Annotated in this window: 53 protein-coding genes and 1 tRNA gene; 21 read left to right on the plus strand and 33 right to left on the minus strand. The window is 68.2% G+C overall.

Going from position 1 to position 52,479, the window contains the following annotated elements; genetic code table 11:
- The first annotated feature begins 439 nt into the window (after positions 1–439).
- Entirely contained in the window at positions 440–1,234 is a 795-nt protein-coding gene (locus tag ACFW2Y_RS10775) for a fumarylacetoacetate hydrolase family protein (RefSeq protein WP_384876360.1), read from the plus strand.
- Between the two features lie 6 nt (positions 1,235–1,240).
- Here ACFW2Y_RS10775 and ACFW2Y_RS10780 read toward each other — a convergent pair whose 3' ends face one another.
- Positions 1,241–2,596: a hypothetical protein gene (locus ACFW2Y_RS10780; RefSeq protein ID WP_384876362.1), complete on the minus strand. Its 1,356-nt coding sequence runs from the start codon at positions 2,594–2,596 to the stop codon at positions 1,241–1,243.
- A gap of 352 nt (positions 2,597–2,948) precedes the next feature.
- Between ACFW2Y_RS10780 and ACFW2Y_RS10785 the strand changes: the two genes are divergently transcribed.
- The 10 genes from ACFW2Y_RS10785 to ACFW2Y_RS10830 all read left to right on the plus strand — a co-directional run bounded on the left by ACFW2Y_RS10785 (position 2,949) and on the right by ACFW2Y_RS10830 (position 12,585).
- On the plus strand, positions 2,949–3,344 hold the full coding sequence (locus ACFW2Y_RS10785; RefSeq protein ID WP_384876364.1) for an ATP-binding protein: 396 nt from the start codon (positions 2,949–2,951) through the stop codon (positions 3,342–3,344).
- A 50-nt stretch (positions 3,345–3,394) separates the two neighbouring features.
- Positions 3,395–3,607: a hypothetical protein gene (locus ACFW2Y_RS10790; protein ID WP_384876366.1), complete on the plus strand. Its 213-nt coding sequence runs from the start codon at positions 3,395–3,397 to the stop codon at positions 3,605–3,607.
- A gap of 31 nt (positions 3,608–3,638) precedes the next feature.
- Entirely contained in the window at positions 3,639–4,556 is a 918-nt protein-coding gene (locus ACFW2Y_RS10795; RefSeq protein ID WP_384876368.1) for a hypothetical protein, read from the plus strand.
- Positions 4,557–4,629: 73 nt separating this feature from the next.
- A complete protein-coding gene (locus ACFW2Y_RS10800; protein ID WP_384876370.1) occupies positions 4,630–5,694 on the plus strand; it encodes a radical SAM protein in 1,065 nt (354 codons plus the stop codon).
- Positions 5,694–6,857 carry an enolase C-terminal domain-like protein gene (locus tag ACFW2Y_RS10805; protein ID WP_384876372.1) on the plus strand — a complete coding sequence of 388 codons (1,164 nt, stop codon included), beginning with the start codon at positions 5,694–5,696 and terminating at the stop codon, positions 6,855–6,857. Before ACFW2Y_RS10800 ends, ACFW2Y_RS10805 begins: the two co-directional genes overlap by 1 nt.
- Positions 6,854–7,564 carry an HAD family hydrolase gene (locus tag ACFW2Y_RS10810; protein WP_384876374.1) on the plus strand — a complete coding sequence of 237 codons (711 nt, stop codon included), beginning with the start codon at positions 6,854–6,856 and terminating at the stop codon, positions 7,562–7,564. The genes ACFW2Y_RS10805 and ACFW2Y_RS10810 overlap by 4 nt, the downstream gene beginning before the upstream one ends.
- The gene (locus tag ACFW2Y_RS10815) at positions 7,564–8,727 is read left to right on the plus strand and encodes a hypothetical protein (RefSeq protein ID WP_384876376.1); all 1,164 of its coding nucleotides are present in this window, start codon (positions 7,564–7,566) and stop codon (positions 8,725–8,727) included. Before ACFW2Y_RS10810 ends, ACFW2Y_RS10815 begins: the two co-directional genes overlap by 1 nt.
- Positions 8,724–10,883 (plus strand): phosphoketolase, encoded by a 2,160-nt coding sequence (locus ACFW2Y_RS10820; protein ID WP_384876378.1) that lies wholly within the window; start codon positions 8,724–8,726, stop codon positions 10,881–10,883. Before ACFW2Y_RS10815 ends, ACFW2Y_RS10820 begins: the two co-directional genes overlap by 4 nt.
- Entirely contained in the window at positions 10,880–11,728 is an 849-nt protein-coding gene (locus tag ACFW2Y_RS10825; RefSeq protein WP_384876380.1) for a phytanoyl-CoA dioxygenase family protein, read from the plus strand. Before ACFW2Y_RS10820 ends, ACFW2Y_RS10825 begins: the two co-directional genes overlap by 4 nt.
- A 44-nt stretch (positions 11,729–11,772) precedes the next feature.
- Positions 11,773–12,585 (plus strand): class I SAM-dependent methyltransferase, encoded by an 813-nt coding sequence (locus tag ACFW2Y_RS10830; RefSeq protein ID WP_384876382.1) that lies wholly within the window; start codon positions 11,773–11,775, stop codon positions 12,583–12,585.
- A 29-nt stretch (positions 12,586–12,614) separates the two neighbouring features.
- On the opposite strand, the gene ACFW2Y_RS10835 is transcribed toward ACFW2Y_RS10830, so the two are convergent.
- The 5 genes from ACFW2Y_RS10835 to haaT all read right to left on the minus strand — a co-directional run bounded on the left by ACFW2Y_RS10835 (position 12,615) and on the right by haaT (position 18,114).
- Positions 12,615–12,854, minus strand: a complete 240-nt coding sequence (locus ACFW2Y_RS10835; RefSeq protein ID WP_384876384.1) for a hypothetical protein — start codon at positions 12,852–12,854, stop codon at positions 12,615–12,617.
- Positions 12,855–13,317: 463 nt separating this feature from the next.
- On the minus strand, positions 13,318–13,794 hold the full coding sequence (gene haaN / locus ACFW2Y_RS10840; protein WP_384876386.1) for a cyclophane-containing RiPP N-acetyltransferase HaaN: 477 nt from the start codon (positions 13,792–13,794) through the stop codon (positions 13,318–13,320).
- An 84-nt stretch (positions 13,795–13,878) separates the two neighbouring features.
- Entirely contained in the window at positions 13,879–15,039 is a 1,161-nt protein-coding gene (locus ACFW2Y_RS10845) for an FxsB family cyclophane-forming radical SAM/SPASM peptide maturase (protein WP_384876388.1), read from the minus strand.
- A gap of 13 nt (positions 15,040–15,052) precedes the next feature.
- Positions 15,053–15,232 carry a HaaA family cyclophane-containing RiPP peptide gene (gene haaA, locus ACFW2Y_RS10850; protein ID WP_383165473.1) on the minus strand — a complete coding sequence of 60 codons (180 nt, stop codon included), beginning with the start codon at positions 15,230–15,232 and terminating at the stop codon, positions 15,053–15,055.
- A gap of 110 nt (positions 15,233–15,342) precedes the next feature.
- Positions 15,343–18,114 (minus strand): cyclophane-containing RiPP biosynthesis TPR protein HaaT, encoded by a 2,772-nt coding sequence (gene haaT / locus ACFW2Y_RS10855; protein ID WP_384876463.1) that lies wholly within the window; start codon positions 18,112–18,114, stop codon positions 15,343–15,345.
- A 316-nt stretch (positions 18,115–18,430) separates the two neighbouring features.
- On the opposite strand from haaT, the gene ACFW2Y_RS10860 reads away from it, so the two are divergent.
- Both ACFW2Y_RS10860 and ACFW2Y_RS10865 read left to right on the plus strand, forming a co-directional pair.
- Positions 18,431–18,823, plus strand: coding sequence for a very short patch repair endonuclease (locus ACFW2Y_RS10860; RefSeq protein WP_384876391.1), 393 nt, complete (start codon positions 18,431–18,433; stop codon positions 18,821–18,823).
- A 13-nt stretch (positions 18,824–18,836) separates the two neighbouring features.
- On the plus strand, positions 18,837–19,025 hold the full coding sequence (locus tag ACFW2Y_RS10865; protein WP_384876393.1) for a hypothetical protein: 189 nt from the start codon (positions 18,837–18,839) through the stop codon (positions 19,023–19,025).
- A 178-nt stretch (positions 19,026–19,203) separates the two neighbouring features.
- Here the strand turns inward: ACFW2Y_RS10865 and ACFW2Y_RS10870 are convergent, their stop codons facing one another.
- Positions 19,204–19,836: a hypothetical protein gene (locus tag ACFW2Y_RS10870; RefSeq protein WP_384876395.1), complete on the minus strand. Its 633-nt coding sequence runs from the start codon at positions 19,834–19,836 to the stop codon at positions 19,204–19,206.
- Between the two features lie 370 nt (positions 19,837–20,206).
- Between ACFW2Y_RS10870 and ACFW2Y_RS10875 the strand changes: the two genes are divergently transcribed.
- From ACFW2Y_RS10875 to ACFW2Y_RS10900, 6 genes are all read left to right on the plus strand, one after another.
- Positions 20,207–21,682 (plus strand): ATP-binding protein, encoded by a 1,476-nt coding sequence (locus ACFW2Y_RS10875; RefSeq protein WP_384876397.1) that lies wholly within the window; start codon positions 20,207–20,209, stop codon positions 21,680–21,682.
- 3 nt (positions 21,683–21,685) lie between these two features.
- Entirely contained in the window at positions 21,686–24,499 is a 2,814-nt protein-coding gene (locus tag ACFW2Y_RS10880) for a Z1 domain-containing protein (RefSeq protein WP_384876399.1), read from the plus strand.
- Positions 24,499–25,488 carry a PD-(D/E)XK motif protein gene (locus tag ACFW2Y_RS10885; RefSeq protein ID WP_384876401.1) on the plus strand — a complete coding sequence of 330 codons (990 nt, stop codon included), beginning with the start codon at positions 24,499–24,501 and terminating at the stop codon, positions 25,486–25,488. The genes ACFW2Y_RS10880 and ACFW2Y_RS10885 overlap by 1 nt, the downstream gene beginning before the upstream one ends.
- Positions 25,489–25,491: 3 nt before the next feature.
- A complete protein-coding gene (locus ACFW2Y_RS10890) occupies positions 25,492–27,270 on the plus strand; it encodes an AIPR family protein (protein ID WP_384876403.1) in 1,779 nt (592 codons plus the stop codon).
- 242 nt (positions 27,271–27,512) lie between these two features.
- Complete coding sequence (locus ACFW2Y_RS10895) at positions 27,513–29,387, plus strand: DNA cytosine methyltransferase (protein WP_384876405.1); 1,875 nt, start codon at positions 27,513–27,515, stop codon at positions 29,385–29,387.
- A 49-nt stretch (positions 29,388–29,436) separates the two neighbouring features.
- Entirely contained in the window at positions 29,437–29,595 is a 159-nt protein-coding gene (locus ACFW2Y_RS10900; protein WP_384876407.1) for a hypothetical protein, read from the plus strand.
- Positions 29,596–29,598: 3 nt separating this feature from the next.
- On the opposite strand, the gene ACFW2Y_RS10905 is transcribed toward ACFW2Y_RS10900, so the two are convergent.
- From ACFW2Y_RS10905 to ACFW2Y_RS10950, 10 genes are all read right to left on the minus strand, one after another.
- Positions 29,599–29,904 (minus strand): hypothetical protein, encoded by a 306-nt coding sequence (locus ACFW2Y_RS10905; RefSeq protein WP_384876409.1) that lies wholly within the window; start codon positions 29,902–29,904, stop codon positions 29,599–29,601.
- Positions 29,901–30,086, minus strand: a complete 186-nt coding sequence (locus ACFW2Y_RS10910; protein WP_384876411.1) for a hypothetical protein — start codon at positions 30,084–30,086, stop codon at positions 29,901–29,903. Before ACFW2Y_RS10910 ends, ACFW2Y_RS10905 begins: the two co-directional genes overlap by 4 nt.
- Complete coding sequence (locus tag ACFW2Y_RS10915; protein ID WP_384876413.1) at positions 30,086–31,132, minus strand: major capsid protein; 1,047 nt, start codon at positions 31,130–31,132, stop codon at positions 30,086–30,088. The genes ACFW2Y_RS10910 and ACFW2Y_RS10915 overlap by 1 nt, the downstream gene beginning before the upstream one ends.
- 29 nt (positions 31,133–31,161) lie before the next feature.
- The gene (locus tag ACFW2Y_RS10920) at positions 31,162–31,572 is read right to left on the minus strand and encodes a head decoration protein (RefSeq protein ID WP_384876415.1); all 411 of its coding nucleotides are present in this window, start codon (positions 31,570–31,572) and stop codon (positions 31,162–31,164) included.
- A gap of 110 nt (positions 31,573–31,682) precedes the next feature.
- Entirely contained in the window at positions 31,683–32,381 is a 699-nt protein-coding gene (locus tag ACFW2Y_RS10925; RefSeq protein WP_384876417.1) for a hypothetical protein, read from the minus strand.
- An 84-nt stretch (positions 32,382–32,465) separates the two neighbouring features.
- Positions 32,466–33,560 (minus strand): helix-turn-helix domain-containing protein, encoded by a 1,095-nt coding sequence (locus tag ACFW2Y_RS10930; RefSeq protein WP_384876419.1) that lies wholly within the window; start codon positions 33,558–33,560, stop codon positions 32,466–32,468.
- A gap of 69 nt (positions 33,561–33,629) precedes the next feature.
- Positions 33,630–34,289, minus strand: a complete 660-nt coding sequence (locus tag ACFW2Y_RS10935; protein ID WP_384876421.1) for a hypothetical protein — start codon at positions 34,287–34,289, stop codon at positions 33,630–33,632.
- An 87-nt stretch (positions 34,290–34,376) separates the two neighbouring features.
- Complete coding sequence (locus ACFW2Y_RS10940; RefSeq protein WP_384876423.1) at positions 34,377–35,969, minus strand: hypothetical protein; 1,593 nt, start codon at positions 35,967–35,969, stop codon at positions 34,377–34,379.
- Positions 35,970–36,058: 89 nt separating this feature from the next.
- Complete coding sequence (locus ACFW2Y_RS10945) at positions 36,059–36,511, minus strand: hypothetical protein (RefSeq protein WP_384876425.1); 453 nt, start codon at positions 36,509–36,511, stop codon at positions 36,059–36,061.
- A gap of 14 nt (positions 36,512–36,525) precedes the next feature.
- Positions 36,526–38,118, minus strand: coding sequence for a restriction endonuclease fold toxin-2 domain-containing protein (locus ACFW2Y_RS10950; RefSeq protein WP_384876427.1), 1,593 nt, complete (start codon positions 38,116–38,118; stop codon positions 36,526–36,528).
- A 278-nt stretch (positions 38,119–38,396) separates the two neighbouring features.
- Here ACFW2Y_RS10950 and ACFW2Y_RS10955 point away from each other — a divergent pair, with 278 nt between their 5' ends.
- Positions 38,397–39,617, plus strand: coding sequence for a DUF6236 family protein (locus ACFW2Y_RS10955; RefSeq protein ID WP_384876429.1), 1,221 nt, complete (start codon positions 38,397–38,399; stop codon positions 39,615–39,617).
- Between the two features lie 17 nt (positions 39,618–39,634).
- Here ACFW2Y_RS10955 and ACFW2Y_RS10960 read toward each other — a convergent pair whose 3' ends face one another.
- The 16 genes from ACFW2Y_RS10960 to ACFW2Y_RS11035 all read right to left on the minus strand — a co-directional run bounded on the left by ACFW2Y_RS10960 (position 39,635) and on the right by ACFW2Y_RS11035 (position 50,898).
- Positions 39,635–41,092: a terminase large subunit domain-containing protein gene (locus ACFW2Y_RS10960; protein ID WP_384876431.1), complete on the minus strand. Its 1,458-nt coding sequence runs from the start codon at positions 41,090–41,092 to the stop codon at positions 39,635–39,637.
- Positions 41,089–41,631, minus strand: a complete 543-nt coding sequence (locus ACFW2Y_RS10965) for a hypothetical protein (protein WP_384876433.1) — start codon at positions 41,629–41,631, stop codon at positions 41,089–41,091. The genes ACFW2Y_RS10960 and ACFW2Y_RS10965 overlap by 4 nt, the downstream gene beginning before the upstream one ends.
- Before the next feature lie 62 nt (positions 41,632–41,693).
- Positions 41,694–41,876 (minus strand): hypothetical protein, encoded by a 183-nt coding sequence (locus tag ACFW2Y_RS10970; protein ID WP_384876435.1) that lies wholly within the window; start codon positions 41,874–41,876, stop codon positions 41,694–41,696.
- Entirely contained in the window at positions 41,873–42,076 is a 204-nt protein-coding gene (locus ACFW2Y_RS10975) for a hypothetical protein (RefSeq protein ID WP_384876437.1), read from the minus strand. Before ACFW2Y_RS10975 ends, ACFW2Y_RS10970 begins: the two co-directional genes overlap by 4 nt.
- Entirely contained in the window at positions 42,073–42,519 is a 447-nt protein-coding gene (locus ACFW2Y_RS10980; protein ID WP_384876439.1) for a VRR-NUC domain-containing protein, read from the minus strand. Before ACFW2Y_RS10980 ends, ACFW2Y_RS10975 begins: the two co-directional genes overlap by 4 nt.
- The gene (locus ACFW2Y_RS10985) at positions 42,516–42,737 is read right to left on the minus strand and encodes a hypothetical protein (RefSeq protein WP_384876441.1); all 222 of its coding nucleotides are present in this window, start codon (positions 42,735–42,737) and stop codon (positions 42,516–42,518) included. The genes ACFW2Y_RS10980 and ACFW2Y_RS10985 overlap by 4 nt, the downstream gene beginning before the upstream one ends.
- On the minus strand, positions 42,734–43,642 hold the full coding sequence (locus ACFW2Y_RS10990) for a ParB/Srx family N-terminal domain-containing protein (RefSeq protein ID WP_384876443.1): 909 nt from the start codon (positions 43,640–43,642) through the stop codon (positions 42,734–42,736). Before ACFW2Y_RS10990 ends, ACFW2Y_RS10985 begins: the two co-directional genes overlap by 4 nt.
- Positions 43,639–44,982: a hypothetical protein gene (locus ACFW2Y_RS10995; RefSeq protein ID WP_384876445.1), complete on the minus strand. Its 1,344-nt coding sequence runs from the start codon at positions 44,980–44,982 to the stop codon at positions 43,639–43,641. Before ACFW2Y_RS10995 ends, ACFW2Y_RS10990 begins: the two co-directional genes overlap by 4 nt.
- 165 nt (positions 44,983–45,147) lie before the next feature.
- Positions 45,148–45,219: transfer RNA gene (locus tag ACFW2Y_RS11000), tRNA-Gly, on the minus strand.
- A gap of 333 nt (positions 45,220–45,552) precedes the next feature.
- Positions 45,553–45,963, minus strand: coding sequence for a hypothetical protein (locus tag ACFW2Y_RS11005; RefSeq protein WP_384876447.1), 411 nt, complete (start codon positions 45,961–45,963; stop codon positions 45,553–45,555).
- 9 nt (positions 45,964–45,972) lie between these two features.
- Positions 45,973–46,332, minus strand: a complete 360-nt coding sequence (locus tag ACFW2Y_RS11010; protein ID WP_384876449.1) for a hypothetical protein — start codon at positions 46,330–46,332, stop codon at positions 45,973–45,975.
- Positions 46,333–46,556: 224 nt separating this feature from the next.
- Positions 46,557–47,585 (minus strand): ParB/RepB/Spo0J family partition protein, encoded by a 1,029-nt coding sequence (locus ACFW2Y_RS11015; protein ID WP_384876451.1) that lies wholly within the window; start codon positions 47,583–47,585, stop codon positions 46,557–46,559.
- A 232-nt stretch (positions 47,586–47,817) separates the two neighbouring features.
- The gene (locus ACFW2Y_RS11020) at positions 47,818–47,982 is read right to left on the minus strand and encodes a hypothetical protein (protein WP_384876453.1); all 165 of its coding nucleotides are present in this window, start codon (positions 47,980–47,982) and stop codon (positions 47,818–47,820) included.
- Positions 47,983–48,202: 220 nt separating this feature from the next.
- Complete coding sequence (locus ACFW2Y_RS11025; RefSeq protein ID WP_384876455.1) at positions 48,203–49,123, minus strand: recombinase family protein; 921 nt, start codon at positions 49,121–49,123, stop codon at positions 48,203–48,205.
- A gap of 352 nt (positions 49,124–49,475) precedes the next feature.
- Complete coding sequence (locus ACFW2Y_RS11030; protein WP_384876457.1) at positions 49,476–50,315, minus strand: hypothetical protein; 840 nt, start codon at positions 50,313–50,315, stop codon at positions 49,476–49,478.
- Between the two features lie 385 nt (positions 50,316–50,700).
- Positions 50,701–50,898, minus strand: coding sequence for a DNA-binding protein (locus tag ACFW2Y_RS11035; protein WP_384876459.1), 198 nt, complete (start codon positions 50,896–50,898; stop codon positions 50,701–50,703).
- Positions 50,899–51,063: 165 nt separating this feature from the next.
- On the opposite strand from ACFW2Y_RS11035, the gene xerC reads away from it, so the two are divergent.
- A partial coding sequence (gene xerC / locus ACFW2Y_RS11040) for a tyrosine recombinase XerC (RefSeq protein WP_384876461.1) occupies positions 51,064–52,479 on the plus strand: 1,416 nt, incomplete at its 3' end.

Here is a 52,479-nt window from a genome sequence, read left to right on the forward strand (position 1 = left end):
GCGGATACGACCTAGACACTCGCATCCTTGCAGGCCAGCGGCACCTTTCTGCTACCGGACCGTCAGATCACCCAATTCCGCTGAATACCCCGGGTTGAGTCTGACTCCGTCCGCAACGACAAGAAGTTCCGGCAGCAGAGAATGCTCCCTGTGCCACCCGAAGTTGACACCTCACGCAAGGTGTTCATGGAAGCCCACATAAAGATCGACAATAAGGGGCGGATCGCGCCTCGCGTCCACTTCTACGACGACACATCCGGCGCCACCGGCAAGGTGATCGTCGGCTACATCGGGCCACACTTGTCAAACACTCGAACGAATTGACCCACTCGCGGCGTCCGGGGCGGGGCGAGCCCTGCTCAGGGCCGCAGCAAGCAACCTCGCAGCCTCCGGCGGGACGCACCCCCAGCGTTCTCTAGGGCGAAGGTACCGTACAGGCATGAGGCTGACGGGTGAATCGCAGCGGCTGGCCAGGTTCGAATCGAAGGGCGACGTCCTTCACGGGCGCCTCATCGCCGAGGACGGGGACGACGTCCTGGAGGTGCTGAGCGCCGATCCGGTGAGGGGACCGGCGGAGGTCACCGGCCGCCGCGTCCCGCTCCGCGACGTACGGCTGCTCGCCCCGGTCAGCCCCGGGAAGATCGTGGCGGTCGGCCGTAACTACGCCGACCACATCGCCGAGTTGAGTCTGGACACGCCAGCTGCGCCCCGGCTCTTCTTCAAGCCTCCGTCCGCCGTGATCGGCCCCGGGGAGCCGATCCGCTACCCGGCCCAGTCGCACGAAGTGCACTACGAGGCCGAGCTCGCCGTGGTCATCGGACGCACGGCTCGCGACGTGCCGGCCGAGCACGCGCTGGAGTACGTCTTCGGCTACACCTGCGCCAACGACGTGACCGCCCGGGACATCCAGCGGGAGGACGGGCAGCCGTCCTGGGCTAAGGCGTTCGACACGTTCTGCCCGCTCGGTCCGTGGATCACCACAGACCTCGACCCGACGAAGCTCGTCGTGCGCTGCGAGGTGAACGGCGAGGAGCGGCAGTCGGCCGGGACGGAAACCATGCTGCATCCGGTCGCGTCCCTGCTGGCGTACATCACGGCGGCGGTCACGCTGGATCCGGGTGATGTGCTTCTCACGGGCACACCGGCCGGGGTGGGCCCGGTCGTCCCGGGCGACGAGGTCGCGGTGCACATCTCCGGGATCGGCGCCCTCCTCAATCCCGTGGTCGGCCGATAGGTCGGCTCAGGCTCGCAGCAGCTCGGCGAACTCCCTGCCGGCGGGGAGCTGGGCGTGTCCGGCGGCGCGGCTGAAGTCGATGGCGTACTTCATGACCATGCCGGTGCGGTGTTCGTCCGGTAGGCACGTCAGGGCCTGCGTGGCGCTGCGGTACGCCTCCTCCGGCTCGCCGCTCTGGGCCAGGCACGTCGCGCGGTCCAATCGGATCAGGGTCGGGTCGAGGTACTCGGTGGGCGGGTACAGGTCGAGAGCCCGGCGCTGGACCTGCCAGGCGTCCTCGGTGCGGCCCAGGTGCGTCCACGCGTTGCCGAGGTGCCAGAGGAACTGGCGCTCAGTGTGTCCGAAGGAGGGGTCGTCGCGGTCCTCGGCGGTCAGCCGGCCGAAGGCGTCCTCCGCCTGGCGCAGCAGTGGCAGCGCCTCGTCCCCGCGTCCCATGCGGGCGAGCGCGCGGGCCTCGACGAGCAGGCCGCGGGTGGTGGCGGGGCCGACCGTGTCGCCCAGGATGTGGCGTGCCCGGGCGGCCTGCTCGTGGGCGGAGGCGGGGGTCCCGTAGTAGAGGGAGACGATGGCCGAGCGTACGGTGAGGGCGCCTTCGAGCTGGTTGTCGCCGGCCTCTGACGCGGCGAGGCGGCCGGTGTGGAACCACCCGCGGGCTTCGCGGTGGGCGCCGAGAGCTGAGGCGAAGATACCGGCCATCGCGGCGAGTTGGGCAGCTACCCGGCAGAGGCGTCGGCGATAGCGGATGGGCTGCCGCTGTTCCAACAGCCGCTCCACCTCGGTGAAGTCGGCGAGGACATCAGCGAGAAGCCGGTGCGGTGGCACGGTCTGGTAAGCGTGCGCGTACTCGTACGCGGTGGTTTCCCAGCGTTCCAGAGTCGCCGGCCCGATCGCCGACGACTCCAGCGCCAGGTCCATGCGTTGCCGTGCGGCGGCCATGACCTCCAGGGCCGATTCCGTGATGCCGAGGGTGGTTCCGACGACAAGCCCGCGGATGAGGGTTCGCCGTTTCATCTCGTCCTCCTCCAGGAGCACGTTCGCCCCTGTCTCGGACGTGTGCTCCGGTTCTTGCTCCGTACGTGCCAGTGGGGCGTCGGCGGTCGCGACCAGCGAGGGTTCCGCTAAGGCGAGCAGTTGCTCGGCTGTCCAACCCGGGAACATGCCCTCGAGTGCCTCACACGCCTCGGCACGCGGCACGCCCTTGATCTGCCCCGTGCGCCACCGGTCGAACTGCTTGCGCTGGGGAGTGACGTCATCCAGACGTAGCTCGACGCAGACCTTGCGGAACTCACGGCTGAACCGTGCATATCCCCAGCCGCGTTCCCGTACGAGCCTGCCGAACACCGTCAGCGGTCTGTCGCCCACCGTGCCCCCTTCGCATGGACGCCGTCAGGCCCCTTCGCCTGACGCGGCGATTGTCGATCACCTACCCGCCTCGTGGCCGGGCAGGACGCGCTCAAGTCCCAGAAGACCACGCCAGGACCCACCGGGGGCTGGAACGACGAGATCGGGGCCGTAGGAAAGTCCATGGGCCCGCCGTCATCGTTCGGGGACCGCGACGGCGCGGCCTCACGGCCACGCCTCGCCACCAGGGTCCGACATGCGGAAGGGCTGGGCGATGGCGTCCTCAGTTCCCACCTCGATCATCACCACGAGCCTCACGTGCTGCCGTGGCGTCCCCACCGCTGGCGGCGGCGCACGCATAGTGCCGTCGCCTGTGGACGTCTCCTTCGTCCGGGACGCCTCGCGGGTCTCGCAGGCGCGGCGGATCGGGACGGCCTGGCTGCGCAACGCGTGTCGGATGCCGGAGGCGCGGGTCGACTCCGCCGAGGTGGTGATCTCGGAGTTCGTCAGCAACGCGATCGTCCACGGAACGAGCGATGCCGTGGGCCTGCGCATGCGGCGCGTGGGCGACGAGGTCTGCCTGGAGGTCGACGACGGTTCGCCGTCCGAGGCACCGAGACCCCGGCGGGCCGGGGCCGAGGCGGAGCAGGGACGCGGCCTGTGGCTGGTGGACGCGCTCGTGGCGGAGCTCGGCGGCAGCTGGGGGTTCACCGACGACAGCACGATCGCCTGGTGCGTCTTTCCGATGAACGGAAGCCGTGCGGCGTGAGCGAGGCGGTTGAGGTCCCACCGTCGCGAGTCTCGCCAGGCACTCGGGTCGTGTCAGCGGATCGAAGCGCAGGCGCGGTGATCTCGGCGCCCAGAGCCACGATCCCCCGGCGGCGGTTCGCCCGTTCGCGCTGGGCCTTTCGCCACCCCGTCCAGCTGCTCCGCCGCTACGGCTTCGGCTGGTTCCAGTTCGCGGTCCTTGTCGTGCCGGTCCTGCTGATCACCTGGGTCGCCGTCGCCCGCACCGACCTCCCGTATCCGTAGCCCACCCGCTGATTCCCACGAGGAGTGCTCCATGACTTCCCGTTCCGTGCCCGAGTACCGGGTGACCCTGCCGAAGGAGCTTGTCGCCGACCTCGCCCAGCGGGCCACCGACCTTCCCCAGTGGCTGCTCGGCAACGACGACGAGCTCTCGCCCGAGACCGTCGCGCGGTACCACGGGGTGCTGGCCGGCCTGCCCCGCCTCGCCGAGTTCACCACGACCTGCCACCAGCTGCTCGGCGCCCCCGACGGCGACGGCTTCGCGGTCCTCGAGCTGGCCGAGCTGCTCGACGCGGCTGAGTCCGAGGAGGCCGGCCTGCGGGCAGTGACCGCGCTGCTCTCCTTGATCGCGACGCCGCTGCGGGCCTACGACCACTGGCCGCTGTGGCAGCCGCTCGGCACCAACCTCGCCATCGACCCGATGCACATCGACGTCGTGAACTCCACCCTCCCGCCGGACTACATCGCCCAGCTGTGCGTCCGCCCCGATCCCAGAGGCCAGGGCCACAGCGTGGTCTCGCAGGTCCGCCGCGCCGTAGACCGGCTCGGCTATGCAGACGCCGAGCTGCTGACCCACCCGCAGTACGTCGACGGGTCGTTCTTCGAGCTCACGGGCGTCGGGGATGAGCGGCAGCCGTTCCCGATCCTCGACGGCCTGCCGCCGTCGGAGGGCTTCGTCCGGTTCACGGCCAAGATGCTCGCGGACACCGATCCCGCCGACCCGTACATCAAGGCGGTCCGGGCCCTGGAACGCGAACTGATCACCGGGAAGCGCCGGTTCCTGCTCGGGCGAGGCGACCTGCTCATCGCCAACCAGCACCTGTGCTGTCACGGCCGCGAGGCCCTCGGCGGCGGCCAGGAGGACGTAGCCGAGGACGAGCGCCGCCTCCTCCTGCAGATCTTCCTCCGCGGTCAGGTGCGGCACGCGGCGACGCCGGAGGTCTTGCCATGACGACCGTCACGGCGGGTGGGCCCACAGCACCAGACACCAGACACCAGACACCAGACACCAGAGAGGGAAGCCGATGCTCGAATCCGTTAGCCACCTGGAAGAGGTGGCCCGTGAGTGGAAGATCAACCGCGAGGAGGTACTGCTCCTCGCGCTGAACAGCTGCGGGGCGCGCTCGTCGCTGGACAAGCCGCGGATGCGGTTTCGGCTGGAGCTGGACTCGCGGCCGGACGACCCGTCGTACCTGATCCTCTCCCTGGGCCGCGAGGACTCGCCCTTCGAGATCGACGAGCGCGAACTGCGGCTCCACGGCGAGCGGGTCGGCACGGTCGCTGGCATCGAGGACGACGACGCCGTGCTGGGCTACTGGCGCAACGGCACGAAGATGCTCACCCTCAACTCCAACGCGCGTTCGCAGTGCACCGGGTGCACGTTCTGCCCGAACACCTTGGAGGGCGCCTCGGACCCGGCGATCCGAGAACTCGACCTGCCCGGCTACTTCGCCACCCTCGCGGCGAACTCCGGCATGGCTGACCTGTCGGGCGTGGAGACCGTCACGGTGTGCACCGGCTGCTTCCTCTACGAGCACCTGGCCCTGGAGCACCTGGAGGGCGTGCGCGCCGCGATGCGCAGCACCGGCTGCGAAGGGACCCTGCACTTCCTGTCGTCAGTCCTCACCAGCGAGGCGGGCCTGGACCGGGCCGCCGAGCTCGGCCCGTTCCACCTGACGCTGACGGTGGAGTGCTTCACCAACAGGGCGAACATCCTCAAGCAGTCCAAGGCCGCGCTGACGATCGACCAGATGGTCGCCACGCTCGGGGCGGCGAAGGAGCAGGGCATCACCACGGACTTCACGTACATCGTGGGCCTGGACCCGATCGAGGAGGCCGTGGAGAACCTGAAGCGGCTGGTGCCGGTGACGACGACGTTCCCGAGGTTCCAGACGTACCAGGCCCACAACCCGTACATGGACGTCTACCGCACGCCGGGGTCGGACACGATCGAGTGGAGCCTGACGATGCGCCGCGCGATCGAGGAGCTGTTCGCGGAGACGGGGCTTCGGCCGCAGTGGTGGCAGAACTACCGCTCGCCGTGGGCGTACACGTTCGCTGGTGAGCAGCTGACCGGGGCGCGGATCTGATGGCCAGGCGGGACGGCGGGGCCGTGACGGTGGTGCGGGCGGTGCGGGTGTGGCCGGTGGCCGGGCAGCCGGCCGGTCTGCCGGAGGGATTGCCGGACGCGGTGGCCGCGGTGGCCCTGGACCCGGCGGGTCCGTCGTGGCCGGAGCACCGGACGCGGTTCGCGATCGAGGTGGTCGGCGACGGAGTCTCGGGCTGGCACGCGCCCGTCGGAGAGTGCGTGGCGCGGCTCGTCGTGGACACCCTCGCCGACGGGCTTATCGGGCACGATGCGGCGGCGCCGCGCAAGCTCGGCTACCGGCCGCGGGCGGGTCGGCACCAGCAGGGTGCGCATGCCCGTCAGGCCGTGTCGGCGGTTGAGCTGGCGTGCTGGGATCTGGCGTCGCGGGCCTCGGGCCGGTCGGTGCCGGAGCTGCTGGGCGGCACGGTACGGGAGCGGGTGCCGGTGTATGCGTCCGCGCTCGGCCTGGACCCGAGCCGTCCGGAGGCGGTGAAGGCGGCGGCGTGGATCGCCGAGCAGGGGTTCTGGGGGCAGAAGTGGCCGCTCACCAAGGAGTTGCTGCGCCATGGGCCGCGGGTCGTCGGCCGGGTGCTGGGGGCGCTGCGGGAAGCGGCGGGTGACGGCCAGTTCATGGTCGACGGGCTGCGCCGGTGCCGGCTGGACGAGGCGCTGGCCCTGATGCCCGTGCTGGCTGACCTGGATGTCGCGTTCGCCGAGGAGCTGGTGGAGCCGGGCGGGTTCGCCTGGGGCCGGGTGCGGGTGGCCGGGGCCGGGGTGCCGATGGCGGCCGGTGAGCACGCGGTCGACGAGCACGAGCAGATGCGGCTGCTGGCCGGTGGGGCGGTGGACGTGTGGCAGACCGACCCGGGCTGGTCGGGCGGGCTGGCCCGCTCTCTGCACACCACGGAGGTGGCCGCCGATCTGGGGATGGCGACGTTCCCGCACGGCGACCGGCTGTGGGCGGCGCTCGCGCTGGCCGGGGCGTGCTGCCGGGACAAGATCCCGGCGGTGGAGTGGCACCTGACGCTGGAGCCGCTGCGGCAGCAGGTGTTCACCGAGGCCGCCGTCGTCGAGGCGGGGCTGCTGCCGTCCGGGCCCCGCGCCGGGCTCGCCCCGCTGCCGGTCACTTCCTCGCCTCTCCCGGCGTGGGAGGTCGGGTCGTGAGCGGCCGGGTGATGTGGTCCGGGGTGCGGGCGGTCTGCTTTGACCTGGGCGGCACGCTGGTGCGCCCGGAGCCGGTGGCGACGACCGGCCAGGTCGCCGAGGTCCTCGGCATCTCCTTGGAGGAGGCCCGCGCCCTGATGGGGCGGAGCGCCAAGCGTCGTCTGGTCACCCCGCAGGACCTCGCCCACGAGATCGCGGCCGACTTCGGGCGGCCTGGGCTCACCGGGCCGCTCACCGAGGTGCTGGAGCGGGCCCGGCGCCGGGCCGAGAACCCGCAGCTGTACCCGGACGTGCCGGACACGCTCGCCGAGCTGCGGGCGAGGGGCTATGCCCTGTACGCCATGACCAATGCGCTCGGTTCCTCAGTGCCCGAGCAGGATCCTCCCGCGTTCCGCGAGTTGCTGGACGGCGTCTTCTACTCGGCGCGCACCGGCGCGATCAAGCCCGAGCCGGAGGCGTTCGCCGCCGTCGAGCACGCCAGCGGGCTGCGTCCGGGAGAGCTGCTGCACGTCGGCGACTCGATGACCGCCGACGTACGCGGGGCCGCGGCGGCCGGCTGGCACACGGCCTGGGCGGACCGTCACCACACGACCGGCCCACTGACGCCGGCCGCCCTCACGCTGCGCCTGCACTCCCTCAACACCCTCCCTCTGTTGCTGCCCGCCCGGGCGGCAGCGGAGACGATCACATCGGAGGTGGCCGGCTGATGGAGCCGTCCCGTACGTCCCACCCGGCAGCGCCCCCCGTCCACGACCCGCTGACCTCGTCCGTGCCACTGTTCGACCCCAGCCAGATGCCGCTGCGCACCTGGTGCGAGGGCAGCCGCGAGGACGCGGTCACCGGCCTGGTCGCCTTCCCCGACTTCCACAGCCACATCCCTCGCTGCCTGGCCGCCGCGCTGGACGATAGACGGCTGGTGGCGCTGGCGATCGGGGACGTAGACGGGCTGAAGGACCACGTGGAGCGGACGAACTCCACCAACCCGGCCTCCTACGGGCACTTGGCCGGCAACGAGGTCATGGCGACCGTGGGGGCCACGACCCGCGCGTGGTTCCGCGAGCAGCCCTTCGACGCCGGCTGCGCGGCGACCTTCGGCGGCGACGAGGTGATCCTCGCCGCGGTCGTCGACGGCGCCGCTCAGTTCCACCAAGCCCTCGGCATCCTGCGAGACCGGCTCGGCGCCGCGCTGCCGGTGACGGTCTCCTTCGCCCTGATGTTCGTCACCGTCGGCGACCTGCCCGCCAAGAGGGAGCGGAGCTGGAAGCACGCCTTCACCGACACCCTGCTCGCGGCGGTGGACCGGACGCTGTTCACGCACAAGGCGGCGCGGCGCGCCGGGGGCGGCCAGGGCGGCATCATCGCCGTCACCCGCCCGCCCTTCCTCTCCGAGCCCGACCCGGCGGGCCCGGATCCGATGGTCCTGCTCCCGCTGCCGGCCGCGTCCGACGTCGTTCATGTCGTGGCCCGGCCGGAGCGGATCGGCGGCCGGGACTTCCTGCTCCTGCCCTGCTGCGGGCCGGTCGGCCAGCGCGGCGCCCAGCTGCGCGTCACCTTCCCCACCGGCAGCTCCAGGACGGTGGTCGCCTACGCGCTGCGCGGGCAGGCGGCGGTGCCGTACGCGGCCGTCACCGACGGCGTGACCGGCGTGCCTCTGACGGTGCGGGGCGTGCGGGACCGCACCCCGCGCAGCGTGCCCGAGGACCTGGCCGCCGCCCTGGAGCGGGCCGGGCTGGACTGGAGCGCGGTGCCCGCTCACGAGCAGGCGCAGATTCTCCACCTGATCACCGAGGCCGGCACCGAGGAGATCCGGGCCGGGCGGGTCACCGCCGCCGTGGACGCGGTCGCCGCCCGGAAGGGGGTGGCACGGTGACGGAGACCGCTCTACTCCCTGGGCCGGACGTCGTCGCGGGCCTGGGCGACTTCCCCGACTGGCGCCAGGCCGCCTCGCACGCCGCGGCCCGCGTGCCGGACGCGGCCGTCACGGCCGCGTGGCGGGCGCTGAACTATCTGTGCGCCGCGCAGCTGTACCTGCGCGACAACGTGCTGCCCGGCCGGCCGCTGCGGGTGGAGGACGTGAAGGAGGTGCCGAGCGGACACTGGGGAGTGTGCCCGCCGGTGAACTTCATGCTCGCGCACCTGGGGCCGCTCACCGCCGGACGGCCCCCGGGCAGCGAGGTCCTGGTCGTCCACGGCGCCGGGCATGCCGGACCCTCCGCCCTGGCCCACGCCTACCTGACCAAGACCCTCACCCTGACCGGCAACGGCCCGGGCTGGTCCGCCGCAGACCTGCGCGCGCTCGCCGAGGGCTTCCCCCACACCCGCGCCTACGGCGGAGAGATCACCCCGCTCATCCCTGGCGTGCGCTACACCGGCGGCCAGCTCGGACCGGCGCTCGCCGTCGCGCAGGGCATGGTCCTGGACGCCCCGCACCGCCTGGTAGTCGCGCTGCTCGGCGACGGAGAGCTGGAGACCGGCGCCGCCGCGGCCGCCTGGACGGCCCGGCGGGCGCTGCTCGGGTCCGGGCTGCACGGGGCCGTACTGCCCGTCGTGCTGGCCAACGGCCTGCGGATGGGCGGCCCCTCCATCCTGTCCGGGCTCGACGAGAACGAACTGCGCGCGTATTTCACCGGCCTGGGGTACGAGCCGTTCCTCCACGACGGCTCCGACGTGGCCGGCTTCCGGACGGCCCTGGCCGAGGTGTTCGCCAGGCTGCGGCCGCTCGGTGTCGCCCGCCCGCAGCCGGTCATCGTCCTGACCGTGCCCAAGGGCGCGACCGGCCCCGAGCAGGTCGCGGGCCGCCAGATCGCCGGAACCCCGGCCGTCCACAAGACCCCGCTGAAGGATCCCGCCCGCAACCGGGAGGAGTTCGCTGCCCTCGCCGCCTGGCTTGCCTCGTACGAGCCGGCCGAACTGTTCACCGACCAGGGGCAGCCATCCGACCTCGTACGGCAGGCGCTGCCACACCCGCTGGCCCGGCCCCGCCCCGCCCCACCGGTAGCGCCGCTCGCCGTCCGGGGAGAACCGGCGTGGCCGCTGGTCAGCGCCGTGATCCGCGAGCGCGCCGCCGCCGGTTCGTTCCGCCTGTTCAGCCCGGACGAGGCCGCCTCCAACCGGCTGCGCCTGGCCGACGCCGGGGACGACCGGCTGCCGGAATGGGCGAGCGAGATCCTCAACGAGGAGATCTGCCACGCCTGGCTCCAGGGCTACACCGAGACCGGCCGCGACGCTCTTCTGGCCACGTACGAGGCGTTCGCGGCGGTCAACACCAGCCTGCTCGTACAGCACCTCAAGCACCGCAGCGCGCGGACCGCGGCCGGCATGGGCGGGCTACCGAACATCAACTACCTGATCACCTCGCTGGGCTGGCGCAACACCTACACCCACCAGAACCCCGGGCTCGTCTCCGCAATGCTGGAGACCGAGAACCCCACCGTGCACGTCTACACCCCGGCCGACGCCACACGCGCGGCCGCGACCCTCACGGCCATGCTCACCGGGCGGGACCGGGCGAACTTCCTGATCGCCGACAAGCACCACAGGCTCACGTTCCCGCCGGACACCTTCCACGAGGAGATGACGAACGGCGCCGCGATCTGGCCCCACCTGAGTAACCCCGATCAGGAGGACCCGGACATCGTCCTGGCTTCCGCCGGCGACGTCGCGGCGCGCGAACTGTCCGCCGCGGCCAACCAGATCTCCGCCGTCCTCCCGGACACGCGCATCCAGTACGTGCACATCAACGACCTCACCAGCCTCGGCCAACCGGACACCTGGCCCGCCGCGCTGCCCGACGGCACCTTCGCCCGCCTGTTCCCGGCCGACGTTCCCGTACTGCTGGCCACCGTCACTCAGGCGCCAGCCGTTCGGGCCCTGCTCGCCGCCCGCGGCAAAGCCGCCCGGGTCCGGGTAGTCGGTTACCGCGACCCCGGCCGCCCCCTGCCGTCCGCCGACCTGCTGGAGCTCTGCGGAATGTCCGCCGCCGCGCTCACCGCCCAGGCGCTCTCGATGCTGAAGGAGCCGCAATGACCACCCCGCTGGCACCCGACCCGAAGCAGCTGGCCGCCTTCGACCGCGACGGCCTCCTCATCCTGCGCGGCGCTCTCTCCCCCGAGGTCCGCGACCGCGCGGCCGAGGCCGCCGTACGGCTTCTCGCCACCGACCGCACCCTGGGCCGGGACCGCTCGGTCGACGGCAAGGACGGCTTCCGCGGCGTCGTCGCCCTGGACGACGCCTTCCTGCCACTCGTCGCCAACCCGGCCGTGCTGCCCACCCTCGTCGGCCTGCTCAGTCCGAACATCCACCTGGTGTCGAGCAACCTGATCGCCATGCCATCCCTGCCCGATGAGCAGCGCACCATCCGCGTGCCGTCCCGGCACGGATGGCACCGAGACATGTACTCCACCGTGGCCGACCTCGGCGTCGAGCACACGCCCCGCCTGGCGATCAAGGTGGCGTACTTCCTCACTAACCCAGGACCGGACGCGGGGTTCACCATGTTCGTGCCCGGCAGCCACACCCGCACCGGGCCCGTCACCGTCCCCCAGGGGGACATCGACCCGCCCGGCGCGCTCACTCCGGACATCGGCCCGTATGACGTGGTGCTCTTCGAGAACCGCACCTGGCACGCCGGCGGCCTCAACCGCTCCGGCCACGACCGGTTGGCCGTGATGATGCAGTACGGCTACCGGTGGCTCAACGCGGTCGACGACCCCGTCCCTGGCTTTCTCGACCGGCCGGACCTCGACGCCGTCGAGCGGCAGCTTCTCGGCGCCCGCGACCGCAACCCCGACGGCTCCGTCGCCCGCGAGGGCTCCGGCGCTCGTCCGATCACCGAGTGGTGGCAGCACCTGACTACGGCCCCGGCTCGTTGACCGATCACCCGCCCCTGACCGCACCCCCGCGAGAGACTGGACCCGTGACCTCCTCCACCCCCTCGTACAAGCCCAAAGAGCTGTTCGCGTCCACCGCGCCGTACTACGCCGCCTTCCGGCCCCGCTACGCGCCCGAGTTCTACACCCTGCTCGCCGACCGATTCGGCCTGGACGGCACCCAGCGTGTCCTCGACCTCGGTGCCGGCCCCGGCATCATCGCCCTCGAACTCGCCCCGCTCGTCGGCGAGGTCGTCGCCGTCGACCCCGAGAAGGGCATGCTCGAAGAGGGCCGCCGCCTGGCCGCCGAACGCGGCATCACCAACATCACCTGGCGGGAGGGCGACTCCATCACCCTCCCGGCGATGGACATCGGGCCCGTGCTCCTCACCGTCATGGGCGCGGCCTATCACTGGATGGACCGTGACCAGGTGGCCCGCGATCTCGACCGGATCATCGAGCCCGGCGGAGCGATCGTCCTCGCCTCCGGCGGCGCCCCCGGCGACCTGGAGCCCGCCCCCTGGCTGCAGGTCGTCGACGAGGTCCGTACCCGCTACCTCGGCCCCGACCGGCGCGCCGGCTCCGGCACCTACACCCACCCCAAGGAACGCCACCAGGACGTCCTCGCCCGCAGCCCGTTCTCCCAGGTCGAAACCGCGCGCTGGGACCACACCATGACCCGCACCGTGGACGAGGTCATCGGCTGGGTCTTCAGCCTCTCCTACTCCAGCCCCGCCCAGCTCGGCGAGAAGAAGGACGCGTTCGAGCAGGACCTGCGCAAGGCCCTGCTCGCCTTCGACCCGTCCGGACAGTTCGACGAGGTGATCCGCACCGAGGCGATCATCGCCACCAGGCCCTGAGTAACGCTGGAGAGCCGCGGAGCCCCGCTCTACTCGTAGCTGGTGGCTGCGTGGAGGGCTCGGGCCATGAAGGTCCAGTCTCCGTCAGAGGGGATCGGCTCTCCCCAATGACGGTACGCACCTGGGGAGTCGTTCACCCACGCGGCGAGTGCTTCAAGGAAGCCGTCCAGAGTGTTGTTCTCCCACTCGTGGCCACGAGCACGGAACTCTTTGTGCAGGTCACGCAGGAAGGCGACCAGCTCTTCACGGCTGTGCGGTTCGGGGAGCATGGCGACAACGTACCCAGCGTGATCGTTCGGGATCCAGGGTCATCACAAGATCGGCGGCAGGGTTGAACCAAGCGACCGTCCACACGGCGCAGCTGCTACGACACCGCCGTCTGGCAGGAGCTGCACCTCACTACAGCCTGCCGGGCGGTGTTGCCCTCTGTCGCGGTCGCCGGATGGGTGACGTTCAGCCGATCCCAGAGCCCAGGCGGCGGGTCTGGAATCCAGCCCCACCGGGGTGCCTTGATGTACTCATCCTCCAGGTGAGTACAAGCCCCCGGCAGGTGCGCGAACCGCGTGGGCGAGATCAGGATGGTGTCCGCGGGGAAGCCCCGCCATTCCCGTCGGATCGTAGACGTGGACCGCTCCGCCCTGGGCGCGGCGCCGTTCGCCGGGCAGCAGCAGCCCTGCCCGACGATGAGCTCGCATCGCTCGCAGCGTTCTTCCTTCACAGCCCCGCGTCCCCTCACGCCGTGCCGGTCGTCTCGATCCGGTAGACGATCTTCCCATCGAACTCGGCGAACCCGAGTGACTTGTAGAACGCGCGGGCGACGGGGTTGTCGCGGTCCGTCATCCACTCGACGCGGCCGCACCCCGGGCGCGCGGCGGCCAGGGCCCGGAGTTCCTCCATGAGCTGGGCGCCGATGCCCTGGCGGCGCAGGGTGTCGCGAACGTACAGCTCCTTGAGGAACAGTGAGTGAGTGGAGCCGGCCGCCGGCCACAGGAAGGAGTATGCGGCGAGCCCCACGATGTCCCCGGCCACGTCCTCGACCAGGAGAGCCGAAGCCAGCGGCGCGGCGCCGAACAACGCCTCCTCCACCTGCGCGCGCCGCTCCTCGAAGGGCTGGATCTCGGTCGATCCGTAGAACCGCTCGATCTCCTCGATCAGTTCGGCCACCGCGTGGACGTCCCGCTGCTCGGCAGATCGGATCGTCACCGTCATGGACAACTCCTCGTTCCTCGTTCGTCTTTCACTTCGCTCACTGGCTCCAACGCTCAGCACCTCGGCGGCGCTACGCCCGCCGTCTCATGGAGACTGCGCGGCCGGCGCGTACGCGTCCCACCCGCTCGCGCGCAAGGAGTCCTGAACGTGTCGGATCAGGTACTCCAGGTCCGCGCAGTAGACGGAGGGATTCCTGTATCCGCCGACCGCGCTGAAGCGGTGGGGGAGGTACCCGCCACCGCAGACCTCCACCAGAGGGCAGCTCTGGCACTTCTCGGCGAGTGCCGCCCGACCGTATGCCCTGTGCAGGAGCTTCGGGTGACGCGACGCCTCGTCGAGGGAGTGCTGGAAGACGTCCAGCCCGAGCCGGGACGCGCCTTCCTCGACGGAGCGCAGGGTGTCCACGCCTTCCATCGTCCCGTCGGACTCGATCACGATGCTCGTCGGCGGGGCCAGGCCGAGTGTCTCCACCGCACCGCGCACGCCTGAGCTGAGCGCCACCATGTCCTCCAGCATCCGGATGCTGTGCCGGTGCTCGGGCCGGGCGAGCCATGCGTCGTACACCCGGCTCATCCAGAACCCGTACTCGGGAACATCGAGGTTGTCGCGGTGCGGCGGGTCGTCGTGGGTGGCGTGCGGAAGACCGAAGTCGATGACCGGCGGCCCGAACGACGCGAGGTAGTCATGGACTTCGACGGGGTCGTTGGCCAGGTCCACGACGGCAAGGAGGCCAGCGAAGAGATGCGGCCGGTCCCGAAGCAACTCGATGCCGCGAACGGCGGCGGCCGAGCTGGGCCGCCCGGTATGGGTCAGCCGGTGCCGGTCGTTCGCGGTCGGGGGCCCGTCGAGGCTCACGCCCACGACCACCCCGTACCTCTCGAAAAGGTCGAGCCACGCCTTCGTGAGGAGCGTTCCGTTGGTCTGGAGCTCGAAGCGGACCCTCACGTCCGCCGGGATGCCTTCGCGTACGGCTTCGAGGAGCTCTGCCACGTGCCGGCGGCCAGCCAGCAGCGGCTCCCCGCCGTGCAGAACGACGTGGACGGCCGGCAGGCCGTGCGCCATGGCGTGCTCGCCGATGCGCCGGCCTGCCTCCCTCGCCACGTCCACGCCGAGCCGGACGGGCAGGTGCCGCCACGACTGGTCCTTGGAGTTGAAGACGTAGCAGTAGTCGCAGTCGATGTTGCAGCGGTTCGCGACCTTGAGGATGAAGGTCCGAAAAGGTGCGGTCTCTTCGCGCGAGGTCATCGAGCGTCGGCGCTCAGAACCACCAGGGCCAGATAAGAGACGCCGCGTGAGGCCCCTCGGCGAAGCCGTCCCCGGCGGACTTCTCTTCGTCGAGCCGCTGCTGCACACGGGCAGCAAGGCGCTCCAGGACGGCATTGCCCTCGATGGATTCGGGGCAGGCGGGCGGCGCGAGCATGGGCGTACGTGGCGACATTCAACGCTCCTCGTGGTGTGCGATGGCGGTTGAAGCGACAGACCGACTCGGCACCGTAGCAGTGCTGTTGTCGTCGGCGGCATACAGATTCCGGCCAGGTGACGACCGGCCTATCCGGCTCGTGGGGCGAGCAGCTCCTCGAGTTCCTGAGCCGCCGCATCGACTCCGAGCCGCCGATAGAGGGCGGCCGCGTTCCGCAGAGCGGCCTCGGCTCGCGCGGGCCCGGCCGAGATCCGGTCGCAGCGGCCGATCCCTTCCAGGGCCCGCGCCTCCTCCAGCGGGGAGCGGATCTCCCCGGCCAGCACGAGCGCCTGCTCAAAGTACTGCCGCGCCTCTTGGGTGTCGCCGGACGCGCGCAGCAAGGTCCCCCAGTGGTTCAGCACCTCAGCCTCGCCACTCCGATCCCCCAGCTCTCGGTGGAGCTCCAGGCTGCGCCGGAACGCCTCGACGGCCTCCTCCCGCTCACCGAGCGCCGCACGGGCCGCACCCAGCTCGCTCAGGGAAGCGGCCTCCCCACCGCGGCTGCCGAGATCACGGAAAGCCCTCAGAGCCTCCTCCAGTATCCGGACCGCTTCCGTGGCGCTCCCTGACACGCGCTCCAGCGCCCCCAGGTTGCGGATGCTGTTCGCGCGTCCGAACCGCTCCCCGAGTTCGGTGAAGCGCTCCAGCGCCTGGTCGTGCGCCTCTCGGGCGCCGACGACGTCGCCCGTCAGCCTCCTCACGACGCCCAGCTCGTTGAGCGCGTACGCCTGGTGGGTCCGGTCGTCGAGCTCCACGTAGATGTCGTACGCCTCGCGATGTCGCCGCGCCGCCTGCTCGTACTCGCCCGTGAGGCGGTGTACGACGCCGAGGTCCCTGAGGGAGTTCGCCTCCCCGTACCGATCGTGGAGCTCCCGGTAGATCGACAGCGCCTCGCTCTGAGCCTCCACGGCGGCGTCGAAGCGGCCGGTCTGCCGGCGCGCCATGCCGAGATCCGCGAGTGCGTTGGCCTGCCCGAGCCTGTCGCCCACCTCGCGGTAGAGCGCGAGGGCCTCGGTCTGGGCTCGGGCGGAAGCCTCGTTGTCGGCGGTCATGAGCCAGACGATGCCGGCCTGGTTCAACGCGTCGGCCTTGCCGCGGCGGTCACCCACGGCCTCGTACTCCTCCACCGCCTCGCCCAGCGCCTCGGTCGCCTCGGGGTAGGCGGCCATGAAGCGCCGTACGACTCCGAGCTCGGCGAGCGCGCCGGCGAGGGCCTTGCGGTCACCGGTGTGCCGGGCGGCGTCGGCAGCCGTCCGGTGGAGCCCGACGGCCTGGTCCCACGGCCCGGCCTGCCGCAGGAACGGCGCCATGGCGGCGGCCAGACGGATTACCAGCTCATGCAGGGCGAGACCGCTCGCGCGCCGGATGCAGGCGAGTACGTTGGCCCGTTCGTTCTCCAGCCAGGCGAGGGCGGCCGCACGGGACTCGATGCGCTGGGTCTCCACCGAGGCGGCCGCGTCGGGCAGTACGGGCGCAACCGCTCCGCTGCGGACGAGGTGCCGGTTCGCGGCGGCGAGAGCGGCCAGGTAGTAGAGGCACACTCGCTGAACGGCCTCGGTCTGCTCCATACTGCTGCCTCCCTCGTCGGCGAGACCGCGGGCGTAGTCACGTAACAGATCATGAAGCCGGTACCGGCTCCCCGGATGCTCGTCGATCATGTGGGCGTCATACAGCGCGTCGAGCTGCCGCCGAGCATCCGCCACGGTCACCCCACCGAGCGCGGCACCCACGTAGGCATCGAGGTCGGTCCCGGGGTAGAAGCCCAGGCCCCGGAAGAAGCGCCGCCGATCCTCCTCGAGATCCTGGTACGACAGCTCGAACGTCGCCGCCACCGCCCGCTCCCCGGCCCGCAGCTCCCCCAGCCGATCCCGCGCGGCCACCAGGCGCTCGCGAAGGTCCTCCGCGCTCCACGACGGGTGGTGCCGCAGCCGCGCGGCGAGCAGGGACACCCCCAGTGGCAGGTATCCGCACAGCCCGACAAGCTCCTCGACCACGTCCGGATCGAGCGACCCGGACGACCGCCCGCTGAGCCGTATGAATAGATCAACGGCGTGGTCCGCCGGCAGCGCCTGCACGGGCAGCACCACCTCCTCCTGCGCCGCGAGCCGCTTCCGGCTGGTCACCAGCACCAGGCAGTCGCCCGCGCCAGGAAGCAGGGGCTCCAGCTGCCGGTAACTGCCCGCGTTGTCGAGGATCAGCAGCGCCTTCTTGCCGGCGAGACCGCTGCGCCACATGGCTGCCCTCGCCTCGGTGACCGCGCCTATGTCGTCACCTGCCGGAATGCGCCCCGCCGGCACCCCGGTCGCCGCCAACAACGACGCCAGCGCCTCGCCCGCCTGCACGGGGCTCCGCCCGGTCGTGTGCCCGTTGAGGTTCACGAACAGCTGCCCGTCCGGGAACCGCTCCGCCAGTACATGCCCGGCGTGCACGGCGAACGCTGTCTTCCCCACACCCGCCATCCCGTCGATCACGTGCACCGGCAGCGCCTCACCACTCTCCTGCGCCGCCCGCACCGACCCCACGAGCGCCGCCAGCTCGGCGCCCCGGTCCGTGAACGCCGCGGTGTCGCGCGGCAGCGCCCGCAACACGAGTGCGGCCCCCGGCGGCTCGGCCTCGTTCTGGGGCGCAGACTCGGGCTGCCGCACGTGCGTCCGTGAATCCGACAGGGCGGCCAACACCGTCATCACCACGAGCAGCGCCCCGAGCAGCACGAACGAGAACCAGGCATGCCTCTGCAGCCACCCCAGCCACCCCGGCCACTCCGACTCGGACACCGCGTTCGTGACCAGCCCCACGAGCATGGTCGTCACTACCCCGCCGGCGGCCACGACAGCGATCGAGATCCCGCGCCGAAGCCTCATGCGCACGCCGCCCGGCCTTCAGGGGGATGAGCCGCCCCTGCTGGCAAGCCGCTCACACGACACAGAGCCCCAAGATCAGCCCCCGTCACGAAACCCCCCAAGGTCGACACCCAACTGCCCAAGAGCACCAGCGGACGCGGTCTCGGTCAAGGCCCCGACGCGCCATCGCACGTCCAGTTCGAGCCCTGCGAGAACACGTCGGGCGAAATGGTGCGGTGCGGTGGCATACTGCTATGCGAGGACCTACATGAACGGAAACTCCACCGGCAGAACATCAGCGGTGTCGTGGGCTTCCTCGCCCGGCATACGGCGCACGATGCAATCCAACAAGGGCCGCGACACCAAGCCCGAATTGGCCCTGCGGCGGGCTGTACACGCCTTGGGGCTGAGGTACAGGGTCTCGTTCCGACCGCTGCCCGCTGTCAGACGCACAGGCGACCTCGTGTTTACCCGGGCACATTTGGTTGTATTCCTAGATGGCTGCTTCTGGCACGGCTGTCCCGCACACCACACCGCCGCCAAGACGAACGCCGACTACTGGGCTTCCAAGGTCGAGAAGAACCGCGAGCGCGATCGCGAGACGGACCGGTTGCTGGAAGCGGCGGGCTGGGCAGTCCTGCGCGTCTGGGAACACGAAGACCCGATCGCGGCGGCTTCCCGCGTGCGGGACCTCTACAGGCGTCGCCTCCAAGAGGTGGAGGGCGAGTGAGAGACTTGGACCCATGATTCGCGAACCCGCCGAGATCACCATCGACGATTCTGGTCGTGTCGAGCTTCCTCTCGGTCTACTCGCCGAGGCAGGGATGTCACCCGGGAGTGATGTCCTCGCCTTCAGCGATGGTGACGGGAGGATCGTCCTCAGGCGGGCCGAGGACGCCATGCGAGAGCTGCTGGAGCGGGGCCACCTATAGCAGCGCCCGAAGTGGGATGGCGAGTCGCGGGCCGTACGCCGACCCGCTGGCAGGGAAGTTGGCGCACTCAGGGCCTCAACCTTGACCTGCCGCGCCTTGATCATTCCCCCCATGGCGCTTGCCGAAGCCACGCTCGCCGGGAGAGGAACCTAGAGCGCTTCCAAACCCTAGCGGCGCCCTACTCATCACCGAGCTCCTCAAGCAACTCGGCGAGCCCTTCGGTCCACGATGGTTGAGGCATCACCTCGAAGGCGTCACGCGCGTCCAAGATCGCCATGCCGAGCCCGTGCATCGTGGTGACGGACCGCCCGTAGATGTACCACCGCCCGCCGTGCTGACCGACGCCACAGCCGCTTTGCGTGATCAGCCGGGCAAGCACTCTGGCGCGCTCAAGGTCGGGCACCGCACCGACCATTGGGTACCTGGCGTGGTGGCGGTGGCCGAGCCCACTCGAACAGGAGTAGAACGTGGCAACCCGGGCGGCACTGAGCGCCAGGCTGAGCCCCGCTACCCCGATATCGTTCCAGTAGAACGTGTACGCCATCAGTTCGGCATAGCCGATGTCGTCAACTTCCTGCAGCTCGCGGATGATCGTCGCCACCCCATCGGGCGCATCCGACTTATCCGCCCGCTGCAAGAAGGCGGCCTCCTCCCGCAGGCACTCTTCAGCCTCCTCCCAGCTCGGGAGACCCAGGCATTCGTATTCGTGGTGCTCGGTGAAACCCCTGGCCACGTCCTCTGCACTCAAACCCGTGCGAAGCGCTTCCAGGTTGTAGTCGACAGAGATTTCCACATCGAACTCAGGAATCATGCCTCCATTCTGACGAGCCGACCTGACATCCGCCCGCTGAATCCAACAACCCACCGAGCCCTCCGGCCAGTTCGACCACTCCTGCGGAGTCGCATGCCGCTGCACGCGATCCGGGGCGCCCGACAACCAGATCCAGCCAATGCATCCAGTCGAACAGGCGATCGAAGATCGCGGCCTCGCCGCCGGCACAGGCGCGCAACGGCTCCACTACGCACCGTCTCGCAGGTCTGGGGCGGCAGTTGGGGGGCGATACAGGGGGGAGCCGAAGCCCACAAGGCTGAGTCCCAGACAGGCAGACGGGACCCCCATGTCAGTTCGTTCCTCTAACCTCTCAACCAAGTAGCTGGATGAGAGGAGGTCGGAGCACCACATGCAGGCAGGTGTGCTCGCCCAGGAGCGGCTCGACCCATACGCCGAAGACCTCATTGAGTCTCTACGCGCCTTTGGGTACGACCTGCCGACGGCGCTGGCCGATCTCGTGGACAACAGCATCGCCGCAGAGGCCAAGAACGTCCGCGTCGCATACTGCTCCGACCCGGGCCAGGCTTGGGTGGCCATCGTGGACGACGGTCGGGGCATGAGTGAGTCCGAGCTGCATGCAGCCATGCGCTTTGCGCGGAACCCAAACCACCGTCGGGCGAAGGGGGACTTGGGGCGGTTTGGCCTGGGCTTGAAGACTGCATCGCTGTCCCAGGCCCGAAGCCTGACGGTCCTCTCCAGAGATACGGCTGGCCAACTCGCAGCGAGAACCTGGGACATCGACCACATTGCCAGGCAAAAGGAATGGCTCGTACTGACCGAGCCAGACGCCGAGACCCTCCGCATCGCCGATCAGGTCGGATTCACCGGACGAGGCACGGTGATCATCTGGCGGAATACGGACAAGCTCGGCGAGGGACGGTCGCTGTCTCGGAGAATCAGCGAATCAGGACGCGAACTCTCCCTACTGTTCCATCGCTTCTTGGCAAAAGGACGTCTCAACCTGTCCATTGGCCGACATGCGATCGAGCCGATGGACCCCTATCTCAGGCGCCATCCTGCGACACAAGACCGCGGAGTAGAGGAGCTCGAGTATGAAGGGCACCGGATCAGAGTCAATCCCGTCATCCTCCCTCACCCTTCCAGGCTGACCAGGCAGGAAGCAGCATCAGCCTCTGGCCCCGGAGGCATGATCGCCCGCCAGGGCTTCTATGTGTACCGAGGTGAACGCCTCGTCGTGGCCGGCAGCTGGCTGGGGTTGGGCGGCATGCACAACTCTGCTCCCACCCGGCTCGCCCGGATCTCGCTGGAAATCCCGCCCGGCGTCGACCTCGCCTGGGCAGTCGACGTCAGGAAGTCCTCCCTGCGACCTCCCGCTTCCCTGGAACAGAGACTGGTCGAGCTCGCAGAAGATGCTCGAGCAAGATCAGAGAAGGTCTTCACCCACCGCGGCGCTCCCGCACGGAACCGCGGAAAGCTCGCCCAGGTCGAACCCGTGTGGCAGCAAGTCCGCCGCTTGGGGCAGGCCGAGTACTGCATCAACAGGGATCACCCACTCGTGGCCGATGCGCTGGCTGGCGCCGACGGCAAGGCGCTCGAAGGGGTCCTCCGCCTGGTTGAGACCACACTGCCACGTGAGCTGATCGCCCAGGAGATAGCAAGCCACCCCGAGGAGGGTCGCCCCCAACCGGAGACGACAGACCCGGAAGAGGTCCTGGCGACACTGCGCGCACTGCTTTCAGGGCTCCCCCGAGACCCCGCACAGAGAACAATCCTGGCCGAGGCGCTGGTGAAGGCAGAGCCCTTCTGCCGACACCCTGGCCTCGTCAGAGAGATCATCGAATCTGATTCCCCCGAGGAGACGTGACCCGTGACCGATCTCACGAACGCCGCGCTGATGCTCGCAAAGCAGAAGGTCTTGGGGCTGGAGAAGCACGAGCGCACCCATGGACGCTTCAACGAGTTGGCCCAAGAAGCAGCTGACATGCTCTCCGCGGCAGGGCCCGTCTCTGTAGAGGAAGTCGCTCGGCTTCTGGAAGCCGACTTCGATGTCTGGGTTCCACAGGCTGTCGTGGTGAGCGACCCCGGCGACCACCTCCCATGGCTGGACGACAGGCGCAAGGAGATTGACTTCGCCTACTGGAAGCGTTACGCAGAGTGGCTCGGCAAGGACTGGAAGCCGAGCACGGTGGAAGCGCTCGACGAAACAACAGACCAGATCCTCGCACTCCTTGAAAATCCAGGGCGCGTCGGGGATTGGAAGACATACGGAATGGTCTACGGACAGGTTCAGTCCGGTAAGACGGCTAGCTACACAGGCTTGATCTGCAAGGCCGTGGATGCCGGCTACCAGGTGGTCGTCGTCCTGACGAGTCAACATGAGAGCCTGCGACACCAGACCCAAGCTCGACTCGATAAGGAATTTCTGGGGTTCAACAGCAAGCTCAGCAGGAACCCGGATGCCGACAGCTCCGTCATCATCGGAGTAGGCACTCTGGGCATGAAGAAGCCGACCATCTGTCAGCCGGTCACCACCCAGGTCAGTGACTTCACCACCGCTCAGTTCCAAGGCACGCCGGTGAACATCAACGAAGTCGCTGTTCTCGTGGTCGCCAAGAAGAACGCCCGCATCCTGGAAAACCTGAAGGACTGGCTGGGCAACTTCGCCACAGGGGATAGCGGCGAACCTCGCGTCATCCGCAACCTTCCCCTCCTCCTGATTGACGATGAGGCCGACTACGCCTCTGTGGACACCAAGCGCCCGAGCAAGGGGAGCGATCAAAGCGACCCCGACCACGACCCCACGGCAATCAATAAGGCAATCCGCGGATTGCTGGAACTGTTCGAAAAGCGGGCATATGTGGCTTATACCGCCACGCCGTTCGCAAACATCTTCATCCCGGATGCGACAGACCATCCCGAACATGGAGAAGACCTCTTCCCCAAGAGCTTCCTCGTGGCTCTGGAGCCTCCCTCCAATTACTGCGGCCCCGAAGTAGTGTTCGGCCTAGAAGACCCCTCCGCTGCAGAAATTCGCGAGCCTCTGCCCATAATCCGAAATGTAGACGACCACGAGGACTGGCTTCCAGACGGGCATAAGAAGGGGCAACGCCCGGGCAGAGAACTTCCATCGTCGCTCGTGGAAGCACTCGATGCATTCTTGATTTCCACAGCAGTGCGGAAAGTTCGCGCGAGAGACTACGACGTCGCTGGCGGTCACAACACCATGCTCGTGCACGTCACGCGCTGGACGGACGTCCAAGGCGAGATCGCCCGCCAGATCGAGGACCACCTGCAAGGGATGTCGGATGACTGGGGGGACTATGGCAGACCCGGACGCGAACTGCATGCACGGCTTCGCACCCTTTGGGAAACGGACTTCTCCCCCACCCATGAGGAGATCATCGGGCGTGATGATGTAAGCGCCCTGGCCGGCCCACCGGTCTCCTGGGAGAACGTCGAACAGTTCATCCCTCACGTCATGGAGGAGGCGGCAGGCAATGTGAAGCGCATCAATGGAACCGCGGCCGACGTACTCGAATACCAGTCGTCCACTCCGGTGACCGTCGTGGCGGTCGGCGGTGACAAGCTGTCTCGCGGCCTCACTCTCGAAGGGCTGACAGTCTCCTACTACCTCCGAGCATCAAAGACCTACGACACGCTCCTGCAGATGGGGCGGTGGTTCGGATACCGCCCGGGTTACTTGGACATGACCCGCCTGTACACCACCAAGGAACTCGTCAACTACTACGTCCACATCACCCGAGCCAATCGCGAACTGATGGACCTCACCGCGGCTGTCTCGCGAGCTCAGCAAACCCCAAAGCACGTCGGCCTCCGGGTGCTGGACGGCAAGGGGAACCTGCAGGTTACAGCTGCGACCAAGATGCGCTCGTCTCAGGTGATGACTGTGAGTCTCTCGGCAACAAGGGCAGAGACCCTTGTTATGCGCACGGACAAGCGAGCGCAGGCCGAGAACTTCGGACGTCTCGAGCGGCTCGTAGAACAGATCCTTCCCCTACCCCCCGTACCTGAGGAAAATCTGAACGGTGCAGGAAGGGGCTTCTTCCGCCACCAGGTTCCGCCCCAGACCGTTCTAGACTTCCTTGACGGGTTCACTGTGTCGCCCCGCGTACTCACAGCCAATCCGGAGAATCTGATCCCATACATCAAGAACCAGGTGGCCAAGGGTGAGCTCCTTCGGTGGACTGTCGCCATCACTGGCGGCGCCTCGTCAAATCGGCTGAAAGTGGGAGAGCTTGACGTACCACTGGTCAAGCGAAAGACGATCACACATTCCAGGGTTCTCGATGGGGAATGCGAGTTGGGCGTTCTGGTGAGTCCGGCCCACGAGGCTCTGGGGCTCAGTCCGGGTACAGTTACTCGAGCATTCAACATGACCGTTGCAGACTTCCGCAATAGCGGAAAGGCACGAGAACCCAAGCGCGCAAGCGGTGATACGCTGCGACGCCTGCGTGATCCGGGTGAAGGTCTACTGCTCGTTTACCCCATTGATCCGGTTGCCTCCGACATCGAAGTCCCTGACCCTGCCATCCCCGTCGTAGGTTTCGCTGTCGTCTTCCCTCATTCTGACCGGGCGGAAAAGGTTAAGTATCGAGTCAACCAGGTATTCCTCGATGGACTAAGGAAAGCCGTTGATGAATATTCCGAGGGGGAAGACTGATGACTGCGAGCACTCCGGAGCAACTCGAAAAGAGCTTCCACGCCGTTGAAGCCGAGGGCAGCAAAACCCCCGGAGCGATTCGCCGACGACTCTTGCCCACATCCTCTCTGGATGTCTTCACTGAAGTCCGATTCCCGACCCGGGAGTGGGCGTTGCTCGTCAACGGTGCAGAAGACCTCCAAGACCGTGACCTCGTGCTTGCCTCGGGACTCGTTTGTCGCACCAGAGGCGGCTCTGTAGAAGTCGTCGCCGGCCCCGAAACAGACCGCTTTCTGTTCTGTACGCTGCTTTCCGATCTCGTACAGCAACTCCGCGTTCCGACCACCACACCCACTGCCGCGCTGGTGCGTCGACTCAACGCCTGGCGGAAGATGCTGGACCGGGGCCTCCCGACTGGCCTCACCCCAGAGGCACGCGTCGGACTCTTCGGCGAGCTCGTGGCCCTCCGGGAAGTGCTGCTACCCGCCATCGGTCCGGCTGGCATCACTGCATGGGTTGGCCCTTCAGGCGCACCCAAGGACTTCATCCACTTCTCGACTGCACTCGAGGTGAAGACTGTCTCACGAAGGGATTCCAACCGGTGTCGCATCAGTAGCGAGCATCAGCTGGATACCGATACAGAGACAGATCTGTACCTCGTACACCAAGTGGTTACTACCTCACACAATGGAGCCTCACTAGCTGATGTTGTGGATGAACTCCGCAGCGACCCTCGGGTTCAGCCTGAACTCTCATGGTTCGAGAACTGCCTTCTTGAAGCCGGGTGGCTCGATGCCCATCGAGATCAATACGCAAATGAGCGATACACACTGAGCCGCAGGCAATGTTTTTACGTGGGGGAGGGATTTCCTCGTATTACCGCCTCAGACGTTCCCTCAGAGCTGTCTGGTGTAACATATCTCGTCGATCTGTCTAGATGCGGTGCCTATCGAGCGGACGAAGGATCGGTGCGTTCGTCGGTCGCGCGGGCCGGCAAGTCAGAGGAGTAGCGCGTGCACGACGAGGCAGTGCAAGAGTTCGCCATCACGCTCGAGCAAGCCATTGAGGACCGCTTGGGACAGGAACCAGGGTGGTTGAAACGCGACGCGTTTGTCCAGGTCGCTGGCGACTACCTTGTAGACGACGGCACCCTGGAAGATCTCCATGTCTGCTACTACGTCAGTCCTTCCGGGCGCAGCCGCATGGAAATAGCGGGCTACTCGGTCAGCGACGATGGGCGCGTTCTGGACCTCATCACTGCCGACTACGGAAATCACGGACAAACCATCTCACGCGATCAGGTGCGACGCCGATTCAACTGGGCAACACTGTTCGCAACCGCCTGCCGTGACGGGCACCACCTCAGCATGGAGGAATCCAGCGCCCAATTTGACATGGTGCAGGATATTCATTCCAGATGGCGCGACATCGACAAAATTCGAATCTTCCTGCTGACCGATGGCCGCAGCACCCTCCAGGATCTCCCCTCGGCGGAGATCGGAAATGTTTCGGTCATCCACAACCTGTGGGATATTGAGCGCCTCAGAAGGCTGGCGACGTCAGGGAGGCACGAGGAACCGATTTCCGTCAACTTCGAAGAACTCGGCAATCCGCTCCCATGCCTGCCCGCCCCCAGCTCGGGCGGGGACTACCAGTGTCTGCTCACCCTCATACCAGGCCAGCTACTCGCGGACATCTATGAGCTGCACGGACCTAAGCTGCTGCAGCGCAATGTACGGGCTTTCCTGCAAGCTCGCGGTAAGGTCAACAAGGGGATCAACGAGACAATCCAGACGAGCCCCGACCGGTTTCTCGCTTACAACAACGGGATCTCAGCCACTGCGACTGGAGTCGTTCTCGAGCAACGAGGAACAGCGACCTACCTCCTTGAACTCAGCGATCTGCAAATCGTCAACGGCGGGCAGACCACCGCATCACTCCATCACGCCACCAAACGGGACAACGCAGACCTCAGTAATGTCCAGGTCCCTGCGAAGATCACGGTCGTCCAGCCCGAGGTTCTCGATCAGCTGGTTCCAAAGATCTCCAGATATGCGAATTCGCAGAATACGATCAACGAAGCCGACTTTGAAGCCAACAGTCCATTTCACGTCGAACTCGAGCGCCTGTCGCGGAGCATTTGGTCGCCCGCCGCAGCGGGCTCCACGCGCCAAAACCGGTGGTACTACGAGCGCGTGCGCGGGCAGTACAGCGTAGACCGAGCCCGACGCCACACATCGGCTAAGCAGAAAGCCTTTGATCTCGAGTTCCCGCGTAGCCAGCGCTTCACCAAGACGGATGCCGCAAAATATGACATGACGTTCCGGAAGCTTCCCCACATGGTGAGTCTGGGTGCGCAGAAATGCTTCCACTGGTGGACAATTAACGTCTTGACCGCTTCCTCTGCACTGCCTGACGAAGAATATTTTCAAGACCTTGTTGCAAAGAGGGTACTCTTCGAGTACGGCAGGGCGGAGATCAGGAAATTGAATCCTGGCGCCGGCTACCTCGCCAATGTCACAACCTATACATTGGCGAGGCTGGCCGCTGAGGTCGACTTGCAGGAAGTTCTCACCGCAGTGTGGCGGGAGCAGGGGCTTCCAGACCACATCCGGCACGCGGTGCACGAGCTGAGTCGCCCTGTCCGCGAGGTGCTTCTCGCCGCCCCGGGGTCAGGAAACGTCACCGAGTGGTGTAAAAAGGAGGACTGCTGGAAGAGCGTGCTGGACGTCGAGTGGACTGGCCTCCGGCCCCGGGTTCCTGAGCAGGCGAGGGAGTTCGTGAGCACCTGAGACCAGCCGCGTGAGGACCTAGGCGCCTCTTCCCGCCAGACCCCGTCACCCAGTGCGCCGACGGCGTCTGGGCTACGTGGCCCCAGTGCCCGCTCGCGGCGGCCGGCTTCGACCAACACGAGCAAACCTGGCTTTCGGCTGCGCCATCATTCTGGTGTGCCACCTGCATGAAGCACTTGTCTAGGACGGCCTACTGTGTTGTCCTGGTGGTCGTTGATGGAGCATTAGTCAAGGAGGCTTGGGTGTCGTTCTACGGGGTGAAGCTGCATCGCAGCGACGTACTCCCGCTCAGCGAGCATCCCGAGGCTTGCACCGAGGAGACCTTCGCCACGTGGTGCGCGGCGAGGGTCGACTCCGGCGCGCGTCTGGCTGTCGATCTCTTCTCCGGCGCAGGCGGCTTGAGTCTCGGGTTGGAGCATGCTGGGTGGACTGTGGCTGCCTCCGTCGACTCCGATCAACGAGCGCTCGAGACTCACCGTGCAAACTTCCCTGGGCTGGCTCTAGGAACGGACCTGGGTGACGCCGACCAGCGAGCGAACCTCATCAGCTTGTTGCGGCAGGCAGATATCGACCTGATCGCCGGCGGTCCCCCGTGCCAGCCCTTCAGCCGGGCTGGGCGCAGCAAGATCAAGAGCCTGGTCGACGCGGGAGTGCGTGACGGCAATGATCTACGCAAGGAGCTGTGGCGGGCATACCTCGAAATCGTCCTGGAAGTTCAGCCCCGGGCCGTGCTCATGGAGAACGTCCCTGACATGGCTCTCGGCGATGACTTTCAGGTCGTGCGCGCGATCGTTGACTCTCTTGAGGAAGCCGACTACTTCACTGAGGTGCGGCTGGTCGATGCCTGGCAATATGGTGTTCCTCAGCATCGAAAGCGCTTGATCGTATTGGCTCGACGCGACAGCGACGAATTCACTTGGCCAACTCCTGTTGATCCCGTGCATCTTAGGGAAGCGATCGGCGATCTGCCTGAACTTCCCGAGGATGATCCGGTCGGTGATCGGGTGCTTGCGTATACGCCGGCGAGTGAACCTTCTTCCTTCCTCCTGCTCATGCGGAAGGAAGTCCAAGAGCCCAACGTGATTCACGATCACATGACTCGGCCGGTACGCGCGGACGATCTTGAAGTCTTTAAGCGCATGACTCATAAGACCCTCTACTCCGACATCCCCGAGCACCTCCGGCGCTACAAGGCAGACACCTTCGACGATAAGTACAAGCGGCTCAACTGGGATGACTTCAGCCGTTCCATCACTGCACATATCGCGAAGGATGGCTATTGGTACATTCACCCCTCGCAGCATCGGACTCTCACCGTCCGTGAAGCCGCACGCATCCAGACCTTCCCCGACCACTTCCGATTCTCTGGCACTCGCAGTGACGCCTTCCGGCAAATCGGTAATGCTGTGCCGCCGCGGCTGGGCGAAGCTGCCGCCATCGCGTTGAAGCCAGTTGAAGGGCCCGCACCGGAAGAGAATGCGTGGCTGGAGCTGCACCGAACGCTCGCGGCATGGGGACATCGGCAGAGCGAGGGAAGATCTTGGTTCCTTTACCCCGGCCAGCATGTGCAGCAAGCAGTCGCAGCCGTGGTGGCACTCATTGGTCCAGAGCGCATAGGGGCCCGCAATCTCGAGTGGGCGATTCAGCAGCTCAAGGGCCGACCGAAGCTGGTTTCGAAGGAGCTCCAGAAGCTCTACGAAGCCATCGACGACCCTCGGTTGCGAGAGCGCCTACAGCGCATCGAGGAACTCACCTCGAAGCGCAACGTCTGGCAGGACACCGAGGTACTCGCCAAGCGGCTGAAATTCAAGCCTGCAGAGGCCGCCACCTTCCGACTCCTCCTGGGTGATGACGTCATGCTTGCCCAGCAAGGACCATTGCGGGTGGCCTCGAGAGTGTTCGCAAGTAACTCGGACCGCACCAACAGGCTCACTGACGGACGTATCGAAATGGCGCGGCTCATCGGCGGCGGCTCAGATGCACCCGTCCGCATGGCGGCACTGAGGCAGTTGGCTTACACGAACTGTCTGCCCAGCGAACCATACTGCGCCAGTTGCCCCCTCCAACAATGGTGCCGCTCGGCTGAGGATCGCCAAGATGGCGAGCGACTGTGCTAGTAACTCATAACACGATGATGAATTGGGCTTGTTGAGGCGTCGTCGGCAGATGAGGCTGTACGGCCAGGGAGACAATGGCGTTGTTGTAGACGCCCTCCACGACCTGCCGGTCGCGACGCCCCACTCCGGCTGCCCGGCCAGCGGCCCGCAGTTCGTCCTCTGGCACGGCCGCCAGGTCTTCAAGCGCCCCGGCGCACAGGCCGCGTAGCCCTCAGCGGACGCGCCGCCGGAGCAGAGGCACAGGGGCGGCATACGTGCTCTCGTCCGACGTGCTGTTCCCCAGCGCCGCGATCTGCCGCTCGAGGGCCCGAACGTTCTCCGCGTTGTTGACCGTGGCGACCCCCTGGACCGTGACAGCCAGGGGGTCGGAGACGAGCGCCGCCCTGCGCTCGCGCAGGACCTCCACAGCGACGGCCTGAGGAGAGCCGAGGCGCTGGTAGCGGGCATCGAGGTCGGCGCGGGCGGCTTCGCCGAGTTCGGAGCGGAGGTAGGCGTACTCGGCGTCGGTCAGGGTCACGATGCCTCGGCCTTCATACGGCGAGGCTGGGGCGGTGGCTCTGGGGCCCAGGCGTCGGGGTGAGTGATCTGGTCGGCGATGGCCGGGTCGCTGACCTCGGTGCCGGGGCGGAGGAGCAGGGTCTCGTGGGTCTTCGGGTCGGTGACGAAGACCGCGGTGGTGAGCGTGCGGGCGGCGGGCATCACAGGACCTTCGCGGTGATGTGGATGTCGGGGACGTAGAGGACCGGCATGGCGACGGCGGAGCCCTTCGTCCAGACCTGGACCGGGTCGTCCTGATGGCCGGCGGTGATGACGATGCCCGGAGCGTCCTCGCGGGTGATGGCCGGGTTGGTGCTGGAGGAGAGGACCAGGGACTCCGCGGTGACGCCGTACTGCGTCTCCGCCCACGACTCGGGGTTCGGCGGAAGCAGGATCCAGCGGTCCTCGGGGATGACGCGCTGGTAGGTGTCGTCGACGGAGACCTGGACGTCGTAGACGGTGATCGGCGGGAGGTTGTAGCGGGCACGGACGACCTCGACCTCGTTGGGGGCGAGGACGGCGGTGGGGGTGGTGGAGCCGTTGACGCTGCCGTAGTACGCGGCGCGGTAGGCGTTGTTCGCGGCGAGGGTGGCGCGGGCCTTGTACGAGGTGATCACGCGGGCAGGCAGCGGGGCGCCAATGGAGCGCAGGTACTCGATCCAGCGCAGCTCGTCGGCGATGGGGTCGCTCGTCGGGTCGGACCAGGGCTTCGCGGCGGTGGGCTTGTTGGCGGCCGGGACGCCGAAGTCGGCTTCCAGGGTGAGGCCGTTCTCGCCGTTGAGGTTGAAGGTGCCGCTCACGAGGAGGCCGCCGGCGGCGAGCTCCATGCGGTTGTGGATGGATTCGACGTGGCGTTCGATGTCGTCGTAGAGCAGCTCGACGAACTCGGAGGAGTCGGCGCCGCGCGAGGTGTCGAGGAGGATCTGCTCCAGCTCGCCAACGATCAGCTTCTGGCCGAGCGGCGGCAGCATGCCCTCGGTGATGATCTTCTCGGCCTGGCGGCGAGCGACGGCGGTCTCGGCGTCGTACGCGCGGAACTTCGCCGCGTTCACACGCCGCTTGCTGCTCTTGATGCGGAACTTAACGGAGTTGAGGCGCCGTTCGGGCATGACCGTACGGGTCAGCTCGAAGTCGGCCGGGGTGGTCATGGTGCGGGCGAAGGCGTTGATGTCGGCGGCGTCGATGTCGCGCAGCAGGGTGTCGAGCATGGTGGCTGGGCTCCTCGGAGGGGCACGGGTCAGATGAAGTGGATCTGCGCGGTCGAGGTGGTGATGGTGGCCGGGTCGAGGCCGCCGGGGATGCGGGCGGCGGCGATCACGCCGTGCCAGAGGAGCGCCGCGCCGGCGCGGCCGCTGCCGACGGCGAAGGGGACGTCGGCGAGGAGTACGCCGGTGAAGGTGGCGCGGCCGTCGGTCGCGGGCTTGTCCCAGGGGCCGTACAGGCCGGTGGCGGTGACGCGGCCGAGCGGGATGCCGGCCTTCATGACGTTGCGGGGTTGGCCCGGGGTCGGCGGGGTGTAGTGGGTGCCCTGGGCGAACAGGGCCGTGTCGAGCGTGATGGTGAGCGGGGTGTCGAGTCCGTGTCTGGACGCGAGCCAGGGGCGGTCCGCGGTCGCGGACTCGGAGTAGGTGATCGGCTGGAGATCCACGCCAGGTTCCTCCGGGCAGGCCGTGTCGGCGGCAAGTCCGTACGGTCACCGGGTGGTGCCGTCGTCCGCGAACGTCTGGGACGGGGCGCGGTCCCCGGATGGCGCAGCAGTCAGGAGTTCTTGAGGTGTCCGCGGCGGCGGGCGATGTCGAGTCCGAGCTGGCCAGGGCGGGGCGGGGTGCCGCCGGAGCGGGCGGGGACGTTGGAAGGGCCGCCCGACGGCGGGGGCGCGGGCGTCTGCGGGGACCGCTGGCCGAACAGCTCCGGGCGGCGCTCCTTCAGTTCCTTGGTGGCCTGGACCAGGGCAGCGTCGTCGGCATCCGGGTCGGCGGTGCGGGAGAGGAGAACGACCGCGTCCTCCAGCTCGGTGCCGGTGGCGCCGAGGCTGACCAGGGTGGCGCGGCGTACGGCGTCCCGCTCGCGAGCAGCGGCTGCGGCCTCGCGTTCCTGCGCCAGTCGTTCTCGCTCCACGGCCGCCTGTTCACGGCGCTCGGTCTCGGAGAGGCGTTCCTGCTCGGCCTGGCGCTGGTTCTGCACGTACTCCGTCAGGGCCTTCGCCGACTCGAAGCCGAGCTGCCCGAGCAGATCCCGCACGCCGGCGCGACGCCCCTGGTCCTTCTCGCGGGCGAAGCGGCGGGACAGCTCCTCCTGCGGGATCGTGACGACTGCGGCGCCGCCGGTCTCGCCCGTCTCACCGGTTGTGGATTCACCCGGGTCGTCTGAGGAGGCGCCGAGGATCGGGTAGATCGGGCGGCCATCGCGGCGGTAGCCGAGCGGGACGAGCGGCAGCGGGCGCGTACGTACGGTCATGGGCAGGCTCCTCGCCCAGACGCCCCCGCGTTGGGCGGAGCCTAACCCCTCATGTGTTCTCAGGCATCCTCGGACGGGTCGCCGTCAGGTCACGAGCGTCAGGGCTCCCCTGGACCTGCCGGTTCGTGAGGGTTCTCCTCCGCCGTCCACCGCGGTCATCGTCAGCCCGAACAGCATCTTGTTCATCTCGTCGACCGTGATGCCCAGTTGCTCGGCCACGTCACCTGGCCGAACGCCCTTGGAGCGAAGCGCCTGGAAGACCTTGGTGAGTACCTGCGATGTCTCGCGCTTCTTCATGCCCTGGGGCTCGTCCGTCTTGTACCCGCGTGCGCTGAGCTCGGCGCAGGCGGAGCGGTACTGCCAGTCCGTGAGGAGGTTCAGGTCGTGCATCCGGTAGGTCAGTGCCATGGCGGACACCTTCCAGATCATCTTGCCTTCGATGATCTGGTCGACGCGGGCTCCCGCGGGCATGTGGCCAAGCACGCTGGCCGCCGGCATGAGGAAGGCACTGGCGAAGTCGTTGGCCTGGCGTTCGGCTTCCGGCCCGGTGCAGTCCCGCTCGCCACTGCCGTGCATCACCAGGTGGCCGAGCTCGTGAGCGGCGTCGAACCTCCCGCGTTCGACCGTCTTCATCGTGTTCAGGAAGACGAAGGGCACGTTGCCCCGCCACACGGCGAAGGCATCCACTTCCACGGAATCCGGCGCCAGGGAGAAGACCCGGACACCGTGGGCCTCCAGCAGGTGGACCATGTTCGGCGCCGGCGCGTTGCCCAGTCCCCAGCGGATACGCACCATCTCCGCGGCGGTCTCGGGGTCTGGCTTGCCGAGTGAGGGTAGGTCCGCGTCTGGCAGGCGGAACCGCTCATCGATCCAGTCATAGAGCTGGGCGGCCAGAGTGCCCGCGGCCCGGGCCGCGTCCAGCGTCCGAGGCGGCGTCTTGGTACGGGCACGCCAAGAGATCCCCTCCGCTGGGAGTTCGTCGAGGTCCGGCCCGCTGAAGAACGACTCGGGGAAGTCGAGTGCGTTGGCCATGCGGCGTACGGTCGCCGTCCGGGGTGACGTACGTCCTGTCTCGTAGTTCGACAGGCTCTGGAGGGACAGTTCGGACCGCTTGGAAAGTTCCGCGAGGGTCAGTCCCCGGCGCTTCCTGGCCAGCGTGATGCGTGATGGGGTCACCATGGTGGACTGCCTCGGTATCGGTGGTGCGGGTGCGGCACTGCCGGAGCGGTGCCGCACCAGGACGGACGATCAGCGGAACTCGACGGGAACGTCGATCTCGCCGGGCCCATCTTCGTACAACGGTTCGACTCCGTCCATTTCGAAGACCGGAAGGGGGATGCGTCGCTTCCATCTCGTCACGAAGCCGCGCTCGACCTCGCCGGGAAGCGACAGTTCGCTGTGAATGCGTACCTTGTCGCCGTCGACGACCCGATACGACACGAGGAACCAGATCCGGAGACGGTTCGTCTCCTCGGCGCTGAGGACGATCTCGTCGGGCCGCCGCGGGGAGGGGAACAGCTCCAGCTGGGCATTGCCTTCGGCCGCACGCTCCGTCGCAGCACCACGCCGATGCAGGTTCCGCGGATGCAGCTGACGGTCGCCCGTCGCGGCGTCCCCGACCATGATCCCTATCGCGAGGGTCTTGTCGGGGTTGCAGACGAGTTCGAGATGGTCGTGCAGAAGCCGCTTCCAGCCCTCGTGCTGGATGTGCATCTCACGGACGATCCGGACGTGCTCCTGGTACGCCCGGGTGCCGGCCGTGTTGGCCGGGTGGTTCGGCGTCGCGGTACGGCGAGCGATCTCGCCGGCCCGCAAGGCCGGGTGCAGATACTCCAGCTTGGTGCCGAGGGCGGCAAGCTGCGCTCGATAGTCGTCGCGATCGTGCGCAGCGAGGGGAAGGACGGCCATGCAACCTCCGGGGTAGGGCAGGCAAGTTATAGGAACCGTACCGCATCTGCGGTGCCGTTCTTATAAGCACCGCGACCATCTGGAGTGTTACACCGGGGTGTTGCCGTCGCTGTCGCCCCTTTGGGTCACTGCCGTCGGGAACTCCCGCAGCCGTGCTACCTCAAGCGCCGCATCCTCGATCGGGAGGCCGGCATCAACGAGTATGCGTACGCCGGTCTCCAGGGAGAGGACTCCTGCCTGAACGCCCCGCGCCACCAACTCCAGTGCGGCGGATAGGTCAGTCGGCAGGTAGGGACCGAAGGCGATCGTGGCGCGGTGGTTCTCGCCGGATGGCAGGACGCCGCCGAGCTGGTAGAGACGCTGCACCATCTTCAGCAGCAGTGGGTACTTCGCCTCCCGCGCGAGCCGCATCGAACGGACCATGGCGTGCAGGGGGCCGAAGCTGAGCTGCAGCGCGTACCCGGACGGCACCTCGGCCGGGCTGACGGTCCCGAGCACACTCCCTGGGAGGCGCGTGACCACGGACAGCCGCTCGCGCAGTGTCTCGACGTACTCACGGAGTTCGGCGAGCTGCGCCGACATGTCGACCGTGCTGAGCTGGCCGCTGTCACCGAGCGGCCAGACCATCCCGGGCTCCACCCGGACCGGGAGCGGCTGGCCGGTGTTGCGGTCGACGGGCAGGCGGGCCCCGGAGAGACCGATGATCGGCGAGCCGGTCGTCGCCGAGGCGCGCTGGCTGTCGGTGTCGGCCGCGGCGAGGTCGTCGAGGAGCTGGGCGGCGGAGAGCAGGCTCGACTGGCCGAAGTGCTCGGCGCCGATGGTGTTCGGCACGTGCACGATCGGGATGAAGTCCACTTGGAGGTCGAGCCGGTTGAGGACCTCGCCGTCGGCGTTGGTACGGAACCTTGCGCGGCGCAGCGAGAGCGCGTCGATGTCGCCGGCCTTGTCGACCTGGTCCAGGTCCCACTCGGCGTCGGTGAGGTAGCAGGTGAGGGCGCTCGGCCGGCTCGCCCATGGGTACGTGCGGGTGGTGCTCCCCTCCTCGCTGATGGGACCCAGCTCGTACGTGACGCGCCGCAGGGTGCCCTTCCGTCCCGTCGCCGGATCGCCTGGGACCTCCCACGCGAGGTGGACGCGCTGCGGATACTCGGCCGCGTCGATGGCACCATCGGGCAGCACCGGGAAGTAGAAGCCAGGGTCGATCGTCTTCAGCACCGGGCGGTCTTTGGCCCGGGACCACGCGAGCAGGTAGACGGTGTCGCCGAGCAGCACGGCGTTCCGCTCGGCGTGCTGCATCCGCATCCACAGGTGCTCACCCGCCGCCCACTCCCGCAGTAGGGCTTCACGCTCTTGGGCAGTGACGTCGTCGTCGGCGCCCTCGACCACGATCTGCTGGGTCTCCCCCAGCAGATGGCTCAGGGTCTGGTCGACGACCACCGAGGCGTCCCCGTACTCGCGGCGATCGTCGCCGTCCTCCCCGAGCAAGGCGGCAGCCTGGTTGCTGTCGTACGCGGCGAGGATCGTATACGCGGCGAGCCGACGGCGGTCCTCCTCCGGCACCCAGGATGCCCCGGCGGGCCCCGGCAGTCGTGTCGACCGACCTTCGACGACGGCGCGGAACGCCGGCTTGTACGCGAGGGCACCCCAGGTGTCGATGATGAGTTCCCGCCAACGCCGCATCCGCGCTCCCGCCGTCTCTGTGTGAAGGGCGGCGCAGCCTAACGGCTTCGCGAGGCACCGACTTGGCCCGGCAGCCTGGAGAGCGCCGGTCAGTAGTCGAAGGCGGCGAGGTGTCGGCGCAGCAGGCCGCTGATGTCCTCGCGGCCACCCTCGGCCGGAAGCGGCGAAGGGGTGTCCTCTCCGTTCGCCATGGCGAGGCTGCTCGCGAAGCGCACGAGGTGCGGCGCGGGGGCGAAGGAGTCACGCAACCAGACGGCGAAGACGGCGGCCTCGTCGGCGGTCACGTCGGTGAGCGTGATGTAGGCGTAGTCGGGCTCGGTGATGGCCGCGGTGCCGTCCACCCACACGTCGGGCGCCAGCTCGACCTCGAAGTCCAGCACGGTCATCTCGTGGACGCCGGACCTCCTGTGGCCGATCGTGGGCTCGGGGAACGCCTCCCGCAGCGCCCGCTCCAGGGACTCCAGCGTGGCGCGCCAGGCTCCGCCGTCCTCCCTAGGGGGATAGAAGGCGAAGTTCGTGCGGATGTTCCGTTCGGTGGCCATGCTCTTCCTCGTTCTCAGGGGACGTAGCGCGTCGAGCCGGGCGTGCCCGTCATCGCCATCATGGACTGCCAGTAGGCGGCGTTGTCCCTGCCGTTCGTCACGATCTCCAGCCCCCTGATCTCGCTGTTCGCGGGGTTGGCCATGGCCTGCTTGTAGCGGACGAGTTCCCGCTCGTCACCCGCGTACATGGAGTCGACTTCCGGGTCCCACGCGATCTTCCCCTGATTGTTCACCTTGACGGGCTTTGCCAGCGTCTCCTCGACCCGGTCGAGCGTGCGGAAGCTCTTGTTCTTGCAGTCCGGGTCCCGTACGTGTTTCGCCTCGACGAGTTGTCCGTCGAGGGGGCGTATTCCGTCCACCATCAGTCCGCGCTTGCTTCCGAGCAACGGCACCTCCCGCTCGGGGTAGCCGGCCACACGGAGCTGGTAGGCGTTGTCGGGATCGCCCGGACCGCCGCCGCCCGCGAAGCCGCCGGGCTGGAGGCCGTTCATCCACGCCCGGAACCGCTGCTGCTCCGCTGCGGTGAGCAAACGGGTCGTTCCCGGAACTGGCGGGATCGGGTCGACGAAGGACAGTCCTGGATCTACCGGGTTGACCATCGGAGCCAGCGTCGGCACCTGCCCGGTGTAGGAGGCGAGCACGACCGGAACGGGTACGGGCGCCGGCGCGGGTATGAGCGGCGGCAGGAACGGGAGTCCCGGAATGACGGGCGCGGCCGGCGGATCGGCGGCGGGGAGCTTGATACGGGCGACGGACGCGTCCAGCGCATGTCCCACCGAGCCGAGGTCGTGGATCCAGGGGTCGCCGAGTACGGCGTCGAGCAGTCCGCCGTCGTACCCGTTGCCCCCGAACATGGGCTGGTCCCAGGGCAGGTCGACCGCGAAGAGGTCCATCTTGTGCTGGGCGATCTTCCCCTTGGCGGCCTCCACGTGATCGGCGTACCGGTCGCACGCCTTGGCGATCTGTATGCAGGCGGCCACGAGGTTGGTCACCAGGGGCTCGTCCTCCTGCGCCTTCGCCGGTGGGCAGGTAAGGCCGACACTGTGCTTCACATACGTCTGGAAGGCGTCGGCTGCCTCCCCAGAGTGGGCCTTGCTCCCGGTCAGGGCGTACGCCTGCGCGTCCTCCAGGAAGCGCTGCATCAGCACGCCGGCGTGACGCCAGGAACCGGCGACGTCCCGGATCTTCTCCGGCGAACCGCGGAACCGGTCACTGCCTCCCGCAGGGGCGTACTGGTCGTACCACGCAGTCTCGCCCACCACCTCGGGGAGATCGTTGCCGAGCCCGAGGTAGTTCTCCGTGCAGTCGGCGCCAGGGTCTCCCATGCCCGCGGTGAGGTCCACCTGCCGCCCCAAAAAGGCGGAGACCTGGCGGCTCTCCTGCGCCATGAATTCACGGGCGTTGCGCATCAGCCCCTTGCTCGTCTCACCGAGGACGTACGAACTGAAGCCCATCTTGTCGAGCGTCGTGGAGGCCGCCGAGACGTACACCTTGGCGAACGCCCGCCCCGCCTCGTCATCCCCGGCCATCCCGTGCTGCCGCGCGAGTTCGTGGCCCAGCGCGATGGCCGTGTCACGGGCTCCTCGCATCGTGTCAAGCAGCCCCATAGAGCCGCGGATCATTCCCTCCGCGATGAACTTGAAGTCCGGAGCCGGCCCAATCACCGTTGCGTCCCCCTTGCAGACGTGAACAGCCAACCTAACGCAGGCGGAGTGGCATTGGCAGACGCCAAATAGCAGCTCCAGCGTCGCCCGTGGCCGAGAACCGACCGCAGGCGAGCACCTCTGCAAACGGCCTGGACCAAGGCGGGCTTGTACGGTGGCCTGACCACCCACCGCCGGAGCTGGGGACCGGACGGTGGATTCGAGGAGGGGAAAGAAGGACCATGCAGCAGATCGGCCTGTACTACCCGTACATCCACTGCCGCGACGAACGATGGCTCAAGCTGACTGCGCTGTACTGGCCGAAGTTGGCCCGAGTCGTCCCGGATGGATACCCGGTTGCCGACTCGGACATAGTCGCTGCTCTGAACGACGGGCTCGGCGGATTCCTTGCGGCCAGGTCGCCCCGCGCGGCAGCAGCGGCAGTCGCACCGCTCTTCCTGGACCTTCTACGGGAGCACGGTGAGGTCCTCCGGGCGATCCATGGCGTCATGGATGTGGCCGAGGCCAACGGATTCCAAGTTACAACCGAGCCAGCGGCACACCCGGAGTTCGCGGCGCATGATCACTTCAACCCCCGCTTCGGTCTCGCCGGACTCCACGAGGACGAAATAGCCCCCGAGCTACGGGACGCGCTGGTCGAGCTCGGCCTGGCGATCATCACAGAACGCACGCGGATCGCCCGGACAGACGGCATTCGCTGGGTCGCCATGCGGCCAAGGCTGGCCTGGGTCTACAAGTGTGTCCTGACCGACGAGCTGGCCAGACGCACACGCTTCACCCCCTTGACCGATCAACCGACCTCCCACGGCGCCCACAGATGGGACGCTCAGCTCATCGCGCAGACGCTGCTGGACCTCGGCGAAGTTCTCCCTCCCGCCCATGGAGAGGGTCTGCAGCAGACCATCGGCCTCATGTCACTCCGTCTCGTAGTCCCGGAGGACCTCGATGCCGTACCGGTCGAGAAGATCGTCCAGCTACGGAAGCGCCACCGCACGGAGTTCAACGCGTTCACCGACGCGGTGAGTACCGCAGCCTCGAATTTCCGGGAGTCCCTCGGCTCGATCGAGGACCCGGAGGCGCTTCGGGAGCACCTCGCCCTCACAGTGACGCGGACCTTCGAAACCCCGCTTGAAGAGCTCCGCAAAGCCATGAAGGGGCTGGGGATCACCACCGCGTTCAGCGCCATGAGCACGAAGTTCGAACTGGGCACCGCCACCACGCTCGTCCTCGGCAGCATCCCGGCAGGCCAGCCACTCGCTACAGCGAGCGGTGCAGTCCTCGGGCTTGCGGCTCTGCGCCACAGCGCCAGCAAGACCCGGGAAGCGCAGCTGCGTACGTCGCCCGCGGCCTTCTTGCTGCGGGCAGAGCGCGACCTCCAACCGCAGCAGCTCCACACCCGTGTGCTGCGCGGCTTCGGCAGGCTCGCTGGGACCTCCATCTGAGCTCGCCGGTGGACCGGTCACCGGCGCCCGGACAGCCGCCTGTCGGTGGAGTCTGAGGGAACCCGTACGGCCGAAGCGTCGAGAAATAGATCCGTCAGCGCCCAGACGCAGGAGTCCAGGAGGTCCGGGGACTTCTCCTCGGACTCCGAGGCGCCGACGTACGTCGTCATCTGCTCCTCCAGGGCGGAGAACGTGCGGGGCGGGCCCGCGTGGGTGATGCGGGATTGTTCGTAGAGCATCGCGACCGGGGCCGCGCGGGCGCGTTTGGCGCGGGTGGCGTGGACGACTCGGCAGGGGACGGTCGGGTCGACCTCGGCGAGGAGGGCGGGGAGGTAGTCGCCGCCGTTGTTGGCCTCGATGACCACGCAGTCGGCCTGGTGCTCGTGGTAGAGGGCGGCGGCTCGGCGCATCGCGGCGGTCGGGGTGTGGCGGTCCTGCTCGGTGTGGAGGACGTAGCCGCGGGGGCGCCGGTCGCCGTACATCTGCTCCAGCGGGTAGGAGCGGCCGGCCACGGTGAAGGCGGTCAGGTCGGCGGAGTCGGTGGTGGTGACGGCTGGGTCGACGGCGACGACCAGGCGGTCGAGCGGCGGGACCGCGGTACGGGCGACGCGGAAGCCCTCGACCTCGAACATCCACTGCTTCCACAGCGCGCCTTCCACGTCCTCCAGGAGGACGCCGTCGAGTTCCTGGCGACCCAGGCGGGTGCCGCCGTACTCCGAGTCGAGTTCGGCGAGCGCGGCCGGCGAGAGGTTAGCGCGGTTGTCCTCGGTGCGGCCGGTGGTCAGGACGACGGTGGAACCGGGGCGGCGGCCGCGGTCGACGAGGCGCTTGACGTGCGGGAGCGGCTTGGGGGTGGTGGAGATGACGACCTGCGGGGACGGGGCCTCGCGCAGGCAGAACCAGAGCATGTCGTACACCGACTGGGCTGTGTGCCGGTTCCAGGCCGCGTACTCGTCGAGCCAGCCCTTGTCGAAGGCGAAGCCGCGCAGGTTGTCCGGGGTCTCGGCGCCGAAACCGTAGATCGCGGAGCCATTCTTCATGCGGAGGGTGGTCAGGCCGTTGCCGGGGCTGTAGCGGCGGATGTCCTCCGGCGGGATGACCGCGAGGAGGCCGGACTTGGGGGACTCAAAGCAGATTTCCTTCACGAGCGTGGCGTTCTTCGCGACGACCGCGATCATCGTGCCCGGCGTGCTCGTCCACTCGCGTACGGCCTCGGCGGCGGACTTCGTCTTCCCCCAGCCTCGGCCCGTCAGCATCATCCAGGCCGCCCAGTCCCCCTGCGGGAGGCGCTGAGTGGCGCGGGCGTGGTGGTGCAGCCAGCCCTCATGGGGCAGGCCGTCGCAGACGGGGCGGTCGCAGGCCCAGCGGCGCGCCGAGGCGGCGTCGGCCTCGATCAGGGCGGTGATCTCGGCGTGCAGCTCGGCTTCGGACATGCCGGTCGGGTCCGGCAGCGGGCCCGTCGGGTCCAGGGTCACGACGACTCACCGCCCAGGGTGCCGATACGGGCCTCTAGTTCGCGGCGCAGCTGCTCCATGCGGGCGCGGCGTTCCTCGTCCGTCAGGCCGGTGACGTCCGCCGTCTGCGGACCGGTGGACGTCGAAGGGGCGTCGGCGAGGTCCATGCCGTACGCCTGGCGCTCGATGCGGATCGTGACCTCCAGCCAACGGATCACGTCCGAGGGGCTGAGGCGCGCGGGGTCGAGCTGCTGGAGCTGGGCGACGATCTTCGACTGGGCGGCGGACGCGAGGCGGGCGTGTCGGCGGGCGACCTCGCGGGCCGCCTGGTGTCGTTCGGCGCGCCAGAGCCGGTCCTGTTCGCGGTCCCATGCCTCGGCGCGCTGTACCCAGCGGTGGGCCGTGGACCAGCGCTCGATGAGGGTGCGGGACTTCGCCAGCCGCTCGGCGACCTTGCCGATGCTGCGGGACAGCCCGAGGTCGCGGTAGCAGGCAAACGCCTCCCACGCGGCGGCCGATTCGCCCGGCCGCCGCTCCCATGCCTCGGCGCTGTCCGCCATCCCGTCGACGTGCTCCTACCTGTGTCTGTCCTCCTGCCGCTGCAATGCGGGGACGTTTCTGCTCAGCTCGCTGCGGTGCGCAGGTGGGGGTCGAGGAGCCCGAGGTGCTTCAGCAGGTCCACGCACGCGTCCCGGCTGTCGGCTCGGGCGGCGACCTGGAGGGCGGCCTTGCGGCGAACGGGGGCGGGAAGCGGGGTGACGGACACCGTGCGCTCCCAGGAGGAGGAGTCCTTGGCCAGGTTCACTGTGCGGTCCCTTCGTCTACGTCGTCGGGTTCGAGTTCGCCGTCGAGGAGGCGGGCGAGCTGGTCGGCGAGGCGGAACGGTTCGTCCGCGAGGTGCTCGGTCAGCGCGCGGGCCAGGCCGGCGGCCGTGCGGTGGACGGTGGTCAGGTGGTGGATCTCGGCGTGGAGGCGGTTCGGGTCGTCGACGTGTGGGCTGCTCATGAGGTGGGCCTCCGGAAGTTCGTCGGGAGGGTGGCGCGCTGCCGTTCGGGGCCGAGTACGCGCAGTACGGTCTGCAGGTCGCAGGGCCGCCAGACGGCGACCTCGAAGCCGCTGTCGGCCAGGTGGGCGAGCCACTCGCGCTGGGCGGGACGAATCCGGCCGGCGTCGGTCTTGAACTCGACGAACAGCGTGCGGCGCTGCCTGATGTGCCCGAAGACCTCGTCGGGCCAGCCCGCGTCCGAGCGTCGGGAGTCCGCCGTGTGGTACTGGAGCCTCCAGCCGTAGCGGGTGGCGATCTCGCGGACCTGGCGGCGCCACTGTTCCTCGCTCGCGCCGGTCGTCCACTCCGTGCGGTCGGCGGCCACCGGGAAGCGCTCGGCCTCCAGTCGATCGAGGGGGCCATACCGTTCGGTGAGCAGTCGGCGGTACAGCTCGGCGGTCACAGCGCACCGTCCAGAAGCCGGTAGCCGGTGCTCGTCGGCCGCATCCGCTCCAGGGCGATGCGGGTGCGCTGCCCAGTTCGGCCGCCGGGCGTGGAGGCGGTGAGCACGGTGCAGTACGCGTACCGGGTGTCGACCTCGTCGACGCGTACGGTGCGGCCGGCCGAGCGCCGGTCGTTGTCGGCCCACACCTGTCCGGGCCGCGCATCAGAGAAGCTCATGCCGCACCTGCGAGGTAGTCGGCGGCCCACAGCTCCAGGGCACGCCACCGCTGACCGCCCTCGATATCCCCGTCACGCTCCATCCGGTCGATGGCCCGCTGCACGACGGCCGCGGCGTCGGCTGGCATGGTGCGGGTGGCGAGCACCGTCTCGATGGGGGCACTGCCCTTACGGATGGCGGCCTGCTCCTCAGGGTCGTACCAGCCGTCGGCGAGCTCGCCGAGATGCCGCTCCACGACCGCGAGGATGATCGCGAACGCGGCGGCGACGTTGCCGATGTTGTGCGCGCCCTTCGTCGTGTCGAGCGTGTCCAGCACCTTCTCGTACTGCTCGATGCAGGCCAGCCAGCGGGCGTCGGCGGACGCCGCCTTCCGGGCGGCCTCCAACGCCTTCTCCGCGGCCTCCTTCTCGTCCGGCAGGAACACGATCTGTACGGTCGCGAAGTCCAGGTTCGCCTCGGCGAGGCTCGGGACGGTGACCTCGTCGAGGAGTTCGAGGGTCTTGTCGTCCAGGCCGGAGTACAGGCGCATGGAGACGTCTTCCAGCTCCTCGTACAGCGCCTTCAGCGTGGCCGGGTCGTCCTCGCCGGTGATCGCGTTGTGGGCGAGTTGGAGTGCGATCTGCCGCTGCCGCGGGAGTGGTTCGGCGATCTCCATCCACCAGATCCGCTCCAGGCCGGCCTCGATCGCCGCCTTGGTGCGGTGGTTGCCGGACAGCACGATCCGCCGGCCGGTCGCCGCGTCGTTCCACACCAGCGGGGTGGAGGTCAGTGCGCCGTCGTCCCGAATGTTCGTGACCAGGCGCTGGAACTGCTCGTGTCGCATGAAGCGCGCGTTGACGTCCAGCAGCGTCAGCTCGCGCGGGTCGCCCTCGACCATGCGGGGCTTGAGTGGCGGCTCGCTCAACGGGTCTCCCCCTCCATCTGTCCGTGCTTGCTCCTCCACTGCGCAAACCCTTCAGCCAGCGACCAACGGCCCAGCTCGGAGCCGTAGTCGAGCTGGTGGCGGTAGGCGGGATCGGTGGAGTCCTTGCGGGAGTTCAGGCGCAGCAGCCCGCGGTATTTCATCGACACCGGCCGCTGCGTGAACGCCGTCGTGTTCAGCCGGGTCAGGCGGGTGTTCATTGCGCGCTGGGCGAGGAACTGCGCCTCCGTGGACAGCGCCGCGTACAGCACGAGCTTCGCCAGCCGCCCGTATGACGTGGGCGCCACCGCGAAGTCCGACAGCAGGTACACGTTGTGCGGGTCGAACTTCGGCGTCGAGAACGCGACCGCGCCGACCACGACCCCGTCGACCAGGACGGCGAGCGCCATCGTCGGCGTCCCCGGGCGGATGTTGTGGTTCATGTACTGCGAGCGAAGGGTGGCGAACTGCCCCATGGTCAGCGGGGCGAGAGTCAGCGTCTTGCCGAGCTCGCGGCCCGGTACGAGGCGGGGCGCGCGTACGGGCTCAAGGCGCTGATTCGGGCGGACGATCCGCGAGCGCGGCACCGAGGAGTAGACGTTGATCGGCAGGCCCCGGTTGGCGGTCTGCACCTGACCGCGCAGGTGGTCGCGCAGCTCCTCGACCTCGAAGTGCAGGCCGAGCACCCAGCGCGGGCGGTCGGTGATGCGCTCGATGAGGGTCTGCTTCGCCGCGTCGTCGAGGGTCGGGTAATCGGGCGCCGGCCAGTCCAGGTGCTTGTCGAGCGCGGCGAACTGGCCCTCGTAGTCGCCCGCATAGAACGGCGGGAAGGCGACGACCGGGGCGTCGGCCGGGACCTGTTCGGCGAGCCACTGGTTCACGTCCATCGGCGCGTACGAGGCGAGCCGCAGCGGCAGCGCCTCGATCTTCGCCACGGTCTTCGCGTGCAGTTCGGGGAACTGTTGCCGGTACGCGGCCAGCATCCGGCCGTAGTACGGGTGGTCGCCGCGCCCGAGCCACTGGAAGAAGCGTGAGCCGAGGAGTACGACGGCGAGGGTGCCGGCGCGGCCGTCCATGTACGGGGCCAGCCAGTCGAGTTCGTCCGCCGACTCGGGGCGGATCGTGATGGGCAGCTCCTGCCCGGCGAGGTACCAGCCGATCGCGGACGAGTACAGCTGTACGTCGCAGCCGTGGAGCCGGAAGCCGGAGTCGTGCAGGACGCGTTCGATCGTGAAGTTGCCGGAGCAGCCGACGTAGATGTCCTCGGCCTGCCCCCGCCAGGTGGTGGCGTGCTCGTGGATGATCGCGCGGAGGTCCGCGGGGATCGAGCCGTGGAACAACACTGCCTCCCCTGCGCGGACTTGATGGGAAGGACGCGGGTCCGGAGGGGCAGGGGGCTGACCTGCCGTGCCGGACCGCCGGGGAACCAGGAGGCGCGGGGGACGCCTGGAGGGATGGTTCCTTGGCTGGTCGGCTCCGCACCACATACCTGCGCGGACGCGTCCTCGAGCGCCGGGCCCGACTCGAACGGGCTCCTCCCCACCGGGGGCGGGGCGTGCTGCCAGGTGCACCACCGACGCGTGGCGGGGCTGATCAGGAAGATCATCCCGCCCACATTCGAACCGTATCAGACCGAGCATTGTCACAACACATGTAGAGGGTGCGTTGCCGCACCCTCTACATTCACCAGGCCCTAACAGTCCGATACGGCGGCCGTCATCGCTCCGGCGGGAGGAGGTCCAGCAGGCTCGGCGTACCCATGGGACACGCCTCAGGGATGACCCGCTTCACCTTCACCCTTGCCGACCCGGGACTGAACAGCTCCATCTGGCCCGGCACGGCCTGCTTCGACCGAGGCGGAGCCTCGAAGTCCTCCCGGCTCATCTCCACCCAGTTGGGCCTTCGCTTCCCGCTCACAGCAGGGTCCCCTGCTCATACCCGGGCCCGAGTGGGCCGAGTTCCCTGACCTTGGCGCCGGTCTTCTCCTGCCACCATGCGGCGAACATCCGCCGGTGACACCACTGGTCCGGCTTGGACAGATCCTCGAAGCACAGCAGCACCAGCCGCAGATCGCCGGCCGCGACCGCGATCTCCTGGAACCGGGCGGCGAAGAAGTCCACGCCGCGCCGGTCGAGTTGGGTGAGGTACGCCGCCTCGTACACCGGTCGCGCGGCGCCGAAGTAATCACGGCTCGGCGCGGCCTCCCGGACCTGGTGCTCCAGCGCGTACGGCAGGGTCCACCGCGGCGCCCCCAGGGTGATGCGCACCGGCACACCCATCGACGACTCGAAGCCCTGGTACCTATGCGTGAACAGCTCGAACATCCCTCTCCTTCATGCCGATTCCGTAGCGCCACCGCAGAGCGGACAGTCCGGGTCCGGCCCTTCCTCGTGGCCCTCGTCGCTATGGGTGTTCTCCCACCCGGCCAGCTCGTAGCAGTCGTCGCAGAGCCGCACGCCGAGCGCGTCCCGCGAGACGCTGCCGGAGCCGAACACGAGGCGACCCTCGCCGTCCACCGCGACCGTTCCACCGTCCGCGCCGCGCACCGGGTTCACCACCAACCGCCGGCCGCACACTCGGCACGGGATCTCGGCGGCGAGGGCGGCCGCCACCCAGGCCACGCCGGGAGCAACCACACCCGATGAGAGCAGCGCCGCGGCGCGCTCGGGCGGGAGCTCTCCATCCTCACTCAAGCCAACTGGCATCTCGTCTTCTTTCGCTTCCGATTCGAACAGGGCGACGTAACCAAAGTCTCGTCAATAACATTCTATCTTCAATCAGCCGCGCTCGCCAATATTCTTTTATCTTCAGGGGTTGCCGGGGCGCCCCACCCTCACCCCACGACCACCCCACCCCCCTGAACGCGAAACAGCCGGGACTCGCCCGGGTCCCGGCTGTCGCACGCTCATCCAGCAGCTCACGCGGCGGCCGCGAGCTCCGCCTCGTCGGGCTCCTCGGCGGCGACCTCGGCGATCTCGACCTCGCCCGGCTCCTCCTCGCCCTCGGCCTCCTCCGCGTCGGGCTCGACCTCCAGCTCCGGCCGGACCGTCAGCTGCTTCGCCTCGGACATCGCCTTCGCCTTCCGCAGCTTCTTCACCGCCTCGGCCGCCGCCTTGCGCACCCGCTCCACCGCGTCGAGATGCTTGCCGACCTCGCCCTCGAACAGCTCGGCCAGCTCCGACGGCGTGAGCTTCGCCAGCTCGTCCAGCAGCGTCCCGGCGCGCTCGACCTGGTCCACCTTGGACTTGGCCTGATTGCGCTCCTTGACCTTGTCCTCCTTCTCCTTCTCCGACAGCTCCTTCTCGGAGAAGAAGCCCTCCTGGTTCTCCTTCATCCGCAGGGCCTGCGCGAAGGTGGAGGCATCGGTCTCGGTCCTGAAGTCGCCCTTCATGTACCGGGTGACGGCCACCTTCTGGTTTGCCGGCGTGAGCTTCGACAGGTACCAGGCGAAGTCGGCCTTGATCTTGCCCTCGGCGACGAGCTCCGCGATGTCGGTGGTGAGATTGAGCAGGTCCATCCGCCACTTCACGTAGTCGACGGTCTTGCCGAACATCTCCGCGATGCGCTCGGCCTGGTAGCCGAACCCGACCAGGTCCGCGTACGCCTGCGCCTCCTCCATGAGGGTCATATCCGCGCGGCCAATGTTCTCCGAGATGCCCATGATGAACGCGTTCTCGTCGTCCACGCTGGCGACGACCTTCGCCTCGATGGTGGCGGCGCCCTCGACCAGGTGCATGGCCCGCCAGCGACGCTCGCCCATCACGATCTGGAACTTGTCGCCGGCCGGGCGGACCACGATCGGCTGGAGCTGGCCGACCGTCCGGAACTGGGCCGCCAGCTCCTCCAGCTTGGCCCCGTCGAAGAACTTGCGGGGCTGGTCCGGGTTGGGCTCGATCTCCGCGAGCGGGATCGCGATGACCTGGATGTTCGCCTCGTTGACGCTCATGTCGCCGACTCCTCGCAGTCTCGTTTCTCGCAGGATGGGTTCCTGTGAGGTGATGACTAAATACTATGATCAAGCAATCTTGACCGTCAAGTATTTTTGATACTTGATCGACGGGAGTGCGGCGATCACGCGAGACCGGGTACGCAGGAGCCCCGACCGCCCGCAACGGGGCGACCGGGGCTCGAACCTCGGCGTAGTTACCTAGACATCCCTACTCTTCCTCGACACATGTTCACCCCACACCTTCGGGATCAACCTCCACGTCCGCCCCCATCAGTACCTTGAGGATCTCCTCGTCGAGCCAGCCACTCTCCCCAAGTGACTCCGCATCCGCGAGTCGATCCCCCTCGCCCCAGTCGGTTCCGCCGACCGCCCGCGACGAGTCGCGCCGGTTCATGCTCCTCCCCTGAGCCATGGCGCAGGCGTACTCCTGCCGCACCCCCTGTTCACCCTCCGCGGGACGCCAACAAGGCGCACCACGAGGGGTGACGAGTCGGTCCACGGAGAGCGAGATCGCCAGCGTATGCGGGGTTACCCGTCAGTGCAAACAAATGTGCGAACAATAGCGGGTTGGTCCAGCAGGTTCAGACACTGTGATCCGATCCCAAAGCGCGACCTCAGCGCCAGCTAATTTCGAAGCGCGACTCGTCGAACCGTCGCGAGCCCCGCACGGTCGCCGGTCCGACCCGGACCTCCCGTACGACTAGCTGGACGAGGTTCCGTCGCTGCTCGCGTCCCGCGATCTCGTTCCACCAGGTCTCGACGCCCTCGGGGGTCAGCTCTGGCAGCTCCTCAAGAGCCTTGCCCCGACGCGCTACCGCCATCGCCCCTGCTCGCTTCTCCTCCAAGGCCGCCTTCGCCGCCTTGAACTCCCCCAGCGTCAGATCCCTAGCTCCGTACGCCGCCGCTAGCTCCTCCTTGTGCTTCGGCAGCCCCTTGAGGAATCGCTCCGCCTCCTGGGCCTCGGCAGCGAACCGGTCACGGATCGCCGCCAGGCGCTTGAGCTGTGCCGGGCTCGCCAGGCGGGCGACAACCCGTTCCCCGACGTACTCGTCCAGCGGCTCGGCGGAGATCCGCACCTTCCCGCAGCCCTCGGTCTCGCAGACATACCCCCGCCCGCCGTTCGCTGTAGACCGGGACACGAGAGGCTTCTTGCACAACCCGCAGGTTCCCGCACCGCCCGACAGGTAGTGGACGTGCTTCGGCTTGGTGCCCTGCCCCTTCTTGTTCTCCTGGAACAGCTCGCGCAGTGCATCAAACGTCTCGCGGTCGACCAATGGCGCCGCCGGCCCCGGGACCAGCTCTCCCTCCGCGTTCTCCCTGAGGCCGGCGATCGCCGGGTTCTGAAGTCGGCGCCGTAGCGTGGTCGGCGCCCACGGCTTCCCGGAGACCGTTGGCCCCGCGTTCTCCGTCATCCACTCCGCGGTCTCCGCGAGCGTCTTCTTCTCTTCGAGGAGGCGCCTGGCCGCCGCCACCAAGTGCGCGGCCTCCTCGGGGACGGCAGTCACCCCGTCCGTCTCGTGGCCGTATGCCCTCATGCCCTCTCCAGCCCCATATCCCCCGGTGTAGCCCATACGGTATGCGAAGGCGCAGCACTGTCAGCCCGACATGTGAGCTGCGCCACCGATGGGCTGCCTGCTTAAATTCAATGTGCAGTGCGCAGTATGTCAACCTGTAGCCAGCCTGCAACCGGTGCCGGTCAATCTGGCCAGATAACCCGCAGGTCACTGACCAGCGACGGGCTGGTCTGCAAACCAGCCCGGACGAGCATGGTCAGCGTGGCTGCGTCAGGGAACAGCGGACTGAGGCACCACGGCTCGCAGCGCGGGGCAGCGGCGTGTGGGGCCCTGACGGCTCAGGGGCACGCCGAGACCGCCAACGACGGACCAGCTACGGCCGGAAGATCTCAATCACGGAAACAAACCGTCGCCAGTTGGCGCCGAAGGCCACGATTGCCGAGAGAAGTCCCACTCCAGCGATCACAGCCCAGGCCGCGGCGTCGGGTACTTCCCATAGTGCAACCGCGACAGCCGCCCCCAGAACCATCAGAGTCGCTGCCGCGAGCCGCACGAGCTCGAAGTCGCGGACCGGCTTGTGCTGCTCTGTGATGCTCTCGGGCAGGAGCGCGCCGATACGGCATGTGGCACCACTGGCGGCTATGCGCACAAGAAGTCCCGCTAGATCTTCCAGGGCTGCCGCTTGGTGGGCGCAATCTATCCGGGCCTCGGCCGCTCGCAGCTCAGCAGCGACCTGGCCAGCATGTCGGCGCAGCGCGGCCTTCCTCGACCGGCGCCCAAACGCCACGGTCCGCTGCGTGCGACGTGCGCGGAAGACAGCCCGCTCAACCGAGCGGATGGAAACCGAGGCAGCTCGGAGCGCTTGAGGTCGGTTGCTGCCTCCTGCTGCTGCGGCGACACTGGCACAGGCCGCGATCGCTCCGGCGCAGGCTGCCACCAGTTGGAAGTGGCGCACCTGGCGTCGTGCCCCGATGAGGGGGATCAGCGAGTACAGAGGCAGCCAGAAGAACAGTACGCCCGCTACTGGGGCGAGCGGCCTACCGTCGACGTACTTAGCCGTGATCATCATGGCGAGTCCGTAGGCCAGGGCGGCCAGAGCAAATCGCTGAGCCAGCGCTCGCCCCTCCCACAGGTGGTAGTGGCGCAGGGCAGCACGCAAATGCAATGGCAGCGTGAGCCATCGGAAGCCCAGGGCGTGCAGATTGTCCTGCATGGCGTCGACCATGGCGTCTGCGCGCTCGGAGCGCAGCCGACGCCATGCACGTAAGGGGTGGCGTATGAGCATACGCGGTCACCAGCTACCGGTGAGCCAGTGTTCGCGGTGTGGTCTGCGCAGTCTCGCGCCTACGGTCGTGTCCATGTTCAAAGGATCGTACCGGCGCCTGTGAAGAGCACAGCCACGGCAAGGAGTTGGCTGTTTCCATGACGGAACGAGCCTGCCTTGACTACGGCTCCAAGAGGACTCGCATAGGACGTCCTCCACCTCGGCTCGAAGTCCTTCAGCTCAGACAGCTGCTCAAGCACGTCCGCCGTCGTCCCCCTGCCATCGCCCGTCAGCGATCGCGCTCGAAGCAGCTGACGGGCGATCAGGCCATTCGCTACTCCGGTCGCATCCCCAACTCCCGCCACAACTCCGCCGTGCGCACGCGCAGCTTGTTGCCGACGCGCAGGACCGGTACCGGGAAGTCGCCGTCGCGCACCATCCGGTACGCCACAGTCCGACCGACGCCGAAGGCTCGGCCGGCGGTCTCGACGTCGACCGTCACGGGAAGTGACAGAAGTTCGTCGCGTGTCATCGGTTCACCGCCGATCGGTCCGAAATGCCCGTGGCCTGAACCCGCATAGAGGTGCTCCTCATCTCCCCCGCACGCTCCGGCCGGAGCCTAAAGTCCCTGGCACCGCGCGGACAAGGCAGTTAGGCTCCGGCACTTTTTGGCATGAGAAGGGGGCTCGACGCATCCATGAGCGTCACCACGTACAAGCGCTGTTACTGCACCGGTCCACGCGTCGACCGCAAGGGCAACCCCGTCGTCGACGCGGACGGCAACCCGGTCATCGGCGACGTCGGCGACAGTTGCCCGAAGCTGAAGCAGTCCACGCACGGCTCCTGGTACTTCTACTTCTCCATTCCGAGGCCCGGGAAGGACGCCGAGAAGGTGCGTCGCGGTGGCTTCTCCACCAAGACGGACGCGAAGAACGAGGGCATGCGCCTCTACAACGAGGCGACGAACGAGGGCATCGACGTCAACTCGAAGGAGACCGTCGAGCAGTACCTCCGCCGCTGGCACCAGGCGCAGGCCGGCCTCAAGCGGTCCACCCGCACCAGCTACCTCGGGCACATCGAGAACCACCTGGTCCCCCACCTCGGCGGGATCAAGCTCACCGAGCTCCGCGCCCACCACATCGACGCCATGTTCCAGGCGATCCGCGAGGCCAACGAGCGGCGCCAGGCGGACCGACTGCGCGTCCTCCAGCTCCAGGTCCTGCGCGACGAGGCCCACACCCGCTGGAAGGCAGCGCCACAGCCGCACGGCGGCGTACGCAAGCGCGCCGAGATCCGCGCCTTCCGCGCCCGCCTCAAGGCCGAGTGGCACCGCGCCAACGCCGAGCTGCGCGAAGCGCGGAAGGGCACCTCACACCGAAGGGACACCAACGTCGCCACCCAGCACCGCATCCGCGCCACCCTCTCCAGCGCGCTCACCGACGCCGTACGCCAGCGGCTCATCACCACCAACTGGGCGCAGCTCGTCTCGATGCCGTCCCGTAAGCGGCCCAAGGCGCTGATGTGGACCGACGCCCGCGTTGCCGAGTGGCGGCGCACCGGAGTCGTCCCCTCCCCCGTCATGGTGTGGACGCCCGAGCAGGTCGGCCGCTTCCTCGACCACGTCGCCGAGGACCGGCTCTTCCCGCTGTGGCACCTGATCACCTTCCGGGGTCTTCGGCGCGGCGAGGCGACCGCCATCCCCTGGACGGAGGTCGACCTCGATCAGGGCTTCATCAACATCACCGAGCAGATCGTGGCCGTCTCGTACGAGCCGTACTCCGACACCCCCAAGGCCGACAGCGAGCGCACCATCGTCCTCGACGAGACGACCCTCACCCTTCTCCGGGAGTGGAAGGTCGCGCAGGACCGGGAGCGGGAGGCTCTCACCGCGCAGGGGAAGTGGGTCGAGACCGGGCGCGTCTTCACGACGGAGGACGACGGCTCCACCTACCACCCCGAGTGGATCAGCCGCCGCTTCCGGCGCCTCGCCAAGGACGCCGGCCTGCCGCCCGTCCGGCTGTTGAGTCGGCCCGGGGCGCGGTGCCGGGATTGCTCCCGGTCCGTTTCCCCGGACCGCTCGCCGAACCCGCCGTACCGATCTCTCGGTAACGGG

Origin of the sequence: Streptomyces sp. NPDC058877 (assembly GCF_042742855.1) — a bacterium.
Lineage (GTDB): Bacteria > Actinomycetota > Actinomycetes > Streptomycetales > Streptomycetaceae > Streptomyces.

Coding starts and splice junctions, on each gene's coding strand:
- ACFW2Y_RS10775 (WP_384876360.1), top strand. CDS start 440: ATGAGGCTGACGGGTGAATCGCAGCGGCTGGCCAGGTTCGAATCGAAG.
- ACFW2Y_RS10795 (WP_384876368.1), top strand. CDS start 3,639: ATGACTTCCCGTTCCGTGCCCGAGTACCGGGTGACCCTGCCGAAGGAG.
- ACFW2Y_RS10800 (WP_384876370.1), top strand. CDS start 4,630: ATGCTCGAATCCGTTAGCCACCTGGAAGAGGTGGCCCGTGAGTGGAAG.
- ACFW2Y_RS10805 (WP_384876372.1), top strand. CDS start 5,694: ATGGCCAGGCGGGACGGCGGGGCCGTGACGGTGGTGCGGGCGGTGCGG.
- ACFW2Y_RS10815 (WP_384876376.1), top strand. CDS start 7,564: ATGGAGCCGTCCCGTACGTCCCACCCGGCAGCGCCCCCCGTCCACGAC.
- ACFW2Y_RS10825 (WP_384876380.1), top strand. CDS start 10,880: ATGACCACCCCGCTGGCACCCGACCCGAAGCAGCTGGCCGCCTTCGAC.
- ACFW2Y_RS10835 (WP_384876384.1), bottom strand. CDS start 12,854: ATGCTCCCCGAACCGCACAGCCGTGAAGAGCTGGTCGCCTTCCTGCGT.
- haaN (WP_384876386.1), bottom strand. CDS start 13,794: ATGACGGTGACGATCCGATCTGCCGAGCAGCGGGACGTCCACGCGGTG.
- ACFW2Y_RS10845 (WP_384876388.1), bottom strand. CDS start 15,039: ATGACCTCGCGCGAAGAGACCGCACCTTTTCGGACCTTCATCCTCAAG.
- haaA (WP_383165473.1), bottom strand. CDS start 15,232: ATGTCGCCACGTACGCCCATGCTCGCGCCGCCCGCCTGCCCCGAATCC.
- haaT (WP_384876463.1), bottom strand. CDS start 18,114: ATGAGGCTTCGGCGCGGGATCTCGATCGCTGTCGTGGCCGCCGGCGGG.
- ACFW2Y_RS10860 (WP_384876391.1), top strand. CDS start 18,431: ATGCAATCCAACAAGGGCCGCGACACCAAGCCCGAATTGGCCCTGCGG.
- ACFW2Y_RS10865 (WP_384876393.1), top strand. CDS start 18,837: ATGATTCGCGAACCCGCCGAGATCACCATCGACGATTCTGGTCGTGTC.
- ACFW2Y_RS10870 (WP_384876395.1), bottom strand. CDS start 19,836: ATGATTCCTGAGTTCGATGTGGAAATCTCTGTCGACTACAACCTGGAA.
- ACFW2Y_RS10875 (WP_384876397.1), top strand. CDS start 20,207: ATGCAGGCAGGTGTGCTCGCCCAGGAGCGGCTCGACCCATACGCCGAA.
- ACFW2Y_RS10885 (WP_384876401.1), top strand. CDS start 24,499: ATGACTGCGAGCACTCCGGAGCAACTCGAAAAGAGCTTCCACGCCGTT.
- ACFW2Y_RS10900 (WP_384876407.1), top strand. CDS start 29,437: ATGAGGCTGTACGGCCAGGGAGACAATGGCGTTGTTGTAGACGCCCTC.
- ACFW2Y_RS10910 (WP_384876411.1), bottom strand. CDS start 30,086: ATGCCCGCCGCCCGCACGCTCACCACCGCGGTCTTCGTCACCGACCCG.
- ACFW2Y_RS10915 (WP_384876413.1), bottom strand. CDS start 31,132: ATGCTCGACACCCTGCTGCGCGACATCGACGCCGCCGACATCAACGCC.
- ACFW2Y_RS10925 (WP_384876417.1), bottom strand. CDS start 32,381: ATGACCGTACGTACGCGCCCGCTGCCGCTCGTCCCGCTCGGCTACCGC.
- ACFW2Y_RS10930 (WP_384876419.1), bottom strand. CDS start 33,560: ATGGTGACCCCATCACGCATCACGCTGGCCAGGAAGCGCCGGGGACTG.
- ACFW2Y_RS10935 (WP_384876421.1), bottom strand. CDS start 34,289: ATGGCCGTCCTTCCCCTCGCTGCGCACGATCGCGACGACTATCGAGCG.
- ACFW2Y_RS10940 (WP_384876423.1), bottom strand. CDS start 35,969: ATGCGGCGTTGGCGGGAACTCATCATCGACACCTGGGGTGCCCTCGCG.
- ACFW2Y_RS10945 (WP_384876425.1), bottom strand. CDS start 36,511: ATGGCCACCGAACGGAACATCCGCACGAACTTCGCCTTCTATCCCCCT.
- ACFW2Y_RS10950 (WP_384876427.1), bottom strand. CDS start 38,118: ATGGGGCTGCTTGACACGATGCGAGGAGCCCGTGACACGGCCATCGCG.
- ACFW2Y_RS10955 (WP_384876429.1), top strand. CDS start 38,397: ATGCAGCAGATCGGCCTGTACTACCCGTACATCCACTGCCGCGACGAA.
- ACFW2Y_RS10965 (WP_384876433.1), bottom strand. CDS start 41,631: ATGGCGGACAGCGCCGAGGCATGGGAGCGGCGGCCGGGCGAATCGGCC.
- ACFW2Y_RS10975 (WP_384876437.1), bottom strand. CDS start 42,076: ATGAGCAGCCCACACGTCGACGACCCGAACCGCCTCCACGCCGAGATC.
- ACFW2Y_RS10985 (WP_384876441.1), bottom strand. CDS start 42,737: ATGAGCTTCTCTGATGCGCGGCCCGGACAGGTGTGGGCCGACAACGAC.
- ACFW2Y_RS11005 (WP_384876447.1), bottom strand. CDS start 45,963: ATGTTCGAGCTGTTCACGCATAGGTACCAGGGCTTCGAGTCGTCGATG.
- ACFW2Y_RS11015 (WP_384876451.1), bottom strand. CDS start 47,585: ATGAGCGTCAACGAGGCGAACATCCAGGTCATCGCGATCCCGCTCGCG.
- ACFW2Y_RS11020 (WP_384876453.1), bottom strand. CDS start 47,982: ATGAACCGGCGCGACTCGTCGCGGGCGGTCGGCGGAACCGACTGGGGC.
- ACFW2Y_RS11025 (WP_384876455.1), bottom strand. CDS start 49,123: ATGAGGGCATACGGCCACGAGACGGACGGGGTGACTGCCGTCCCCGAG.
- ACFW2Y_RS11030 (WP_384876457.1), bottom strand. CDS start 50,315: ATGCAGGACAATCTGCACGCCCTGGGCTTCCGATGGCTCACGCTGCCA.
- ACFW2Y_RS11035 (WP_384876459.1), bottom strand. CDS start 50,898: ATGACACGCGACGAACTTCTGTCACTTCCCGTGACGGTCGACGTCGAG.